Origin of the sequence: Bacillus australimaris (assembly GCF_001307105.1) — a bacterium.
Lineage (GTDB): Bacteria > Bacillota > Bacilli > Bacillales > Bacillaceae > Bacillus > Bacillus australimaris.
Window position 1 is genome coordinate 629268 of the sequence record NZ_LGYN01000001.1, and the last position, 57671, is coordinate 686938.

Below are 57671 nucleotides of genomic sequence, written 5' to 3' on the forward strand. Positions count from 1 at the left end.
AGACCACCGTCACCCATAATTTCTTCTAGACGGTCAGACTTATTCATCGCACCTGTCGGATGTGCGTTAAATAGACGAACTTGCGAAAGCGGTGCAGGGCCCATAAAGGAAGACTTATCATTCACGTTTGGACAAGCTTCAAGGCAGACACCACATGTCATGCATTTAGAAAGCTCATACGCCCATTGACGTTTTTTCTCAGGCATTCTTGGTCCAGGTCCAAGATCATATGTGCCGTCAATCGGCACCCATGCTTTTACTTTTTTCAATGAGTTAAACATACGGCTTCTATCAACCTGCAAGTCTCTCACAACCGGGAATGTCTTCATCGGTTGGAGACGAATTGGCTGCTCTAACTTGTCAATTAGCGCTGTACATGACTGGCGCGGTTTTCCATTAATGACCATGGAACAAGCTCCGCACACCTCTTCAAGACAGTTCATATCCCAGTTGATCGCCGTTGTTGTTTCACCTTGTTTATTGACCGGATTACGTCTAATTTCCATGAGTGCGGAAATGACGTTCATATTCGGGCGGTAAGGGATTTCGAATTCCTCATCATAAGGCTTTCCATCTGCTGTATCTTGACGTGTGATTATCAATTGGATCGTGTTTTTTTCACTCATCTTATTTCTCCACCTTTTTCTTCGAGTAATCTCGTTTACGAGGTGCAATTAACGATACATCGACGTCCTCATAGTGGAATGCAGGCTTTTGATTTTTCCCTTTGAACGTAGCCATCGTTGTTTTAAGGAATTCTTCATCGTTTCTGTCTGGGAATTCCGGTTTATAGTGTGCGCCTCGGCTTTCATTCCGGTTGTATGCCCCGATCGTAATGACTCTTGCCAGCTGAAGCATGTTATCAAGCTGACGCGTGAAGGCAGCGCCCTGGTTGCTCCATGATGCGGTATCGTTGATGTTGATATGCTTATAGCGCTCCATGAGTTCTTCGATCTTCTGATCTGTTTTTAAGAGTTTGTCATTGTAGCGAACCACTGTGACGTTATCCGTCATCCATTCTCCAAGCTCTTTATGAAGCACGTACGCATTTTCTGTGCCATCCATGCTGAGTATGTTGTCCCATTTCTCCTGCTCTTTCTTTACGGCACTGTCAAATGTTGCAGAAGATAGGTCTTCCGCAGATTTCTCAAGACCACTAATGTACTTCACCGCATTTGGTCCAGCGACCATTCCGCCGTAAATTGCAGAAAGCAGTGAGTTTGCACCAAGTCTGTTTCCACCGTGCATAGAGTAATCACATTCTCCTGCAGCGAACAGACCTTTAATATTCGTCATTTGATCATAATCGACCCATAATCCGCCCATGGAGTAATGAACAGCAGGGAAAATTTTCATTGGAAGCTTACGCGGATCGTCACCCATGAATTTTTCATAGATTTCAATGATTCCGCCAAGCTTAATATCAAGCTCTTTTGGATCCTTGTGAGAAAGATCCAGATAGACCATGTTCTCTCCGTTGATGCCAAGCTTTTGCTCGACACATACGTCAAAAATTTCACGCGTTGCGATGTCACGCGGTACAAGGTTCCCGTATGCTGGGTATTTTTCTTCAAGGAAGTACCAAGGCTTCCCGTCTTTATATGTCCAAACACGTCCGCCTTCACCACGAGCTGATTCACTCATGAGACGAAGCTTGTCATCTCCTGGGATCGCTGTTGGGTGAATTTGAATGAATTCTCCGTTTGCGTAATGAGCACCTTGCTGATAGACGATCGATGCAGCAGATCCAGTGTTAATCATGGAATTCGTTGATTTACCGAACACGATTCCAGGACCACCAGTTGCCATGATGACAGCATCTGAGCGGAAGGATTCAATTTCCATTGTCGTCAAGTTCTGTGCGACAATCCCTCGGCATACTTCCTCGTCATCTAAAACAGCGCCAAGGAATTCCCATCCTTCATATTTCGTGACAAGTCCTGCTACTTCGTAGCGGCGAACTTGCTCATCCAGTGCGTATAATAGCTGCTGGCCCGTTGTGGCTCCAGCAAACGCTGTACGGTGGTGCTGTGTTCCCCCGAAACGGCGGAAGTCCAGTAATCCCTCTGGTGTTCTGTTAAACATAACACCCATACGATCAAGTAAGTGGATAATGGACGGCGCTGCTTCACACATTGCCTTTACTGGCGGCTGGTTAGCTAAGAAATCCCCGCCGTATACCGTGTCATCAAAATGTTCATAAGGTGAATCCCCTTCACCTTTTGTATTGACCGCTCCGTTGATTCCGCCCTGTGCACATACAGAATGCGAACGTTTCACAGGTACGATTGAAAATAGTTTAACAGCTGTTCCCGCTTCTGCTGCTTTAATAGTTGCCATAAGACCAGCTAAGCCGCCTCCGACAACGATGATGCTAGAATTACTCATTGTAGCCCCTCTCCCTCTTCTACTAATCTATTTCCTCTTAAACAAAAGCGAAAATTGCTCTTAGCCCTACATATGAAAGCGCTATAAATATACCTAATGTCACAAATGTAGAGATTCTTTGTGAGCGTGGTGAAACCGTAATTCCCCAGCTGACAGCAAATGACCACAAGCCATTAGCAAAGTGGAAAATAGTAGATAAAACGCCGACAATATAGAAGCCTAGCATAAATGGAGAGCTTAAAATATTCGCCATCATGTCATAGTTGACTTCAGCTCCAAGCTGAGCTTGAATGCGTGTTTCCCATACGTGCCAAGTGATAAAAATCAATGTGATGATTCCTGAAACCCTTTGCAGTCTGAACAACCAGTTTCTTAAGTAACTGAAGCGAGACGTGTTGTTTTGTGCCGTAAAGGCTATGTACACCCCGTAAACAGCATGATAGATCAGTGGTAAGAAAATCACGAACAGCTCAAGTGCGTACCTGAATGGCAGCTGTTCCATAAAGTGTGCAGCTTTGTTAAACGCCTCTGGTCCATCCGTCGCAAAGTGGTTAATCACTAAGTGCTGTACTAAAAATAGACCGACCGGAATGACGCCAAGCAAAGAATGCAATCTCCGATATAAAAATTCTTTGTTCCCCGACATTACTTTACCCCCTAGTAAAAAAGTGCAATTGCTTGAAAATTGTCTTACCCCCGCTTCTTTCAAATGTAAGCACTTTATTCAAATTTATTGACAATTTCATTTTACTCCTATGTCAAAAAAGCGTCAAGAAACCGCGTACATAAATTAAAATTTTCCGAAATTTTAAAGTTTTAAATCAAATTTCGTTTTACTACAATAAGAATTTCTTAGACTTCAGGGAAAACTCTGTCATCATATGCCCACATGAGCTATAATAAATTGTTGAAAGAGGGGAGCCGTACAATGAATAAATTCGAATCTAACTTAGAACAGCTTAAAGAAATTGAAGTCAATGGATTTGCCTACGAGCTGATACGCGAAGTTCTGCTGCCTGATATTCTTGGTCAGGACCACTCATCTATGATGTATTTTGCGGGTAAACTGCTTGCTCGTAAATTTCCTCAAGAGTCATGGGAGAAGATCCCCGAATTTTTCCATGAAGCCGGATGGGGTACGCTCACAATGGTCCATTCGAAAAAACAGGAAATTGAGTTTGAGCTCGAAGGTCCACTTGTATCAAATCGACTCACCTATCAAAAGGAGCCATGCTTTCAGATGGAAGCAGGTTTTATTGCTGAACAAATTCAGCTTCTCAATGAGCACGTAGCTGAATCCTATGAACAAGTGAAAAAGCGTGCTGAGAAAGTCATTTTAACCGTTAAGTGGGATTTAAGAGACCCTAGCTAACACTCTTTATAAAAGGCGCAGACTTCAGGTCACGCCTTTTTTATATGTCTTCTTCTATCATAGCACACATATAGAAGTGACTTTCCCTTCATATAAAAAACATCTACTCCCGTCGTTGGAGTAGATGCTTCTTGATCATTTTTTACTTTCTTGATATGTTGCTAAATATTCTTTCACCTTTTTAGCATCCGGCTTTAACTCGTTTTTTGTTTGAACAAGCGGACTGACGGTAGATGACGCCTTTTGTTTATTTCCTTGATAGAAGTTAACAAATTCCTCTTGATTAATGGAATAAAGGATCGCTTTTCGTAAGTCTTCACTTTTTGCCACTTCACGTTTAGAGGTGTTAAATAACAGATAGGCAACAGCGTTGCTCTGATTCTTTTGCAAGGCTAGCTTGCTGTCTGCTTCGACCACATCATATTTTGTTTCAGGTATTCCATTAAAAATATGAATTTCTCCATTTCGGAGAGCAGATAACGCACTATCTGGATTTTCGATAAATCGAACGGTGACTTGTGAAATGTTTGGCTCGTTCTCTGTTCCTTTCATATATGCAGGGTTTTTATAAAAAACCGCTTCATAGTCGTTCTTATAAGATAAAATGTATGGACCGCTCGCAAACAATTGGTTGTTGTATTTCTTCCCTTCTGTGACTGTATTTTGATCACCATAAGGGATATCCTTTGCTGGATCAAAGGAATCAACATCGTATGTGTTTATACGCTCTACCTGTTTCTTGGAAACAATTCCTGCTGATTGGTGGGCTAAATAGTTTAATACTTGCGGGAAAGGCTCTGTTGTTGTGATCTTGACAACTTGATAGGCACCTGCTTGATTGTCTGAATCCTTTTTTTCTTTTACTAGCTTTGTAATCTTCTGAGGTACCTCTTTTTCCAATGCATCTTTTATCGTACCGCCCTTACCTGTGCTTGCTTTCAATTCAGAAAGGTCTGTTACAACCTCAGCGCTTTGAATATGCTCATGCAATGAGTATGTACGATGGTCTGGTACTGCGTTTTTATCCTTGGCTCTATTCAGCGAAAAGACCACATCATCTGCACCTACCCGTTCACCTGAATTCACTGCTTTTTTATCCTTCACCTGTGCAAAATGAATATCATCTCTTAATAAGAAGTAATACTTTCTCTTATCTTCTGCTGCGGCATGATTCCATGAGAGTGAGCCTTTTGATGTGACCGTATCATTATCTGTCAAATTCACAAGCCTTACATACATATTCGTATTCAGTGTATTAATCGATCCATCATTGGCTTTGATCGGATCAAGTGATGTAAGTGAAGCTAAAGCCTGCTGAGTGATTAGAGGATCTGAATTTCTTTTTGATGGATCGTTAAAATCAATCGATTCCCATGCAACTGCCCGAGATTTAGCTAAACGAACTGTCTTCTCATTGACAACATTTTGGTTCACGCCTTGAGCTTTCAATGAATTGTAAAGCGGCGCAATATAGGCTTTGTCAAAGACAAGTCGGTCTTCCAATTGTTGATAAGTGTTAGTATATTCATCTGGCGTTTCTGTTGCTGCTTTGTCAATCAATTGATCGATTTGTTTATCTGACATGATGCTGTTAGCAGCACCGGTTTTAAACAGGCCTCGAACCGCATAATCAGGGTTCCCCGTCACAGTCGTCCAGCTTGAGAGGACGATATCATAATTCCCTGCATCCTTTTGAGCTGTGTAGCTACCGTAATCAGGCTGAATATTGAGTTTCACCTTAAATCCACTCTTCACCAATTGATCACGAACAATATTAAGGTCATCTTCATTGCTACTCATCCCAAGTAATTCAATGGTTTCTTGTGAAGATTGAGTCTTCCCCTCATTTCCTACACTTGATTTCGTGTTCACACAGCCAGCTAATACGACAATCAATATAGTGAGCAATGACAGTATACTTTTTTTCATGATTTTTCCTCCTTTAAAGTCTATTACATTTCATCTAATTTTGGATCTAATGCATCCCTTAATGCATCACCTAAAAAGTTAAATGATAAGACAAGCATGATAATGGCGAGCCCAGGAAATACAGCGAGATAGGCATGAGATTCTAGATAGGTGCTCCCTGCTTTTAAAATATTTCCCCATTCTGGAATATGTGGTTCGACCCCAAGACCCAAGTAACTCAAACTACTTGTCGCAATCACTGCCGACCCAATTGTCAGAGTTGCTTTCACAATCATTGGCGCCAATGAATTAGGGACAATTTCCTTAAAAATAATAGACCAGTCACTAGCACCTAATGCACGAGCTGAGTGAACATATTCTAGATTAGAAATCATCAATACATTGGCCCTCATCGTTCTTGCATAGGTCGGAATAGCTCCAACACTGAGAGCAATGATTAAATTCACAATATTTGCTCCAAATGCGGCAATAATAGCGATCGCCAGCAATGTGCCAGGAATGGCATAGAGTACATCAAGTAGCCGCATAATGACATGATCCGTTTTTGGCGTGTAGTATCCAGCAATCGCTCCCAAAAAACCTCCAATGACTACTGGAATCAGAGTTGAAATACAGCCAACAAGCAAAGAAATTCTTGCGCCAAACACAATTTGAGAAAATACATCCCGGCCAAATTGATCTGTTCCAAGTGGGTAAGCAAGACTTGGCGTGTGCAGTATAGCACCATATTGATTCTCGACCGCCAATTCATAATCGAAGGTGAACACACTCCACATTGAAATGGAGAAGACAAAAACAATGAAAAACAGTCCTAACATCGCTGCTTGGTTTCTTGTGATTTTCTCCCAAATGGAGAACCATTTTTCAAAATGATACTTTTTGATATTACTTGATTTCACCACAAGCTGAAGGGCAAGAAGAAGGGCAAATACATTGCCCATAAGAGATGTAAGCACAAGGCCTATCGCAATATATGTTGCTGATGCTGTCCTTTTCTCCTCTAGCTTGATGACAAACACAAATGTTGCCGCATAAAACAGACTGATTAAAAACAACATCAACATAGCGAGCGGAAAAGAGTCTGTTACATATGGTTTGAATAGATTAAGAGCCGACAAAGCTATGATGAACACATGATTGATCAGCATGTAAGAAGCAAAGATATAAGCTAAAGTTTTTCTTTCTTTTAACAGACTGAAGGCAAAAACAACGATGATCAGGTGACCTGCGAAAAGACTCAAAATCTGCACATAACCTAAACGTCTCGTCGATCTTTGAATAACACCTGCTTTTTCTAAATCATTTTTGATTTTCCATGTAATACCTATTTGAATCAGTGTAAAGAGAAGGTAAACAGAAGATACACAAAACATCAGTGGCTTCACGGTTAGATGAGCAAAATCAATACTATTCATGAAGAAAAGAATGGTAAGTACCATTGATGAAACGGTTGTGAACTTTGCCCCATTGTATTCAACAGACCGCTTTTTCGCATGTTTCTGTTGATGAGAATGAAATGACTTCATTGTTGCTGACATGCCTCCCACCTACTTCAATATTGTTTCATTTTGGATCTGATTCGCGGATCGAAAAATGCGTATAAAATATCAATGATGACATTGACCAATGAAATGGTAATTGCCACATATACAACCCCACCCAAAATGCTCGGAATATCAGGGATAAATTGCTTATCAACGATATAACTTCCAATCCCACTAATATTGAACACCTTTTCTGTAACAGCCGCTCCACCAAGCATCGCACCGAAAAGTAGTCCAATGACTGTAATGATAGGAATCATGGCATTGCCGATTCCATGTCTCCATAAAATATGCTGCTGACTTAACCCCTTTGCTTTTGCTGTGATCATGTAATCTTCATACATGACTTCAAGCATAGATGATCTCGTCATCCTAGCAATCGAGGCAGTCAAACCAGTACCAAGTACAACCACTGGCATTAGCATAGATAACCAATTTCCCGGGGAATAGGTAGCCGGAAGCCATTGCCATTTGATTGAAAAGTTTAAAATGAAAATGAGACCTTGCCAAAAGTTTGGAATGGACAACCCAAGCAATGCGATAAACATAAATGAATAATCAAAAAAAGAATACGGTCTTGTTGCAGACATAACCCCTATTGGAATAGCGACCACAATGGCCATCACAAGTGACCATACCGCCAATGTGAGTGTGATAGGAAATCTATTCACTATACTTGTTGCCACTTCTTCATTTCCTGTAAACGATTTTCCTAGATCAAATGTGAAAAAGCCCTTTAAGGCGTTCCATAACTGGTGAATGTAAGATTGGTCTAGACCATACAGATGATTAAAAGTTGCGATCTGCTCCTTTGTTGCGGATTCTCCCAGAATATTTGCTGCTGGATCAAATGGTGAAAAATAGAGAATGGTAAAGACAAGAATCACCACACCAATAATCACAAATACACTCATGAATAACCGTTCAACGATATATTTCAAGAATACATGTCCGTATAAAAAAAGAACGACGTACATCGGTAAGCCTGGAATAAAAGAAGCGATCAGAAAAATCCGATTGGATAAAAGTGAAACAAAAATATGTTCAAAAGTGATTTTCGCCTGACCTTGGCTTTTCAGCTCTTCTTCTACTTTCAACCTCACTATCTTTTGAAAGGTTTCTTCTGTCCATTGTTTGGTTTGTTTGTCTATTTCATGTGGTTTTATTTTTTCATTAAAAAATTCTTTTTTCCTCAACACTTGCTGATGTATATCAGCCCTTATTTTTTCTTTATCACCTGAAGCAATCAAACGGTGGTTTACTTCTTCAAAGACATCAATATATGTATCTTGTTTTCTCTTATGTAAATAATAGAAAAACACAATCAAATGCACCGGTAAACCAACAATCCATAACAATATTTGATACGTGCGGCGTAATTGCATGTCTTGATATTTTCGACTTAGCCAAGATGAATGAGATGTGCCACCAGCCACATCATGTTTTACAGCCAACATTCTCGTCAATCAATCATTCCACCTTTCCCATGGTCTGTCAGTTCCAAATTGTTAATTGCATTATTCCGACCGGTATAGTAAAGTTTATGCTAGCTCTATTTGAAAGTCAATATCCATATTAAACAGGTGGTGGAAAGAATTGAAGGATTTGGATCCTCTTTTAAAAGTGGACGATTTGCATATATCATTTCACACACGTGATGGTGAATTAGAAGCTGTACGCGGAATTAGCTTTGAAGTAAAAAAAGGAGAAACACTTGGTATTGTCGGGGAATCAGGGAGCGGAAAAAGTGTAACTGCCCGAAGTATTTTAAAGCTCCTTCCATCACCTCCTTCCTTTTTAAAATCAGGAAGTATCACCTTTCAAGGGGAAGAACTAACAACTAAAACAGAAAAAGAAATGCAGGCAGTAAGAGGTCAGGACATTGGTATGATTTTTCAAGACCCCATGACTTCTCTCAATCCAACTATGCGGATCGGCCCTCAAATCGCTGAAAGCTTGATTAAGCGCAAGCAGCTTTCAAAAGAGGAAGCAAAACAACAGACCATTGACCTGATGAAGCTTGTAGGGATTAAGCATAGTGAGGAGCGTTATCAGCAATATCCGCATGAATTTTCTGGCGGTATGCGTCAGAGGGTCGTCATTGCCATTGCTTTAGCCTCCCAGCCTGCTTTGCTTATTGCAGATGAGCCGACCACTGCACTTGATGTAACAATCCAAGCCCAAATTTTACATGTGATGAAGGACATTCAAAAACGATTTGGTACATCGATTATCTTCATTACACATGATCTTGGCGTTGTAGCCGGAATGTGTGATCGAGTGGTCGTTATGAAAGAAGGAAAAATTGTCGAGTCCAATACAACAGAAGAATTGTTTGAACATCCTAAGCATGCTTATACACAAAAGCTTTTGAATGCTTTGCCTCGTTTGCATGAAAAGAAAAAAAACAAGAAAGATTTTCATTATATACATATGAAAGAACATGATCTACCTTTACTTGAAGTCAAGTCATTATCTCAGCACTTTCAGATCGGCAAAGGACGTTTATTAAAAGCGGTAGATCAGATTGATTTCTTGATCAAACGCGGAGAGACATTGGGACTTGTTGGCGAATCAGGTTCAGGGAAATCGACCACCGGCCGAGCGATTCTTCGTTTAAATGAACCGACAGATGGTGATATTCTGTTTCAGGGAATACCCGTCAATCGCCTCTCAAAAAAAGAAATGAAAACGATGAGGCGGCATATGCAGATGATTTTTCAAGATCCCTATTCCTCCTTAAATCCCCGGTTTAAAGTACTTGATATCATCGGGCAGGCACTTGATCTTCACAGGTTAAGCAGCAGCAATGCCGAGAGAAGAGAAAGAGTAGAAGCACTGCTTGAGATGGTAGGTCTAAAGCCATCACATGCCGATCGATATCCTCATGAATTTTCTGGAGGACAGCGCCAACGAATTGGGATCGCCAGGTCTCTTGCCGTCGAACCAGAATTAATTGTATGTGATGAACCCCTTTCTGCACTCGATGTCTCTATCCAGGCCCAAATTGTGCGCTTATTGGAAGACCTTCAGAAAAAACTTGGATTGACGTATTTATTCATTGCACACGATCTCTCGATGGTGAAACATATTAGTGACCGAGTAGCTGTGATGTATGCAGGTAAAATTGTTGAACTGGCTGAAAGTGAGGAACTGTATAACAATCCTCAGCACGCCTACACAAAGTCATTACTTGCAGCCATCCCTATACCTGATCCTAAAGTTGAAGCGAAGAAGCAAAGAATCGCTTTGACAGAACAAGTTGAGGAGGATCCGTATGGCTTACAGCATACTGAACTAGTGGAAATATCAAAGGATCACTGGGTAGCGATTCCAACAGCACAATAAAAAAGAGGTGGACCCCACACATGGGGTCCACCTCTTTTTCTTTTTTATGAATGAGCAGCTGCACTGACTTTCGATAAATCAAACGCATCATGCAGGGCTTCCACCGCTTTGACCATATCATCACGGCCGACCACTGTTGAGACTTTGATTTCAGACGTACTGACCATTTTCACTTGAATATCTTTTTGCGCTAGCACAGCGAACATTTCAGCGGCTACGCCTGGGTTTGAAACCATACCAGAACCAACGATTGATACTTTCGCTAATTTGCTTTCTGTCTCAATCTGCTCATAGCCAAGTGCCCCTTTATATTCTTCTAATACTTCAACTGTTTTAGACAAATCATCCGTTTTCACAGAGAAAGAGATGGAAGTCTGATTGGTGCTTGTGACAGACTGGATGATGATATCGACATTGATATTTTGCTTCGCAAGCGTCGTAAAAATGGTTGATAATGTGGTTAAACCACTTGAAAGTCCGCACACTGTTACGCGCGTAATCTGATCTTCAAATGCAATGCCTCTGACGACTAAATTTTGTTCCATGGATGATTCCTCCTCAATTAACGTACCCGATTCATTTTCAATACTAGAACGGACTTCTAGCGGGATTTGATAATTTTTCGCAAATTCAACAGCTCTTGGATGCAGGACCCCAGCTCCTAAATTTGCCAGCTCAAGCATCTCATCGTATGAAATACCTGCAAGTTTCCGCGCAGATGGTACATAACGCGGATCTGTCGTAAACACTCCTGGTACATCTGTGTAAATATCACATTTATCAGCTTTTAGTGCGGCAGCAAGTGCCACAGCTGTTGTATCAGATCCACCGCGTCCAAGTGTTGTGATATGTAAGTCATCTGCAATTCCTTGGAAGCCTGCTACAACAACGACTTTCCCCCTACTTAATTCCTCTTTAATTCTTGATTCATCAATGTCCACAATTCTTGCATTTCCGTGTACCTGCTCTGTTTTCATACCAGCCTGCCAGCCTGTAAAGGAAATGGCATCATAGCCTTTTGCTTGCAGTGCCATCGCCAGTAATGAGATGGTCACTTGCTCGCCAGTTGTGAGCAGCATATCCATCTCTCTTTTGCTTGGATCATTTGTGAGTTCTTTCGCTAGGTCGACTAGAACATCCGTTGATTTGCCCATCGCCGACACAACGACAACCACATCATGTCCTGCCTCGCGTTCAGCGATCACTCTCTCTGCAGCATTGCGAATTTTTTCTGTCGTTCCAACGGAAGTTCCGCCAAATTTTTGTACAATTAGTCCCATGTCTACCACCCTTTTTCAAAAGATCACGTGTGAGAGAAGCGGCTTTGGAGACTGTCTGCTCACTGCAAATAAAAAAAGCAATGAGAGAACAAATCTCCCATTGCTTTAAAATCATCATCAAACGATGCAAACAATGAGATAGCCCTCCAAGAAATAAATTCTTGACAGCCCTACATTTCTTCAATGTACAGCCAGCGAATAAAATGAGTGGATTTTATTCACTTCGGCGACGCTCCCCTTTCAGCCCCCTTCTTAGATCCCATCGATCTCTGAAGGCCTACTCTTGAAGTTCGCACCTCTATCTTCAACAAACAACACGTTCATTTATTAAATTAGTCACATCTTAACAAACTTTATAGAAAAGTACAATCTATTTTTTTAATGCCTCAATTAAAAGTTCGGCCGTTTGTTTCGGAATGCCCGCTTCCTGAAATTCTTGGATAGAGGCTTCTTTCATCTTTTTCACAGAGCCAAAATGTTTAAGGAGCTGTTTTTTACGTTTTTCTCCGATACCTGGCACATCGTCCAAAATAGATTGAAATGCATTTTTCCCGCGCAGTTGCCTGTGAAAGCTAATGGCGAATCGGTGCACTTCATCTTGAATGCGCTGCAATAAATAAAAAGCCTGGCTATTCCGCTCCAGCGCAACCATTTGAAGTGTATCTCCCATCATGAGATTGGATGTCCGGTGTTTTTCATCTTTTACAAGTCCTGCCACTGGAACAGACAGGTTCAATTCATTTTCAAGCACATCGATGGCTGCGTTAATCTGTCCTTTTCCTCCGTCAATTAAAATTAAATCTGGCAGCGGCAGCTCATCCTTTAACACGCGGGTATATCGTCGTCTAATGACTTCACGCATGGATGCATAATCATCTGGTCCTGAGACGGTTTTAATTTTGTATTTCCGGTATTCCTTTTTATAGGGCTTTCCGTCCTGAAAGACGACCATGGCAGAAACCGGATCTGCCCCTTGAATATTTGAGTTATCAAATGCCTCGATTCGGTACGGCATATAAATATTGAGGGCATCTCCAAGCTGCTTCACCGCACCAATTGTCCGCTCTTCATCGCGTTCAATGAGCGAAAACTTCTCTTTTAAAGCGATTTTGGCATTTTGATGTGCAAGTAAAAGCAAATCCTTTTTCTTTCCTTTTTTCGGCTGGTGAACGTTTGTCTCAAGCAATTGTTCAATCATCTCTTGATCTACGCTGTCCGGCACCAAAATTTCTTTCGGCAGAAAATGGTTGTTCTTTTCATAAAATTGCCCCATAAACGTGAGGAACTCTTCCTCAGGGTCCTGATACATAGGGAACAGACTGACATCACGTTCAATTAATTTTCCCTGTCTGATAAAGAAAACTTGAACACACATCCAGCCCTTATCATAGGCATACGCAAAGACATCTCGATCCGATAAATCACTCATCGTCATTTTCTGCTTTTCCATCGTTGAGTCGATATAAGCGATTTGGTCTCTCAGTTCTTTTGCCCGCTCAAACTCTAAATTTTCGGCGGCTTCCTGCATCTTTTCCGTTAATTCTTTTTTGATTTGCTGATGTCCTCCGTTTAGAAACCTTGTGATTTCGTCCACGAGCTGCTTATTCGTTTCTTCAGAAATGTCATATACACACGGCGCAAGACATTGTCCAAGGTGATAATATAGACAAACGCGATCAGGAAGGGTTGCACATTTTCTCAGTGGATATAAGCGGTCGAGCAGCTTTTTCGTTTCTCTTGCTGCTTGTACGTTCGGGTATGGACCGAAATATTTCCCTTTGTCCTTTTTGACATTGCGGGTGACGATCAATTTAGGATGCCGTTCATTCGTAATTTTAATAAAAGGGTACGTTTTGTCATCCTTGAGCATGACATTATATTTTGGGTCATATTTTTTGATTAAATTCAGCTCTAAAATGAGCGCCTCGATATTAGAAGAGGTGACAATGTATTCAAAGTCCTCAATTTCACTGACAAGCCGCTGCGTTTTAGCGTCATGTGATCCGGTGAAATAAGAGCGCACCCTATTTTTTAAGACCTTTGCTTTTCCGACATAAATGATTGTATTTTGTCTATCTTTCATTAAGTAACAGCCTGGTTGATCCGGCAGGACTGACAGCTTTTCCTTGATTAGTTTGTTCATATTTTCATCCGTCCTTGTTTACCTCTTTCACTCCTTCTAGTGTATCACGAACATTTGTTTTATACCATATTGAAAGAAAAGCGGCTCTCGTCTTTACGAGAACCGCTTCCATGATTATGCCGCTTTGGCATAAATCGGTTTATAGATGTTTGTTGACAAGCTCAGCAAGTGCTTCTTTTGGTTTGAAACCAACAGAAGTTTCGACAACTTCACCGTCTTTTAAAACAAGAAGTGTTGGGATACTCATGACGCCGTATTTACCAGCAGTTTCTTGGTTATCGTCTACATCAATTTTGACAATTTTCATTTTGTCGCCCATTTCTTGATCAAGTTCCTCTAGAACTGGAGCGATCATTTTACAAGGTCCACACCATGGTGCCCAAAAGTCCGCAATAACAACACCTTCTGCAGTTTCTTGTGAGAATGTTGCGTCAGTAGCTTTTACGATTGCCATTATTCATTCCTCCAATGTAAATTATGCTTTTTAGTATAGCATCTCCCAATGTGACTTGCGAATGAAATGCTTACGAATCATTTTTTAGGAAATGAATTAAAAAACAAACCGTATAATCGCACCAATGACAACAATCGCACCGATGATCATCAGAATGGTTCTAAGCATATGACATGACTCCCTTTCCGCTTCATTTACAATGTATGATGCCCCAACATTCTTCTCATCAAACATCTAAATATGCAATTAAGCCAGATCGACAGTTATCATGACCACTGACATCGGCGGCAGCTCTACCGTTAATTCGCCGGGATTTACAGTCATTTGCTGAAAGTCTCTTGGCTGAACAGCTTGAGGATCGTCGAATGTATTATGCGCATTCATGCGATCAGCTGTCAGCACACGTCCAGTCACTTTTGTTTGTACATCAACCCCTTCAATGGCAAGGGATACCTCTTTTTGTTCATGCGGATTCAGGTGACAGTAGCTAATATGCATCTTACCTGATGAACGCGAGGCTGACACACTGACTTGAGGAATTTTTTCACCTCCGCGTTCATACGGCGGTGAAACGAACTCCACTTCTAGCGCTTCTTCCTCTTGATGAACTTGAAACATGTGAAATACATGATACGTAGGCGTCACGATCATCTTTTCGTCCTTTGTTAATACCATCGCTTGCAAAACATTAACGGTCTGAGCAATATTCGCCATGTGAATCCGCTGACAATGACGATGAAAAATATGAAAATGGAGGGCAGAAACAAGGGCGTCTCTTAGTGTGTTTTGCTGATACAAAAAACCAGGATTTGTCCCCGGCTCTGGGTCATACCATGTGCCCCATTCATCAATGATCATCCCAATTCGCTTGTCTGGGTCATAACGATCCATGATTTCCCCATGGTCTTCGACAAGCCGTTCCATTTCATAGGTTTTTTTCAGCGTGATAAACCATTCATCCTCATCAAATTCAGTCGCTGATCCCTTCTTCTCCCATGTACCAGGTACGGTGTAGTAATGCAAACTAAGCCCATCCATCCAAGATGCTGCCCGCTCCATCAAGACTTTGGTCCAATTCACGTCATTGGAATTCGCACCGCAAGCAATTTTATAAATACGCTGACCTGCAAACTCTCTCACATACGTTTGATAGCGTTTATATAAATCGGCATAGTATTCAGGCGTCATATTCCCGCCGCATCCCCAGCTTTCATTGCCTACACCAACATAGGTCAGCTGCCAAGGTTCTTGTTTTCCATTTTGAATGCGCCAATCGGACATAGGTGTTCCATTTGGAAATGTGATGTATTCAATCCAATCGGCTAATTCTTGAACAGACCCGCTTCCCACATTGCCGCAAATGTAAGGCTCACATTCAAGCAGCTCACACAATTTCATAAATTCGTGCGTGCCAAATGCATTAGATTCAACCGTACCACCCCAATGAGTATTTACCATCGGCTTTCGTTCACTGAGATCACCTACACCATTTGCCCAGTGATACTCGTCTGCAAAGCAGCCGCCCGGCCACCTGAGCACTGGTATATGTAATGCTTGAAGCGCCTTTAGCACATCGGTACGCATCCCTTCAATATGATCAATCTCTGAGTCTTTCCCTACCCAAATTCCGTCATAAATTCCTCTTCCTAAATGCTCCTGAAAGTGTCCATAGATGTGTTTAGAAATGCGTCCGATCACGTCATTAACTTTTACTGTCCCCTTCACTCGACAACCGCTCCTTTGTTTCTTAATCACATACAAAAAAACCCAGAATACCTAGGCATTCTGAGTGTATGAGCGTTACGAGTGGATATTCATCTTTTTTAGCTCTTCATTCAAAAGCGGCACCACTTCAAACAAGTCACCAACAATTCCGTAATCAGCGATTTTGAAAATCTCGGCTTCTGGATCTTTGTTGATGGCCACAATGACTTTACTGTTAGACATTCCCGCTAAATGCTGAATGGCTCCAGATATTCCGCAAGCAATATAAAGATCAGGTGTGACGACCTTACCCGTTTGACCGATTTGCAAGGCATAATCACAATAGTCAGCATCACAGGCGCCACGCGAGGCACCGACTGCTGCACCCAGGGTTTGGGCTAGTTCATTCAGCGGTTCAAAGCCTTCCTTGCTTTTAACCCCTCGTCCTCCGGCGACAATGACCTTTGCTTCAGATAAATCTACACCTTCTGACGTTTTTTTAATGACTTCCTTCACGATCGTCCGTAGGTTCTGAATATCGACAGAAACTGGAGTGACTTCTCCGCCTCGAGACGCATCACGTTCAAGTGGTGCCACGTTATTTGGACGGATGGTCGCTAGAAGCAGACGATCTGTAGAAATTACTTTTTCGAAGGCTTTTCCAGAGTAAATCGGTCTAGTGAACACGAGATGTTCGCCGGTAACGCTTACATCAATCGCATCTGAAATTAAGCCAGTCTGCAGACGTGCGGCTATTTTCGGCGACAAGTCCTTTCCGATAGACGTATGTCCAAACAGCACAGCATCTGGATCGATCTGATCTAATATGGCTTGAAGCGCCTGCGCAAAACCATCTGACGTATAATATGAAAGATGCGGATGCTCCACAATCATGACATGATCCGCTCCATAGTAAAGCAGTTCATTCGCTAGGTCTTTGACGTTATCCCCTATTAAGACGCCAATGACCTCACCGCCATCTGCCACTTTGTGAGCAGCAGCAATGGCTTCAAAGGTCACATTTCTTAATTTACCGTCACGACTTTCTCCAAGTACAACAACTTTTTTACTCATCTTCAAGCTCCCCCTTGTTCTCGTGATATCGTAAAGTGGATGTTTAGATGACCTTTGCTTCATTTCTTAATAGATCTGTCAGTTCTTTGACTTGATCCTGAAGCTCGCCGCTCAGCACCTTTCCACCCTCTTTTTTCTCCGGTAAGAAACGTTCAATTGTTTTGATTTTATATGGTACATCGTCTTCGTCAAGATCTAAATCATCAAGTTCCAATTCTTCTAAAGGCTTTTTCTTTGCCTTCATAATGCCTGGTAATGATGGATAGCGAGGCTCATTGAGACCTTGCTGCGCTGTGACGACAAGCGGGAGCTCGGCAGAAATTACTTCCACATCACCCTCTGCATCTCGTTCAATGGAAGCAGAACCGCCGTCAATTTGAATGCTTGTAATCGTCGTGACATATGAAAAACCAAGTAATTCAGCAAGACGCGGTGCTACCTGTCCAGAGCCGCCGTCAATCGCTACATTCCCTGCTAAGATCAAGGAAGCCTCTTTGTCTTTCAAATAGTGATATAGAATGGTAGAGGCCGAATATTGATCCCACTCCTCTAAATCATCTTCCACATTTAATAAAACGGCTTGGTCGCAGCCCATAGCAAGCGCTGTTCTTAGCTGTTTCTCCGCATCCTCACCGCCAACTGTCACAACGGTCACTTCTCCCCCGTGCTCATCGCGAAGCTGAATGGCTTCTTCAATGGCATACTCGTCATAAGGATTAATAATGAACTCTGCTCCATCTTCTTGAATTGCACCAGACTGAATGGAAATCTTCTCTTCCGTGTCAAACGTACGCTTCATCAAAACAAAAATATTCATTTATTTCTCCCCCTTGTGTCGTCCTTATCCCTTATTCCCCTTTAAAGTTCGGTTTGCGCTTTTCGATAAAGGCTTGAATGCCTTCTTTTGCGTCATTCGATTGAAAAACTTCACCGAATTTTTTAGCCTCCAGCTTCATTCCGCCATCATATGAATACAATTTAGTCGCGTTCAATAAATCAAGCACATACTCGAGTGATTTTGGACTTTTCGCTGCAAATTTTGCCGCAAGTGTTTTCGCTGCTTCAAGTGCTTCGTCCTCTGTTTCTGCCAGCTTTGAAACAAGTCCGCAGGCGAATGCTTCTTCCCCTGAAATTGGTTCAGCTGTCCCCATCATTTCAAGCGCTTTAGCAGAACCAACGTAGCGAGGCAGACGCTGCGTACCGCCAAATCCTGGAATGATGCCAAGGTTTAGTTCTGGCAGCCCAAGCTTCGCATCTTTTGTTGCGATTCGGATATCACAAGACATTGCAAGCTCAAGACCTCCGCCCAATGCTGCTCCGTGAATCGAGGCAATGACTGGTTTTGGACACTGCTCAATCCGTTCAAAGACTTGCTGTCCTCTGTCTGCAAGGCTTGCATAATCAGACTCTTCCTGTAACGTCGTAAATTCTTTAATATCAGCACCTGCTGAGAAGAATCTGCCTTCTCCATGAATGACAATGGCTCTTACTTCTTCATTCTGTTCGAGCTGGTCAAACATGTCATTCAGCTCAGTGAGCAGCTGAGAGGATAAGGCGTTTGCAGGTGGATTCTGAATCGTGATGAGCGCTGTCAGTCCTTCATGATGTAAGCTGAGTATCTTTTCCATGTCAATCATCCTTTTTCACATTGTTTTAAGATTGATGTATCCCATTTAACAGGAGATCATGTACGTTTTCTGCGAGTGCAGGCAGATCATACTTTTGATCATTCATGACCCATGTTGTCGCAGTTTCATCAATCGTCCCAAATACCATTTGTCTCGCTAAACGGACATCTAAATTTTGTCTAAATTCCCCTGTTTTCTTTCCTTCTGTTAAAATTGAATCGAGCATATTTAAATACCCTTTTAGCACCTCATTGATTTTTTGCCGCAGCTCTAAGTTTGACTGCCTGAGTTCAAGCTGTGTCACAAGAGCCAAATGATGATTTTGTGCCAGCATACGAAAATGCTCCTCAATTAGCAGTAGAAGCTTTTCTTTAGCAGACGGCTTCTTTTGAATATCTGTCTCCATCCGTTCGATGAATTGTCCCATTTTTTCTTTGAACAATGAGATAAGAATATCCTCTTTGTTTTTGAAATAGAGATAAATCGTTCCGTCTGCGACCCCTGCTTGTTTCGCAATCTTTGAAACTTGTGATTGATGATAGCCGTTCTCTGCAATCACCACAACTGCTGCATCAATAATTTGCATGTACTTCGGTCTTTTCTGCTTCAATGTGCTTCGTTCCTTTCTAAATTGAATGAGTATTCATTCATAACTTTATGTTAAAAAGAAACGGGTGATTTGTCAAGGGATCATCTTCTTTCTTTTCAACCCTCATCATACCAGAGTAGATCGTCATTATTCAAATCATCCGGCCGATGACCGGATGATGAAGGCCGTTATTTCTTAGATTGATCAACAGGAGTTTCTATAGAAGAAGTGTGCTTTCTTTTTTCTTCTTCAATTAATACTCTACGCAAAATTTTTCCGACGGCCGTTTTAGGCAGCGATTCTTTAAATTCATACACGCGCGGTACTTTAAATGAAGCAATTCTCGTTCTAACAAAACGATCGAGTTCGTCTTCTGTTAAATAGGCATCTTTTTTTGGAACAACAAACGCTTTCACTGTTTCTCCTCTATAAGGATCTGGAATACCTGCTACGACGACTTCTTGAACAAGTTCATGCTCGTAAAGAGCCTCTTCAACCTCTCTAGGGTAAATATTATAACCGCTCGCAATGATGACATCTTTTTTCCGGTCCACTATATAGAAAAAACCGTCCTCATCCATATACCCAATATCTCCAGTGAAAAGCCACCCATCTTTTAATACAGCCGCTGTCTCCTCTGGCTGCTTCCAGTAGCCTTTCATAATCTGCGGTCCTTTGACGATAATTTCTCCGTGCTCATACGGCTCTTTGAGGCCACCCGTTTCCTCACAATAAACGCCTGCGTCTGTACCAGGCCACGGACAGCCAATACTACCTATTTTGTTCGCTCCCCATAAAAAGTTGGCATGGGTAACTGGTGAAGTTTCTGAAAGACCATATCCCTCCACTAAGCGCCCCCCGGTTAATTTTTCAAAACTTTGTTTGACTTCAACAGGAAGAGCCGCCGAACCGCTTAAACATGCAGTGATGGATGACAGATCATACTTTTCGATGTTCGGGTGATGCAGCAAGGCAATATACATCGTTGGTGCACCTGGAAAGAGCGTCGGTTTCTGTTTTTCAATCGTTTTGAGGGTGTCCGCTGCGTCAAAACGTGGAAGTAAAATCATTTGATGCCCTTCTTTAACAGCAAGGTTTAATACGGTCGTCATTCCATATACATGAAAAAACGGAATGATGCCAAGGATTCGTTCTTTTCCTCTGGTCGTTTTATACATCCATGAAGCACACATTTCAGTATTCGCTAAAATATTTTCATGCGTCAGCATAACCCCTTTTGGTAAGCCAGTCGTTCCGCCTGTATATTGCAAAACAGCGACATCCTCTTTCGGTTCAAAGGCAAGCGCCGGGATCTGTTCTCCTGACGATTCTTTCATGATTTGTGAGAAGTGATGAATGGTATCACTTTTCTCCACTTCGATGACCATGTTGTTTTTTCTTTTTTGGACAATAGGGAACAGAATGTTTTTCGGGAATGGTAAATAATCTTGTAGTTTGGTGATGATCAAGTGCTCCATGCTTGTCAGCGCTTTCATTTTATAGGCCTTTGGATACAAAAGATCCAGTGTGATCAGCACTTTGGAGCCGCTGTCTTCCATTTGATATTCCAGTTCTTTCTCCGTATAAAGCGGGTTCGTTTGAACAACGATGCCGCCTGCTATCAAAACAGCATAATAAGAAATGACCGATTGAGGACAGTTTGGCAGCATGATCGCTACTCTGTCACCTTTTTTCACACCAATTTCCATCAGATGGCTGGCTAGCTTCAATACGTCTTCTTGCAGCTGTTCATAGGTGATGTTTTTTCCTAGAAAATGAATGGCTGTATGCTCAGGTGCAGCCTCTGCGGAGCTGAATAAGTAAGATTGTAACGTTTCATTTGGGATGGTGAGTTCGTGGGGGATTTGATTCGGGTAATGCAGAAGCCATCGTTTATCTGACTGCATAAAAACCCTCCTTCCTGAACTTTCGTACTATTTTATTATAGCAAACTTTTCCTTAAGGCAGTTTGCTTTTTTCAAATAGAACTTGGTCAAATTACACCTTCACTTCTTCGCCGGTGTTTCGATCGATGCTCTTTTTCCTTCATGATGCCACTGTTCATATAATCCACCGATTGCATGGAATGACTCCTTTACTCTCTCCACGATCTGTTGATGGATGCTTGGGTCATTAGGTAAATGCGTCTGGATGTTGTCAACTTGATGCTGTCTCATCATGTCTATATGGACAGTGAGAAAAATCGTATCTTCTAAAATCCAGTAAATGACTTCGTCCGCCACTTTTGTTCTTTTATGCAGCATTTTGATTCCTCGTTCATATTGATTGAGTATATAGCCATTTTGATCGATCTGAATGTATGGACTCAAATCATAAAAAAAACCAGTTGTTTGAAATGGGCGGGCGATATACGGTTCATATATGTCTCTAGGAAGAGATGTCATTTTGAGACAAGTATCAATACGCTTGATCAATTCGTCTTTTTGCAAGATTTGCTTCATGTTCTTCGCCGCCTTCGGGTGAGATAAAAGCTGTCAAGGAACACCTGACAGCTTTCTAACTTTGTTTACTTCATTTCTTTCACAGGAACATGTAAACGGCACCAATGACCGCAAAAGTGCAGGCAACTACGATTAATACTTTTGCTAGCTTTTCCATGTCGTCTCCTTAAATGCCGGCTGCTACTACATAAGACAGCCCAACTGAAATAATGAGTGAAATAAACCCAACCGCTCTATTATCATTCTCAATCTCTTTGTCTACTTTAAATCGTGGTGTTAAAAATTCAAAAATGAAATAGCTGACGAGCAGCATCACAAAGCCGTATACGCCCCAGCCGATCATTTGAAGAAGAGAATTGTGCTGCGCGATAGAATGCTGAAACACATTGGCAATCCCAAAAATCTTTCCGCCCGTTGCCATGGCAACAGCTAAATTCCCCCGCTGGATCTCCTCCCAGTTTTTATAGGAGGTGACGAGTTCAAAGATGGATAGAAATAAGACAAGACATAGGACGGCCACGCTGTAATAGGCGGCAATTTCCACAAGTTCATTTTCCCAAAAGGCTTTCATGCGTTTTCTCCTTTTTACTTTAATTCGACGATGGTAACGCCTGATCCTCCCTCGCCTTGTTCACCAAAACGAGCATTTTTTACACTTCGGTGCTGCTTCAGTAATTCCTGAACTCCTTTTCTAAGAGCGCCAGTTCCCTTTCCATGAATAATCGACACACGCGGGTAACCAGCTAAGACAGCATCATCTAAATATTTCTCGACTCTGCTTAAGGCATTTTCGTAACGCTCTCCTCTTAAGTCGAGCTCAAGAGATACATGATAGTCTTTTCCTTTGACTGCCGTAATGGCTTTCTCCTGCTTAAATTCAGGTGCTGATTTGATAAATTCCATGTCTTTTTCTTTTACTTTCATTTTCAGAATGCCCATTTGGACACTCCATTCTTTGTCACCGGTTTGTTCAATAAGGGTTCCTTTTTGCCCGAACGTAAGTACTTTGACTTCGTCACCTGACTTTAGCTGTTTTGCTGCTTTTTTCGCTGGTTCCGGCCTTTTCTTCCGGTCAAACTCAGGGACGGCTTCTTCAAGACGCTTTCTCGCATCAATGAGTTCATGCTCTTTGAAGGAACGATGCTCATTTTTTATTGACCGCAGCTCTTGAATGATGTCTTCGGCTTCTTTTGAGGCTTGTTCGATCTTTTCTTTCGCTTTTTGTTCAGCTTCTTCAAGCAGTTTGTCCTTTTGCTCATTCCATTCAAGAATTTGTCTTTGCAATTCTTTATGAAGCTTTTCAGCTTCTTTTCTATAGACCTCTGTCTCATGCAGCTCTTCTTCTGCTTGTTTTTTGCTGCCTTCTAATGAAGCAATCATTTGGTCTACTTCATTATGCTCAGCATGCATATCCGCTTTTGCCCGGTTAATGAGGTGATCAGGTAAACCAAGACGTTTAGAAATTTCAAATGCATTACTTCGTCCCGGTACACCGATGAGCAAGCGGTATGTTGGAGATAAGGTTTCAATATCAAACTCCACACTCGCATTTGTGACGCCTTCACGGTTATAACCGTATGCCTTCAGCTCAGGATAATGAGTCGTTGCGATGACACGTGCATTTGTTTGATGCACTTCATCTAAGATACTCATGGCAAGTGCCGCACCTTCAGCAGGATCTGTTCCTGCCCCTAATTCGTCAAATAACACGAGTGAGTTAGGTGTCAGTTGCTTTAAGATATCCACAATATTGACCATATGAGACGAGAACGTACTCAAGCTTTGTTCAATGGACTGCTCGTCTCCAATATCAGCAAACACTTGGTCAAATACAGCCACTTCCGAGCCTTCTTCGACTGGGATATGAAGGCCCGCCTGTGTCATAAGCGTCAGAAGACCGAGCGTTTTTAAAGTAACGGTCTTACCCCCTGTATTTGGTCCAGTAATGACAATTGTTGAAAAATCTTTACCGAGCTCAATGTCGTTTGCCACAACCTGATCACGAGGCAATAGAGGATGTCTTGCCCGTTTTAAATAAATCTCTCCTTGATCGTTCACAGCAGGCTTTGTCGCTTTTTCTGCCTTTGCATACTTGGCTTTAGCAAAAATAAAATCTAGCGTCTGAAGCTCCTTTACATTGTGAAGCAGTTCCTCAATATGTTCTGACACGCTCGCTGTCAGCATTTGTAGAATCTTTTCGACCTCCTGCTTTTCTTTTAAGCGGGTTTGCTGCAAGGTGTTATTTAAATCCACGACCACTTGCGGCTCGATAAAAAGGGTTGCCCCAGATGATGACTGATCGTGAACAATCCCGCCGTAATTCGAGCGGTACTCCTGTTTTACCGGAATCACAAACCGGTCATTACGAATGGTGACAATCGTATCTGACAGCATTTTCGAAGCAGATTGCGAACGTATCATGGATTCTAATTTATCACGAACCTTTGATTCTAATGAACGTAATTGCGTACGTATTGTACGAAGCGCTGGTGTTGCGTGATCAAGCACTTCTCCATTGTCACCGATACAGCTTTCGATTTCTTTTCTGACCTCAGGTAGTAAAATCAGCGTCTCTGCATATGTATGGAGGCGCGGTATGTCTACACCATCTTCATACATGGATGTGAGAAAGTGCTTCATATTTTTCGCAGTGTATAATAGCGCTGCAATTTCCATGAGCTCAGAAGGGCTTAATGTACTGCCGATTTCTGCCCGTTTGACCCCGCGTCTAATATCCGTTAACCCGCCAAACGGCGCAGAGCCTTTTAAGCGGATGACATCCTGTGCTTCTGCTACCTCTTCCAGCAAATGCTGAATGGCTTCGATATCCGTCAGCGGCGTTAAATCCTGCGTTTTTTCTTTTCCTAATGTGGATGCGGTATAGGACATGACTTTTTCTTTTACTTTATGAAATTCTAATGATGCTAACACTTTTTGTTGCAGCATGGTCCAGCCTCCTAACGACTACCTGTCACGCGTTAAAAACTTTTTTATCTCGTTTAGAGAAAAAGTATTCACGACATTTGCTTTTGGTGTCCAGCCTTTTCTTGCAGCTGTTACACCGACTTCCATATGATCCAGCATGGTGATATTGTGCGCATCTGTATTGATCATGATGTTCACACCTGCTTCGTTTGCTTTCATTAAATGCTCTGTTTTCAAATCAAGTCTTGATGGGTTGCTGTTGAGCTCTAGTGCAGTACCCGTTTTCTTCGCGAGCTCGATGAGCTGATCTATATTTAAGGCATAGCCGTCCCGTCTGCCGATCAAGCGGCCTGTTGGATGTGCAATTAAATCCACATGCTGATTTCGCAGGGCATTTTCAAGGCGCTCCATAATGACTTCCTCCGGCTGAGAGAAACTAGAATGGATTGACGCAATCACAAAATCCATCTCTGCTAAAAATTCATCATCATAATCTAATGATCCATCTGGGAGAATATCCATTTCAACCCCTTTGAAAATGTGAAAATGCTCGAATTCTTGATTCAGCTTGTCTATTTCCTTTGCTTGCAAACGTAAACGTTCTTTTGTTAAACCGTTTGCTACTTTTAAATATTGCGAGTGGTCTGTAATGGCCATGTATTCATAGCCCTTTGCGATACATGCCTCTGCCATTTCGCGAATAGAAAAAGCGCCGTCACTCCATGTCGAGTGCATATGAAGGTCGCCTTTGATATCTTTTAGCTCGACAAATTGCATACTTTCTTTATACGTATCAATCTCCGCTCCGGTTTCACGAATTTCTGGCGGAATGAGTGGAAGTTGAAAATGCGCATAAAAAGCGGTCTCATCTTCGAACGTTTTTACTTCTCCAGTTTCAATTGTTTCCACACCATATTCACTAATACGCTCTCCGCGTTCCTTCGCAAGCTGACGCATTCGAATATTGTGATCTTTTGAGCCAGTGAAATGGTGCAACGTTGTGGCAAATTGGTCTGTTGTCACAAGACGAAAATCTACACTGATCTCAAAATCAAGGGCAAGAATGACCGATACCTTCGTATCACCGCTTGCAATGACATCTTTGACATCATCAAGAGCCACAAGCTGTTCTCTCACTTGTTCAGGATCGTCTGTCGCAATAATATAATCTAAATCTTTAACAGTTTCCCGTGCACGTCTTAAACTTCCAGCTCTTGAAAAACGGATGATGCCCTTCATCTGTTCAAGCGCATGATCAATCCGCTCTGCCACATCTAATGCAAAGCCAATGGGCAGTCGTTCTGGCTGCTTTCCTGCCTCCTCCAGAGCTGCGAGAATCTTTTCTTCTGTTTTTTTGCCGAAGCCAGCAAGCGCTTGTACTTTTTCCGCTTCGCATGCTTCTTTTAACGATTGTGCATCGTGAACACCAAGCTCTTTGTAAAGCTTAGCAATCTTCTTCCCGCCGAGTCCCTGCAATTTTAAAAGCGGAACAAGTCCTTCAGGCACCTCTTTTTTTAATTGTTCGAGTGTTTCAGACTGTCCTTTTTCGATATACTCTGTGATTACGGCAAAGGTTCCTTTTCCAATGCCGGGTAATGCTAATAGGTCATCTATTTGAGAAAGGCTGCGGTCATCTTGTTCCAGTGCCGCTGCTGCTTTACGAAAGGCAGAAATTTTAAAAGGATTATCTCCTTTTAGCTCCATATATACTGCGATTGTTTCAAGAAGTTTGATAATATCTTTTTTATTCATCTCTCATCCTCCAGCCGCTTTGGCATCTTCCTATATAAATATACAAACTTTCCCTTCATCCTACAACTTTCTGTCATGGAATGAGAAAAAACTTCTCCAGGAAAGGAGAAGTTTTTAAACTCCATACGTCGACCATAGGTCTTTGACCAGACCGGACAAGTAAGGGGTGTGACTTACGATCACATCTGCTAACATTGATTTGCTCATCATTGTCTGCAGTGCATCTACTGGAAGTAATGCAGCGACAAACAATAGAATAAACACAAATAGATAGGTTTCAAGAAATCCTAAAACACCGCCAAGCAGTTTGTTCACCTGCTTAATCACAGGTATACTTGCAATGGTTGTGAGCAATCCGCCAATGATGGCGAGCAGGATTTTTGTCAAGATAAACAGAATGATAAACGCAATGGTATTATAATAAGCTGTTTCTAGATTTCCACTAAAGAAAGCAAGCTGCGCTTGACCGCCGCTAAAATTAGGTGCTGGAATCCACGTAAGCTGTGGTGCAAGTGACTGATAAAACAAGGAAGCCACTAAGATAGAAACAACAAAGCTGATCAATTTAATAAATTGAAGAATAAACCCGCGTTTTAGACCGACAAGCGTTCCCATAAGAAGCAAAAACAAAATGATGATATCGATCACGGTAATTTCATTCCTTTTCTTTAAGCTGAATCTCTAGTTTTTCGCATTGCTCTTTTAATTTCAAGTAGTCGTGGACGACATTGACTGCTGTCAGTACAGCTAATTTGTTTATATCAAGGTATGGATTTTTTTCATTTATTTCTCTCATTTTATCATCAACAATTGACGCAACATGCCGCATATGCATCTTCGTTTCTTGACCGATGATCGTATAGGACTGTCCGTAAATCTCAACTGTTGTTTTCGTTTTACCGCCGTCAGACAACGTTTCTCCTCCATTCCACGAGAATCCTAGTCTCTATCATAACATGTTTAGACATTGAATGGAAAGACGAGCCCTTACCTGTTATGGTACACTTTAGAAATCAATGATATCAAGGTAAAAAGGAGTTATCCACTGTGCCCCAATCTGTTTTAAAAGCAACATCAGAAGACCTTCAAAAGATGAAGAGCGCATATGCGCATCATTTAACTGACACTTTGCCGCCAGGCGCCCTCTTTCAAGCAAAAGTTCCTGGCTGTACGATTACAGCCTATCGATCTGGAAAAGTGCTGTTTCAAGGACAAAAGGCCGAAGCGGAGGCCAGTCAGTTCAGCCATTTACAAGCAGCTGATACGAAAAGTCAAAAAGCACCTTCTGTTACAAAATACAGCCCGCCGCCCGGCATTGCTTCCATGTCGGTCATCGGTTCAGATGAAGTAGGTACAGGTGATTATTTTGGACCGATGACCGTCTGTGCGGCCTATGTCGATGCCAGTCAGCTTGCTCTAATGAAAGAGCTTGGCGTGAAAGATTCAAAAGGACTAAAGGACCCGCAAATTATCAGCATTGCCAAAGATCTCATCAAAACCATTCCATTCAGCCTTCTCGTTCTCCGAAATGAAAAGTACAATACGATGCAGGAAAAGGGCATGAGTCAAGGAAAAATGAAGGCACTGCTTCATAACCAAGTCATCACCTCTGTGCTAGAAAAACTTGACGGGAAGCAGCCTGAAGCCATTTTAATTGACCAATTTGCCGAACCAGGCATTTATTTCAGGCATCTTGCTGGGAAAAAAATCATTCGGGAGCGGACGTACTTTAGTACAAAAGCAGAAGGCATCCATTTGTCAGTAGCTGCGGCTTCCATTATCGCAAGGTATGCCTTTTTAATTGAGATGGATAAATTATCAAAAGCAGCAGGCTTTGACATTCCAAAAGGAGCCGGTCCTCATGTAGACAAGGCAGCCGCCAAACTTATCAAGCTGCATGGCGAAGATGCTTTACGTCAATTTACAAAGCTGCATTTTGCCAACACACAAAAAGCGAAAAAATGGTTATAAAAAAAGCTAGGGCTCATATGGCCCCAGCTTTTTTTCTTTAACCGCGCAAGACAGCTTGATACGTATCTTCTAGTGCTTTTAATACCTTTGTATGAACAGCCGTCACTTCTTCCTCTGTCAACGTTTGTTCAGGGTTTAAATATTGAAGAGAGAATGCAACAGACTTCTTGCCTTCTTCCATATGTTCTCCTTCATACACATCAAAGACGGATAGGTCTGTGAGTAAATGACCACCTGCTTCATAGATGACACGCTCCAACTGTCCACTTGAGATATGCTGATCAACAACAAGTGCAATATCTCTTGTCACAGCAGGGAATCTCGGAATCGCTGTATATTTCATATCCTTCGTTTCAGACGTCATCACATCTGTTAAATCAAATTCAAAGACATACGTTTCTTTTAAATCCAATTCCTTTTCAATAACTGGATGCAGTGCCGCAACAAAGCCAATCACTTTTCCATTTAAGTGAACATCTGCTGTACGTCCTGGGTGAAGACCCTCACGCTCTGCTTGAACATATGTGATTTGGTCTGACACACCAAGCTTTTCGAACAGACCTTCCGCAATCCCTTTCGCTACATAAAAATCGACGGCTTTTTTCTCGCCCTGCCAAAGATTTTTATGCCATAAGCCTGTCAGCGCACCAGCAACATGCTCTTTTTCCACTGGCTTTGCTCCTTCAGTTTCTGCTAAGAAAACAGAGCCCGTTTCATAAAATCCAAATGAGTCAGCTTGTCTTGCCAAGTTATATGCTACAGAATCAAGTAAGTTTGGCAAAAGACTTTGTCTCAGCACACTGCGTTCCTCACTCATTGGCAGAGAAAGTCTCGTTTTATAAGCTGGATGCAGTGCAAAAGCTGTAGACTTCTGCTGATTCGTCAATGAATACGTGATCGCTTGAGAAAGCCCTGCACCCTCTAAGAAACGTCTCACCTTTCTGCGCTTCACTTGATATGGCGTGAGACCACCAACTGTACCAGCTGTCGCAGGCAGTGTAGATGGAATATTATCGTAGCCGTATAATCTAGCAACTTCCTCAATGAGGTCTTCTTCAATCGTAATATCCATTCTGCGAGAAGGAACCGTTACGACAAGAACATCATTGGATTCGCCAACTGTAAAGCCTAGTTTGTTGAAAATCTGAATCATATCTTCTTTTGAAATGCTCATTCCAAGTACCTTATTCACACGCTCAGTGGATACGTGAATGACATTCATATTTGCTTCAAGGTGATTTTCCTCAACTGTACCACTTAACACTTCACCGCCTGCATAGATGCTGATCAATTGGGCGGCTCTTTCTGCTGCCGGTTTCGTACGCTGAGGATCGAGCCCTTTTTCAAATCGTGTGCTTGATTCACTGCGAAGTCCTAAGTCTCTAGATGCTTGACGAACTGTTTGACCGTTGAAATATGCCGCTTCTAATAGAATCGTTGTCGTCTCGTCACGGACCTCTGATTCAAGACCGCCCATGACGCCTGCTACAGCTTGCGCTTTCGTCCCATTAGTGATGACAAGATGCTTTGATGACAATGTACGCTCTTGCTCATCTAGTGTTTGAATGATTTCGCTGTCAGACGCTTTTCGTACAACCACCTGCTTTGAACCAAAGCGGTCATAATCAAAGGCATGAAGCGGCTGACCGTATTCAAGCAGTACAAAGTTTGTAATATCCACGACGTTGTTAATTGGGCGGATACCTGCATTCATCAGTCTTGTTTGCATCCAAAGCGGTGCTGGACCAATCTTTACATTTTTAATGATTTTCGCTGCATAAAGAGGATTTGCTTCTTGATCCTCAATTTTAACAGCAATATAGTCTGCTGCTTTTTCAGATGAAGTGTTATGTGATGTATCAGGAAGCTTGATATCTCTTCCTAGAATGGCTGCAACCTCATAAGCGACACCTAGCATATTAAGGGCATCAGCACGGTTTGGTGTTAAGCCAAGCTCAAGTACCGCATCATCTAATTGAAGTGCTTGAAGAGCGTCATCCCCTGGTTTCACGTCATTCGGGAAAACAAAAATGCCTTCTGCATATTCCTTTGGTACGAGTTTGCTCTCTACTCCTAATTCTTGCAAAGAACAAATCATGCCATGAGACTCTTCGCCGCGCAGCTTTGCTTTTTTAATTTTAAAGTTGCCTGGAAGAACTGCGCCAACCGTTGCGACGGCCACATGCTGTCCTTTATCCACATTCGGAGCTCCGCAAATAATTTGCACCGGTGTGTCTGCGCCGATATCAACAAGACATTTGTTTAATTTATCCGCATTCGGATGCTGTTCACGCTCAATAACGTGTCCAACGACAACCCCTTTGATGCCTTCACCTTTATACTCAACGGCTTCCACTTCAATACCGCTTCTAGTGATTTTTTCTGCTAATTCATCCGGCTGGATGCCCTCTAAATCGACATAGTCTTCTAACCATTTATATGAAACAAACATGTTGATTTCCTCCTCTTAGTCCTGCTTGAATTGCTTCGTGAATCTAATGTCATTTGTGTAGAAATGGCGAATATCATCAATGCCGTATTTCAACATCGCAATCCGTTCAACACCCATTCCAAAAGCAAAGCCTTGGTAAGTTTCTGGATCAAATCCGCTCATTTTCAGGACATTCGGATGAACCATCCCTGCACCTAAAATCTCAATCCAGCCTGTTCCTTTACATACAGAACAGCCTTTCCCGCCGCATTTAAAGCAAGACACATCGACTTCGACAGATGGTTCTGTGAATGGGAAAAAGCTTGGACGCAGTCTAATTTCACGATCTTCACCAAACATTTTTCTTGCGACTGTCTCCAGCGTTCCTTTTAGATCACTCATGCTAATATTGTGATCGACGACAAGCCCTTCAATTTGCATGAATTGATGTGAATGAGTCGCGTCATCGCTGTCACGTCTATATACTTTCCCAGGACAGATGATCTTCACAGGACCTTGTCCTTTATATTTTTCAAGTGTACGTGCTTGAACTGGTGACGTTTGTGTTCTCATCAGTGTATCTTCGGTAATATAGAAGCTGTCCTGCATATCACGTGCCGGATGCTCCTTTGGAAGATTCAGTGCTTCAAAGTTATAGTAATCGGTTTCCACCTCAGGACCTTCTTCAACGGTATAGCCCATTCCAATAAATAAATCTTCAATATCTTCGACAACTATCGTTAATGGATGTCTTGCTCCCATTTTAATTGGACTTGCCGGCAAAGTAACATCGATCGTTTGAGAAGCAAGTTTTTTCTTCACTTCTTCTGCTTCCAGCTGTTCATTTTTTTCAGCAATGGCACCAGCAATCTGCTCTCTTACTTCGTTTGCGAGTGCACCCATTTTCGGTCTTTCTTCTGCGGAGAGCTTGCCCATTCCGCGAAGTACTTCTGTAATCGGTCCTTTTTTCCCTAAATATTGAACACGAATGTCATTGACCTCTTTGAGCGAGCTAGCTGCTTCAACCTTCGCTATCGCCTCTGTTTCAAGCTGTTTTAACGTTTCTTGCATGAGTGTAATCCTCCTTTTGATATACAAAACCGCTCGGATAAACGGCTGTTTGATCGTTTGAAGACAATAAAAAAACCCGTTCCTCCAAAAAAGAAGGGACGAGTTGTGGTCGCGGTACCACCCTTGTTAAGCACAAATGCATGTGCGAATAAGCTTCATTGACATAACGGAATCAAACGAATCCGGTTCACCTTTACGCAAAGTTTGCGGTCCCGGTGACAACTCCAGAGGTGAATTCCTGTTTCAGCATTCCTTGAACGCACTTTCAGTCTACGATGCATTCTCCCTATAAGGCTGCTTTTTGAAACAATCTTCCTCTATCATGGTTTTTAAAATATTAGTTTCATTATAGTGAAAATGTGCACATGATGCAACACTATCCGCGCAAATGATAGACAAGAACAGCGGCTGCAACAGCCACATTTAATGATTCTGCCTGGCCATACATTGGTACATATAAATTCTGGTCAGTCATTTGCAGAATCTCTGGATCAATACCTGCTCCTTCATTACCAACAATTAATGCAAACGGGCCTTCTGCCGTTACGCTTCTAAACTCTTTCGCATCTTTTAAGGCGCTTCCGTATACAGGTATGCCTTGTTCTTTCAGTTCCGTGATCGCCTGTTGAAGGGTCTGCTTTATAATAGGCAGGTGAAAATGAGATCCTTGTGCCGAACGGAGCGTTTTTCCGTTAAACGCATCGACTGTCCCATCTCCTAAAATGACAGCATCAAGACCAGCGGCATCTGCTGTCCGAATGAGTGTGCCTAAATTCCCTGGATCCTGCACTGCGTCTAATAGAAGAATCCGTTCATACTTCTTTTCTTCAAAAACAGGAACTGTACAGACCGCGGCAATATGCTGAGGCGTTTCCGTTTCTGTCATTGCAGAAAAGGCTTCTTCACTCAGTTCGTAAAGCTCAATGTCAGTCTCGATATGAGAAGGCAGCCTATCAGGAGATGTGACCATTAATTCCTTCACAATCCCGCTCTTTAATGCTTCTTCAACTAAGTGTATTCCTTCAACGAGAAACAGCCCCGTTTTCGTTCGTTCTTTTTTCGTATGGAGCTTTTTCCACTGTTTAATGTTTGTGTTTTTAGCTGATTCTATATATTTCAAGCGACTTTAACTCCTTTAAATATCATGAATTTATTATATCTCATGCACACTACATAATAAACCTGTCTTTGAGACAGAATAGGGCTATTACCATCAAAAAAGGAGTGTGGGCAATGGATTTTAATTTAAGAGGTGCAGTCATTCAAAACATTACTGGCCATAATCAAGAGCAGCTTGAACATACGATTTTAGATGCCATTCAAAGCGGCGAGGAGAAAATGTTGCCGGGCCTTGGCGTGTTGTTCGAGGTGCTATGGCAAGAAGCATCAGAAAACGAAAAAAATGAAATCCTTGAAACATTAGAACAAGGCTTAAAGCCTCAGCAGCAGCAATAAAACAAGCCGGTTTGCTTATGACAGCAAGCCGGCCTTTTTTATTTAGCCAGTGATAGGTGTCTCCATCCGAAGCGCTGGATCACGCCAGATTTCGACCCATTTTTTAATCGCAAACACAATAATCACAAATCCTAAGATGAGCATGATGATCGAAAGCACCGCATTCAGCACGCTGTAGCCGGACGCTTCAGGATTGAGATAGACATTCGCTACCATCCAATAGCCCGCATAATTCACTGTCACATATAAGTAAGCAAGCGGAATTAAACAAGTCAGCATATATCGCCTTTTATCTGCAATTTTTAATACAACGGTTGCACCAATAATTAACCCGACTGAGGCCATTAACTGGTTTGAAACTCCAAACAGCGCCCAAATAGACCCGATGTCACCTGAGTAAAGTAAGTATCCCCACATAAAACAAGCAAGTGCACTTGCAAATACCGATCCAGGTATCCAGTCATTTCGTTTAAGCGGTTTATATGCTTCGCCAAAGAAGTCTTGAATTAAATAGCGTGCCACACGTGTTCCTGCATCAATCGCGGTTAAAATAAAGACAGCTTCAAACATAATAACGAATTGAAAGAAATAAGAAGCCAAATGGCTAAAGAATGGGATTCCCGTAAAGATGTACGCCATTCCGACAGCTAATGTCACGGCACCACCGGTTCTTCCTTCTAAATCAAGGCCGATTTCCTTACTCAGCTGCGGAAGGTTCTCGACGCTCATACCAAGTGTTCGAAACACTTCTGGCGTACTGTTAATCGCAAAATAATCTCCTGGATGCAGAGCCGTAGCGGCAATTAAAGCCATAATCCCAACTAAGCATTCTACTAGCATTGCACCAAATGCAACAGGTTTCATATCACTCCAGCGATCCAGCATTTTAGGTGTTGTCCCTGAACCAACAAATGCGTGGAAACCAGAGATGGCACCGCAAGCAATCGTAATCGAAATAAATGGCCAGACTGGACCAGCTAAAACAGGCCCTCCTCCATTCACAAACTCTGTAAACGCCGGGAATTGAATGGATGGATTCACCACAAAGATTCCAGCAATCAGCGCAATGAATACACCAATTTTCATAAAACTACTTAAATAGTCCCTCGGTGCGAGCAGCAGCCAAACAGGCAAAGCAGCAGCAAAAAAGGCATAGATCGGCAGGGCAAGAGCAAGGGTTTTTGTATCAAGTGTTAAAAAATCACCTAGTGCCGTCCCTTGAATATTTGGCCCAAGGAATACACCCAGCATCAGCAAAATAAATCCCGCAGATGTTGCGAGCTTTAAATTGCCTGTTTTTTTATAATACAGACCAACCCCCATCGCAATGGGAATCGTAATTCCGACTGCAAATGTCCCCCAAGGGTTACGTTCTAAAGCATGAAGCACAACCATAGACAGGCCTGCCATTGTGATCGTAATAATAAACAGCATCGCAAGCCCTGTACAAAATCCAGCAACAGGTCCGAGCTCTTCCTTTGCTACCTCTGATAATGATTTCCCTTTTTTTCGCATCGATGCAAATAAGACGACAAGATCATGTACAGCTCCGCCTATAACTGCACCAATTAAAAGCCAAAGGAGACCAGGTAAATAACCAAATTGTGCGGCTAAAATTGGACCTACTAATGGACCAGCAGCTGCAATCGCAGCAAAGTGATGCCCAAATGTGACCCATTTATTTGTCGGCACATAATCTTTCCCGTCCTCTAGCAGGTGAGCCGGTGTAGGATGATCATCTGTGACCTTTAATACCTTGACCATCATAAATGTGCCATAAAGACGATAGGCAATTGCTAAAATACACATAGACCCTATGACAATTGTAACCGCATTCATTTAACCATCCCCTTCTTATAAACAATTTGTTACAAATATAACATAAATTGATTGATTTTTCTTTCTTTTAAAACCGAGTTGACAAATAAGAATAATGTGTTTATTCTTAAGGTAGCTTCACCTACTTCCATAAACTCTCTTTTGACAGGGCATTCTCTAGGCTCTGTCCTTTTTATTGATTTCATCTTACAAAAATAAAAGCTGGATCACATGTGCCTTATTCACTAGAAAATATTCTCTTCTTTTTTGGAAAACAGTTCTTTTGACGCTACTTGCAAATCAACGGTCATTTCCTGGGAAATTCAATGGAACAAAAAAAGCCTTTCCCCTCTACTGAAGGAAAGGCTTTCCTATTAAGAACCGTACGTAATCTGTTCGACGGTTTTTTGATCAAGTCTTTTGATTACTTCTGTTAAAAGCTTCACTGCATTTTCATAATCATCTCGGTGAATCATTGCGGCATGGGTATGAATGTATCTGCTCGGAATCCCGATAGATAGTGATGGAACACCATGACCTGTTAAATGGATACCACCAGCATCTGTGCCACCGCCAGGCATTGAGTCATATTGATAAGGTATGTTCAATTCATCCGCTGTTTGGACAACAAAATCACGAAGCCCTTTATGAGATACCATTGAAGCATCAAAGACAACAATCGTTGGCCCTTTGCCAAGCTTGCTTGTCGCTTCTTTCTCAGTGATACCCGGTGTATCGCCTGCTACACCCACATCAATGGCAAAGCCAATATCGGGCTGAATCGTAGCCGCTGCTGTTTTGGCTCCGCGCAGTCCTACTTCCTCTTGGACAGTTGCAACGCTGTAAGCAATATTCTCATGCTGAGCATTTTGTAAGTTTTTCATGACATCAATGGCCACTGCACAGCCAATGCGGTTGTCCCATGCTTTTGCAAGGAGCATTTTTTCATCATTCATCACTGTAAATTCAAAGTAAGGTACGATTTGATCTCCAGGCAGCACACCCCACTCCATTGCCTGTTCTTTACTTGAAGCCCCAATGTCAATAAACATATCTGTAATTTCAATTGACTTTTTGCGAGCTTCAGGTGACAGCACGTGTGGTGGCTTTGAGCCAATCACACCTGTGATGTCTCCCTTTTTCGTCACAATGGTCACACGCTGCGCGAGCATAACCTGTGACCACCAGCCGCCGACTGTTTGAAAACGAATGTAACCTTTGTCATCAATTTTTGTCACCATAAATCCTACTTCATCTAAGTGACCAGCAAGCATAATCTTAGGTCCGTTTGCGTTTCCTTCCTTCTTAGCGATCAAGCTGCCAAGGCGGTCTGTAGAGATTTCATCTGCATATGATTCTATGTATGTCTGCATGACTTTTTTGACATCACGTTCATTTCCTGGAATCCCTTTTGCATCCGTTAGGTCTTTCAGCATAGTTAATGTTTGATCAAGCTTTGTCATTCCATTTATCCTCCTTTATCTTCATGGTGCATTCTTATTATACAAAACCTTTTTCGTTCAATACGATCTTTTTATGAATATTTTTTCGATTAACGAAATATTTTTTTAAAAAAAGTTGAAACCTTTTGGCATTTTCATTCGTAGTACATCAGATAACGGTATTGGAGGTGCATCCTGTCATGTTTGTAATCCTCATGAGACTTGCTCTTGTTGCACTGCTTGTCTACATCTTCTACATGGCGGTAAAATTCTTCTCAAATCCGAGAAGAAAGCTGAAACAAGCACAATTAAAAGAAGGTTTTTATTTTATGGACGAACAGCAAAATGCGCGCAAAAATTTTAATTTCGTCTATAAAGGTGTCTTGTTTGAAGGGGAGAAGCACGTTCCTTCTAAGGATCATCCTCTGTTTGTCCACTCCATTTACGTTTGGACGGAGTCACCTGAGAAGCTAAGTGAATTTACATTAGAAGACTTTGAAAAACTGGAGGAAAACATTATCGAGCGTTATCCTCAAACAAAAATTGATTGGGATCAGCCTATTAAAAAAATCAAACAAAAAAAAGGAGCAGACACGCCGTCTTGATGGCGTCTGCTCCTTTTTCAGATCAACTGGATATATCCTAATACGATCAACTGCAAAATAATTAATATAGGCATGCCAATTTGAAAGGCAGGATGCTTTGTTTTATGGCGGAAATACTGCATCCCTAGATACGATCCAGCAGCGCCAAACAGTACCGCTGCACTCCATAAGTGCGCCTCTGAAATTCTCCATTTATGTGCTTTGGCCCGGCGTTTGTCCTCTCCCATAAGAAAAAAACCATAGCCATTCACCAAAATAAGCAGCAGGATTAAAGCCATATTCATTCATATCACCTCACATGATGAGAAAAAAAGATCACCCCTCGAAGGAATGATCTTTTATAAAACTTACTTGTCTAGTTGTGCTTTTGCAGCATCAGCAAGCTGATTGAATGCATTTAGGTCATTCACAGCAAGGTCAGCAAGCATTTTGCGGTTTACTTCGATACCAGAAAGCTTTAAGCCATGCATTAAACGGCTGTAAGAAAGACCGTTCATACGAGCTGCAGCATTGATACGAGTGATCCATAGTTTACGGAAGTCACGTTTTTTCTGACGACGGTCACGGAAAGCGTAGTTTCCAGATTTCATCACCTGTTGGTTTGCTACTTTGTATAATCTATGTTTTGAACCGAAATAACCTTTTGCTAATTTAAGAACCTTTTTACGACGCTGACGCGACACAGTTCCGCCTTTTACTCTTGGCATTGTAATTCCCTCCTATGTTTCCTATTCCAGATTACTTAATGTTTGCAAGTTGTTGTTTGATACGTTTGAAATCTCCAGCACTTACGATTGCGCTCTTACGCAATTTACGTTTTTGCTTTGTAGATTTGTTAGCGAACAAGTGACTTGTGTACGCATGAGAACGTTTAAGTTTACCAGAACCTGTTTTTTTGAAACGTTTAGCAGATCCGCGGTGAGTTTTCATTTTTGGCATTGGATGTTTCCTCCCTCTGTTACTTTACTTTTCGACTTTTGGTGCAAGCATGAGGAACATGCTACGTCCGTCCATCTTAGGTTTTGTTTCTACTGTTGCTACTTCAGCGCAAGCTTCAGAGAAACGGTCTAACACGCGCTGTCCGATTTCTTTATGCGTAATCGCACGGCCTTTAAAGCGGATAGAAGCTTTCACTTTATCTCCCTTTTCAAGGAATTTGATTGCATTACGGAGCTTCGTGTTAAAATCATGTTCATCGATTGTCGGGCTCAACCGAACTTCTTTTAAGCTAATGATTTTTTGATTCTTACGTGCCTCTTTTTCCTTCTTCTGCTGTTCGAATCGGAACTTACCATAGTCCATGATTCGGCAAACAGGTGGTTTTGCATTTGCAGCAACTAACACAAGGTCAAGATTAGCTTTAGCAGCAATTTCCAGAGCTTCCTGGCGGGTTTTAATCCCCAGCTGATCGCCATTTTGTCCGATCAAACGAACTTCACGCGCACGAATACCTTCATTAACTAATTGATCTTTGCTAATAGTGAGCCACCTCCATGAGATTTTGAATTGAGTTCACAATTCATTTTGACCATTTCGTTGTATGTTTTACAGGCAAACAAAAAGTGTGGGCATATAAAACACCCACACTGCGAACATTTGCATGAAAAAATAAATGTACGGTCAACCTGTCAACTACAAACATGTGTCAATCAGGTGAGAAGCGGGTGCTTCTGCTTGTGATATCTATTCAATTCGTTAATTATTCTACACAATTTTCATTTGTCCGTCAAGTAACCGAACTCTTGAAACAACTTTTTCATTTTAGCATGATGAGATGAATTGGGCAAGTCTTTTTCAAACAATGACGCTATTAAAGGATCAATTGCATAAAGATCGGGATGACAATAACGGTCACAACCCCTACAACCACAACAGCGATGCTTGCCATAGCGGCTTCTACTTCACCCATCTCAATTCCAACAGAAACGCCAAGCGCATGTCCTGATGTACCAAGTGCAAGACCCTTTGCCACTGGGTTTTTAATACGAAATAATTTTAAGAAGAAGGCACCTAGTGCATAGACAATGACTGCATTAAATATAACCGCAAAGGCTGTGATATCGGCGATTCCACCAATATCTTTTGCAATCGGAAGAGCAATTGCTGTTGTCGCTGCTTGTGGAAGCATGCTTTTCATCACAGCTGCATCAAGATGAATCCCTTTTGCTACGACATACACGATCGTAATGGAACAAAGTGAACCTACAAATATAGCGGATAAAATTTGCCACCAATATTTTTTCAGCAAGGCTCGCTGCTTATAAAGCGGAATGGCAAAAGCAATGGTAGCAGGCTCTAAGAAAAACTTGATAATCTTGCCGCCCTCATTATAATCTGCATAGGAAAAACCGCCGACTTTCAAAAATAAAATGCCCAGCACCATCGCCACAAACAGCGGGGTGAACAGGAAGAAACCTTTTGATTTTTTAAATAAGAACGTCCCTATTCCAAAAGCGACTAATGAGACGACAATGCCAAAATAAGGACTCATCGTACTTGTACCCATTTTGCATCTCTCCTTTAATGCGTACTTGAAGCTGGTTTATTTGAATGAGAAGGAGCAGATTTACTCTCCTTTGTCTCTTTACGTTTCTGCGGTCTTTCTGATAATTGCATAAGAAGCTGCGTGAACAGCCCTGTCGCTGCAAGTAACATAATGGTTGCAATGATAATGACGCCGACTACTTGCACACCTACTTCTTGCATAACACCTAGTGATTGAATGACCGAGATTCCAGAGGGAACAAATAGAAAGCTAATGAGTCCTGTCAATGATGTACCTAATTGCTCCACCTGCTCCAGTTTGACGATTTTCGTTGTTAACAGAACAAATAATAGAACCAAACCAATCACGGATGCGGGCATCGGGATCGGCAAATACATTGAAATGAGATTAGAAATGAACATTACGGTTGCAAAAATAAATGCTTGAGATAGAAATCCATATACTTTCGTGGCACTCATGCCCTTTCACCTCTTTCTTCGACTGCCCTCAGTATACGGCATGAAATAAACGAATAAAGCGTTTACAATAAAACTCACCAGATTCAATGACTGAAATGCAAAAAACGAGTATTGAAATACAAAGAAAAAAAGCCGCCCTATTCTAGCAGGAGCGACTTCTTTAATTCTTTCGCATATGTACGGCTGACTGGAATGATTGATCCGTCTGTCATATGTAGATTATATGTCGAGTTAAACCATGGCTGTACTTCCTTCATATGAGAGGTGTTCACGATATAGCTTCGATGAACCCTCATAAAATAAGCTTCAGGCAATTTCTTTTCGATGACCACGAGTGGTTCTGTGACCTCATACATGTGATCTTTTGTTTTTACGACCTTTTTTCCTTCACTGAGTCCAACATACATGATCTCTTCCACTTGCAGGATAACAATTGAGTCATCGACTGAGATCGCTAATTTTTGCTGGTGGGGTATTTTCTCATCTGGCAGCTGATGCTCTTGCGTTTCAGCAGATTTCCATTTTTTAAACTTTTGGATGGTCTGGAGCAGCCGCTCTTCGTCAAATGGTTTTGTTAAGTAATCAAGCGCACTTACCTCAAACGCCTTCAGCGCATATTGATCAAAAGCTGTCGCAAATACAATCGCTGGCGGATTAGACATTCGGTTGAGCCTTTTGGCAATATCAAATCCGTTTTCACCAGATAAATCAATGTCTAAAAAGAGCAGATCCGGCTTATGATCGACCATCCGGTCAAAAGCCGATTCTATATTTTCTGCTTCCTCTATTTGAACATCCTCTTTCGTTCTTCGTAATAAGTATTTTAATTCATCTCTTGCTAACACTTCATCATCTACGATTAATACCTTCATCAACGAGAATCATCCTTTTTTACATAGTCAATTGGAATGAGAAATGAGATGTCTGTGCCTTGGTCACTATGAATGGATAAAGCGGCTTGTCTGCCAAAAATTCCTCTTAACCGCTGATCCAAATTATAAAGGGCCGTACCCGTTCCTTCTAGTGATTCGACAGGCGCTTTTAATAGCTGATCCTTCTTGTCCTCTTCGATCCCCTGTCCATTATCTGCCACTTTCATATAGACATGTCCATCTTTCATCAAAGCGGATACGATGACTTCACAATTCGTTTGATGTTTAGGAAAAGCATGTCTCACTGCGTTTTCAACAAGCACCTGAAGCACAAAGGGCGGAATCATCACCTGCTCCAGCTCCTTTTCAATTTGAAAGGCCACATGATATTTATTTGGAAACCTCGCTTGTTCAAGTGACAAATATGCCTCTACATGCTGAATCTCTTTATGCATTGGAATCAGGAGCTGACGGGCACCTTGCAAATTTGAGCGGAAATAAATACTCAGCTGCAGCAGCAGCTTCCTTGCCATCTCCACATTCGTTCTGCACAAAACAGAGATGGTATTAATGGCGTTAAATAAAAAGTGCGGATTCACTTGTGCTTGAAGTGCTTTGATCTCTGCATCTTTTAACAGACGGCTCTGGGTTTCTGCCTCTCCAAGCTCAAGCTGTGTTGAAAACAGCATCGCCAAACCTTCTGCAAGCTCCTCTTCCACCCTGCTTAATCCAACTGGAGAGTTAAAGTACATTTTTAACGTTCCGATCGTTTGACCATTAGAGGTGAGCGGCAGCACAATCGCCGCTTCAAGAGGGCAATGCGCAACGGAACAATTAATTTCATCTTTCGAATGCGCCTTCATAATTTTACCGCTCATCAATACTTGTCTCGACAGCCCTGTAATCAGGCTTTTAGACGGAATATGATGGTCCGTTCCATCTCCGACATGCGCTAAAATCTTTTCTGTATCTGTTAAGGAGACCGCATCTGTTTCCGTTAACCGATGAATGATCTCAGCTACACTTTTACACGACTGTTCATTTAACCCTTGGCGGAAAAAAGGCAGCGTTTGATCGGCGATCGAAAATACACGATGTGTCTGCATCGCCTTTGCCTGCTCTTCTTGCCGAATGACTGACTGTAAAATTGATAAAAAGATAAAGCTGCCGATCCCATTCACCAAGATCATCGGCAGGGCAATAATACTGACAAGCCCCCATGCATCAGCAAATGGCCTTGCAAACAGAAGAATAATGATCATCTGTAATGATTCCATCGCCACACCAAAAAGAGCTGCTTGGCGCGGAGTCACCATTCGATTTTTCCGCTTAAACCGGCTGCCAACATAACCTGCAATGATACCCGCTAAAATTGAAGAAATGGCACAGCTGAGTGCCGTGCTCCCTCCTAGTGAATAGCGATGGAGCCCAGCTAAAAGCCCTGCACCAATCCCAACAAACGGTCCACCGATCAAACCGCCCATTTCAATCCCCATAATTCTCGTATTGGCGATAGAGCTTGACGAACCAAGATGATAAGAAAACTCATGATTCATGATGATTTGCTGCTGGATTTCAATTCCTGTGTAATTGCTGATAATACTAAAAGAGGCAAAAATAAAGACAAGAATTGCTTTTTTCCGAAATCCTTGATTATGAAGCAATAGATTGCGAAAGCCCTTCACATGGGCAAGCACAAAGCCTAAAATAACGATGATCCCTACACGCTCGATCATCATAATAATTAAATGAAGCAAACCAGCCACCTCAATTGATGTATGTCTTCTCTACTGTCTTTCTATTCTATCATGTGCGGTCAATGATCAAAGATCTCTCAAATCTTTTCTTTATTGCCCTCTCCTTCTATTGTAAAATGAACATGAGCCTGTCACTTGCAATTGAAGGTAACACATACATAACAAGGGAGAAGATCATGAAAGCCGTATTTTTCGATTTAGATGATACTTTGCTTTGGGATGAAAAAAGCATTCACACAACTTTTCAGGAAACTTGCCGGGAAGCGGAAAAGAAATATGGACTTGATCCAGAATCGTTTGAACAGATTGTACGTGAAGAAGCAAGAAAGCTGTACTCTTCCTATGAAACATATGATTATACTGTCATGATCGGCATTAATCCTTTCGAAGGACTGTGGTCCAATTTTAGTGAACCGATTAGCGAAGGCTTTCAAAAACTGAACGCCCTTGCGCCAGAGTATCGCAAAAACGCTTGGACCAATGGCTTAAAAGCAGCAGGAATCGACGATGAGGCATTTGGACAATATTTGGCTGATTTCTTTGCAGCAGAGCGCAGAAAACGCCCATATGTCTATGAAGAAACATATCCTGTTTTAGACCGTCTGAAAGGCAGCTACGAATTGCTCCTTTTAACAAACGGAGATCCTAGTCTTCAAAAGGAAAAACTTGCTGGTGTCCCTGAGCTTGCACCTTATTTTAATGAGATTGTGATTTCAGGAGATTACGGGAAAGGCAAGCCTGACCCTGGTATCTTTGAGCACTGCCTTCAGCTGTTAAACCTCACAAAAGACGAAGTCATCATGGTTGGAGATAATCCAAAAACAGATATTCTCGGCGCCTCTCGTGTTGGCATCCAAACCGTTTGGATCAACCGCCATGACAAGAAAAATGAAACAGATGTGACACCTGATTATGAAATCAAAGACTTACATGAATTGTTTGATATATTAAAATAGAACAAAAACACCCTTTCTGATGAGATTGGGTGTTTTTGTTCTTCAGCTAAACAATCGCCGCTAAATTTTGTGCTTGCCGGTCTAAGCCGCGGGCTGCTTCTCCTACGATGATGAATTCCTCGCTTGCCTGTTTTACAAGATCCCGGTTTGTAAACACGGTTGTCTTTGCCCGGCTTGTTCCGCTGCTGACCTTCTCTACTTCTGTATGAATCGCCTTCACATATCGATCTACCTTGACAATCGCTTCTTTTGAATCTGTCGCAAGCTTTCGAATTTCTGCAGCCACCACACTAAAGCCATTACCATAGGAACCCGCATGTGCCGCTTCGATTGCCGCATTTAAGGCGAGCAGCTGGGTTTGCGAGGAAATGCTGTTAATGGTTGCAGCAATGGAGCTGATGGAGTCTACTTGCTCCATTAATCCTTCTAGCAGGCTCATATTTTGATCGGTTTCGTTTGCTATATGATCAAAGGAAGCGTTGACACTTCGACTATGCTGGATGCCCACTTCTGCACGCTCCATTAATTTCGCAGACATCTCCTTTAAATCTTCCACGACCTGTTTCATTTTATTTTCTCTCTCCGTAATATCTGTCGCCACTTTGACAACACCCACTACGTTTCCTACTTCATTTCGAACAGGTGAATATGTCGCTTCAAGCCATAAGCTGCTGCCGTTTTTTGTGATCCGCTGCACTTTTTCCTGAAAGACTTGACCTTCTCTCAAATGCTTCCAAAACGTGTGATAGCTTGTATGTTCTGCAATATGCGGAGGACAGAACTGTTTATGTTTAAGGCCGATCATCTCTGGCTTAGAATATCCCATGGCTTTTGCAAAAATATCGTTCACCCATAGAACTTCACCTTTCACATTAAATTCAATCATTGCCAGTGAGTGCTCTAATGCACGAAGAACAGCTGCTTGCTCCAATACTTGTGACGATAAAGTGTTTGTTGTTTGCATCATTGCTTTCATTCCCCCAATTTGTCTCGAACCATTAGTACATACTTACCCATACTTTTGTACTAGCTAAACGTATCTTTTCAAGAATTGGATCAATTGTGGAGGATGTTTTTCAAAAAGAAAAAAGCCAGTGATCTCAAAAGAATCACTGGCTGCTAATTATTTTTTCGCTTCTGCTACTGCATGTTTTACAAAGGCTTCGAGATCCATTGTTTCTGAATCTTGTTCCCCGTATTTTCTTACATTGACAGCGCCATTTTCTGCTTCTTGATCTCCGACGACAAGCATGTACGGAATCTTTTGCATTTGCGCTTCTCTAATTTTGTATCCGATCTTTTCATCACGGCTGTCAAGCTCTACACGAAGACCTTCAAGCTGTAAACGTTCTTGTACTTTTTTCGCATAGTCTAAATGAACAGACGGTGAAACCGGAATGACCTGGAACTGTACAGGCGCCAGCCATGTTGGAAGGGCTCCTTTGTATTCTTCAATTAAGAAGGCAACGAAGCGTTCCATTGTAGAGACAACGCCTCTATGAATCACGACTGGACGATGGTGCTTTCCATCTTCTCCGATATATGTGAGATCAAAGCGTTCTGGAAGTAAGAAATCAAGCTGTACAGTGGATAATGTCTCTTCTTTTCCAAGAGCTGTCTTCACTTGTACATCAAGCTTCGGACCATAAAATGCCGCTTCGCCTTCTGCTTCATAATAGTCATGACCAAGCTCGTCCATTGCATCCTTCAGCATCGATTGTGCTTTATTCCACATTGCATCATCATCGAAATACTTCTCCGTATCTTCTGGATCACGGTAAGATAAACGGAATGTATAATCATTCAAGCCAAAGTCTTGATACACTTCTTCAATTAAACGGACTGTGCGGATGAACTCATCTTTAATTTGATCTGGACGAACAAAGATGTGTGCATCGTTTAATGTCATACCACGAACACGCTGAAGACCGGATAAGGCACCTGACATTTCATAGCGGTGCATTGTACCAAGCTCTGCAATACGAATTGGCAATTCACGATAGCTATGCGGCTCGTTTTTATAAATCATCATATGGTGCGGACAGTTCATTGGACGAAGAACAAGATCTTCGTTGTCCATTTCCATCACTGGGAACATGTCATCTTGATAATGCGCCCAGTGTCCTGATGTTTTATACAATTCGACATTCGCAAGAACTGGTGTGTACACATGCTCATAGCCAAGACGCACTTCTTTATCGACAATGTAACGTTCAATAACGCGGCGGATCGTTGCGCCTTTTGGCAGCCAAAGCGGTAGACCTTGACCTACCTTTTGAGAGTTCGCAAACAGTTTGAGCTCTTTTCCTAGTTTACGGTGATCGCGTTCTTTCGCTTCTTCGAGCAGACGTAAGTGCTCATTTAAATCTTCTTTGTTGAAGAAAGCTGTTCCGTAAATGCGTTGAAGCATTTGGTTGTTACTGTCGCCTCTCCAGTATGCACCTGCAAGGCTTAACAGTTTGAACTCTTTAATTTTCCCTGTAGACGGCAAGTGAATTCCGCGGCAGAGGTCAAAGAATTCACCCTGCTCATAAATGGTGACAGCTTCACCTTCTGGGATCGCTTCTAACAGCTCAAGCTTCAATTCATCACCAATGGCTTCAAAGCGCTTTTTCGCTTCTTCTCTTGATACTTCAATACGCTCAATCGGCAGATTGCTGTTAATGATTTTTTTCATTTCTTTTTCAATCTTTGGTAAGTCTTCAGGTGTAATGGCAACATCAATGTCTACATCATAGTAGAAGCCATTTTCAATCACAGGACCTACGCCGAACTGAACGTGATGCTCTTTTCCATACAGGCGTTTGATCGCTTGTGCTAGTAAATGGGCTGTGCTGTGACGCATAATGTCGAGTGCTTCTTCACTTTTATCTGTGATGATCTCGATTGTTCCGCTTTCTAATAGCGGCGTACGCAGATCTATTTCTTTGCCGTTCAATTTACCGGCAAGTGCTTTTTTCTTTAGGCCCGGGCTAATTGATGCCGCGATGTCTTCTGTTGTAGCTGTTTTGTCAAACTCCTTGACTGCTCCATCTGGAAATGTAAGTTGAATTTGTTCTGACATCTCTGGTCACTCCTTTTTTTGGCAATATAAAAACCCCGCCCCCTGGAAAGGGACGAGGTTGAATAAACGGAATCGTGGTTCCACCCTTTTTCCCGTATTTACACCTTGCTTTTTCATAAGCAAATACGGCTTGTGTTTCGATAACGGGAATTCCCGTCAGCCATTACTAAAAAGTTCACAGCTGATGTTCAAAGGTGGTAAAGCAAATGGTCCTCTACTAGGAAGCTTTCAGCCGCGGCTTCCCTCTCTTTAAGCGGGTATTCATTCGTTCATGTCCTTATCAATACGGTCTCTGTATGCAGTTACACCGTATTATAAAACGTTTTTTCATGAAAATCAAGAAAGCTTTTTACTTTTCTTGTCGAAATGGTCATCTACAAATTGAACATTCTGCTCTTGGAACGAATGAGGCGGGAACACCTCGACTCTTTCTTGAAAAATATTTTGAATGGTTTGCACCATCGAGTGACCCGTATCATTTGTAAATAAGTCAATCTTTTGCGGTGCAATGGATACGAGCGGTGCAATCAGCTGCGAATCAATATACATTGGATGCTCTCTTACAAACTGTCTGTCTATGTATTGTTTTTGATCACGCTCAGAAGCGTAGCGAAATTCCCAAATCACCAAGCGGTCCTGATGCACAACATGTACTTTTTCAAGCTTAGGCTCTCTTGCCATCACATAGTCTCGAAGGGATTGAATGAAGTTTTGATATTCTTGCTCCATTTTATATTCTTCAATAGATACTTCAACATAGTTCTTCAGCCTTCGGTCATACTCTGCCAGCCTAAATGTCATAAATGAACCAATTGAAAAAATACCTTGCTGTAAAGAAATCGTCTCAAGCTCCTTTTTTAACAGAGCTTCTCTCGACGGCTCTTGATGAATGCCGGGAATATCATCTAAATCCCCGTTCATAATGCTGTGGGCGATGGAAAGAATTTGGTGCTGTTCTTCTGGATCTTTAAATAAATAGGTGTTTTCAAGAATGCTGCGCATACGCTCATTTTCTTTGCATTCCAAAAAAAAGTGAACCAGTAATGGCCGCACAATGTGCTCAAGTGCTTCTTTTGATTCCTTCGCCTCTATGAGAAGCCGGTCTTTCCCTTGTTGAATTGACATGTGATGCCGACTGTCCAAGTGTTCAGCAAGATGTAAAAAAGCGGCGGTATCATATTCATCTTCAAAGATTATTTCAAGCATGTTTGTCCCCCCTAACGACATCTGTTACATATATATGGGGAGAACATAAAAAATAGACGCCTAAAATAAATCAGGCATCTTTCTTTTTAATATGAGTGGAACAGAGATAAAGATCAAATAAATCAAACAAACAACTGCTAAGGCAGCATAATTGCCGCTGACAAAGCTTGAACCGAGAACATTTAACGCAACTGTACCCGGTATTAAGCCTAAAAAGGTGGCTGCCACAAATGCACGGTAATTCGCACGCGAAGCGGCTGCCGCATAGCTGACAAAATCAAAATGAATCGGTGCAATACGCAATAACAAAATATAAAGAAATCCATGCTCCTGAATGCGGGACGTCACCGCTTTCAGCTTCCGGCTGTTTGATTCCGTTTTCTTCTTTTTGGCACGAAAAGTTGAAGCAATCAGGAAGGAGCCTGTTGCCCCGGCTGTAGCACCAACAAGGGCATAAATCGTTCCAAGGACACTGCCGAATGCCAAACCTGCTGCCAGCGAAAAAACCGTAATAGGGACAAGAACAAACGGCCGAAAAAGAGATAAGAAAAGAAAAACAAAGGGAGCCAGCATGCCAAATTGAAGCACCCAATTCTTCACATCTTTCGGCGCGAGCTGAAGATGCTGTTTGTTCAGCCACCACAGCACAGCAGCAAGAACGCCAATCACGAGAAAAAGCAGCCATTTTCTTTTGTTCATTTCATTTGCTCCTCCTTCAGGTGACATACGCTTTTATAAATGACGGCGGTTTTCTCCTTCGAGCAAGACCGGCTCTGCTAAATAGAGAATCCGTTCCATTAAACGGGCGGCTTTGACCTCTTCTTTTTCCCCGCGCTGTGAGTACGTAAAGTGATGCTTCAGCTCATTTGGTGAGAAATTAGAAGAGAAGAAAGTCGGCAGTTGCTCTGCCATACGGTATTGTAAGATCGTTCCAAGCAATTCATCCCGCACCCAGCTTGTCATTGATTCTGCCCCAATGTCATCAAGCATTAAAATAGGAGTGGATTTGACCATGTTCAGCTTTTCTTCTAATGTATGATCGGCTAACGAATTTTTTAACTCTCTCACAAATTCAGGCACGTAAACAAGGAGAGATGGATATTCTTTCTCCGCAAGCTGCTGGGCAATGGCTGCCAGTATATATGTTTTTCCTACTCCAAACTTTCCGTGTAAATACAAGCCTTTTCCTTTTCCAGTCTCATCATAGCTTTGCAGAAATTGACCTACTTTTTGAATGACCTCTTGTCTTCCCACAACGTTCAGATCAGCGAACGTCGCTTGAAGGACATTTTGCGGAATATACATGCTCTTCATCAGCTCTTGCTGTTTTTTCTGTCTATCGAGCCGCAGCTTGACTGGACAAGGGGAATATTCAATATCAATACTCTGACCTTTGATCACAAGCTTCGGGTGATACCCATCTAAAATGGCATTGACGTTCTCGTCATCTAAGCAATAAGAGCAGCCCTTCGACTGCTGCACATATTCAAATAGCCGGTTCAAGCTGCGATTGATCATGTCTTCATGTATCTCTTCTTGATGCTTCTGTAAAAAGGCCTTTACATCTTCATCAGATAACACACTTTCTTTAATCTGATTGTATCTCACACGAAAATCTACTCGTCCTTTTAGCTGTTCAAATGAACGACCGATCGGTTTCATCCCATCTCACCTCACCTTAATGTGCATTGTACTTTTTCATATTTTTAAACTGATCTAAAAGTTTTTCTTTTTCTCGTTCAAGGTCTTCTGTAGACAGACTGTCCGTTTGTTCTTTTGCCGGCTGTTCTTTCGTTTCGGTTTCTTTCATCCAGTCAGGCAGTTTCTCTTCGCGGACAACTTTTCCTGATCCATATGTGCTGCGCTGCTTTTTCTGCTGCGCCCACTCCGTCATTTGTCTATTCTCTTCTTTGGCAATTTTCATGGCCGCAGCTACGGTTTTAATTTTCTTTCTCACCCAATGAGCGGCAATCTTTTGCATATATGTTTTCGACAGCTTCATATCTGTTTTCAGTAATGTATAGTAGATCAGAACATTCATGACACCTGGCTCCAGCTGCTGCTCAAGCATGATATCTTCGACAATTCTTAAGTCGGCATACGTTGGCTCAATGCCGTCTGCCATATCTTTTAGCAGTTCCCTAGGCGAAATATGATCCAGCTTTTCAATCAATTTAGCATCTGGAGTATCTGCCGCCGGCGTCTTTGAAGCGTCCTGACGCAAGTGTCTTGGCTGTTTTTGATCAATCAGCTTCGGCTGTTCGCCTCTGTATTCAATTTGATACCAGTCTCTTGCTGCTTTTCTCAGTTCTTCTGTTGAGATCATTTGATCCGATCCGCAGGCACCTGCTACAATATTTTGCATTTGAAGCGGTGTGATACCGTAGACAACAGCTAGCTTCTTAATCGTTTCTTTTACCTGCTTTGTCAAAGCCTTTCTTGGAATCATCATGTCAGACATACCGGCTAACAATAGATCAAAATCAAAGGATTCGTCAGAGAGCGGTGCCGGCTGACTTGATCCAACGGTCACATATTCATAGCCTTGATCGAGCGATGTCGCCTGATGAATTTCCTCTGTCATCTTGCGTTCGCCTGGCTGCAATACGTGAAAGACTTCTTCAAACGACCGTGAAATGTTCTTTGCATCTGCTGGAACACCTGGATAGGAGAAATAATCACGAAGCTGCATGTATTTTGCTTTCTCTACACGATGGTACAGCAGGACATTCAGCATACCATCTTGGAAAAACTCATCCGGCCTCAGCGGCGGCACAAGCTCATATGTAAACAGTCTGCCCTCTTCCGTTTCCTGTTCATATGTGCGGAGTAATCCGATCGCTTCAAGCTTTAAGCGTTCATCAAAAATCTCATTTAAATTTGTCTGCAGCATGACCATGAGCTGCCGGTGAGGTGCAGGTTTACCCCATATACGATTTTGTTCCAGCTCTCCCCACAGCGTCATGTATAAGCTGAAAGCGGACATGCCTATAAGCGGCTGATATAAAAGAGTGATGAGCTGTCTATCGATGTCACCGAGCAATGAAGCGCTTTTGACGACATACGGATCGACGGCTAGCACTTCCTTCCAATGCTCTGTCATATGCTGATCCTCCCCATGAATTGCGATTGTTTCCATTGTACACTCTTTTTGTGTTTTACGCTTTACGCAGGAAAAAGAGCATGAAGAATCTTCAGCTCTTTTTTAGCGTTCTTTCTTTAATAAATCTTTTAATTCATCAATAAAGACATTGATATCTTTAAACTGCCGGTAAACGGAGGCAAACCTGACGTAAGACACTTCATCAATTTTCGCCAGCTCGTCCATCACCATTTCACCCACAAGCTCACTTTTCACTTCTGACATGCCTTGATTACGCAGTTCTTTTTCAATATTAAAGCAGACATCCTCCAGCTGCTTTAAAGCGACCGGACGCTTTTCACACGCTTTGATGAGTCCTCTCAGCATCTTTTCCCGGCTGAATTCTTCTCGAATTCCTTCTTTTTTCACCACAATCAGTGGTAGTTCTTCTAATTTTTCAAACGTCGTAAAGCGATATTGGCAGCTTTCGCACTCTCTTCTGCGACGGATGGATTTCCCTTCATCTACTGGTCTTGAATCAAGCACCCTTGTGCCAAGGTGCTGACATGTGGGACATTTCATTTCATCAGCTCCGATCTATTCTTGGAAGTTGTTTGTCTAGTTCATCATAAAGGGACAGAACGGCCTTCTGACTAAAGCCGAAATCTGTTGGCAGGGCCGTTTCTGTTGTCACATTAAAATCGACAGCTGTTTCAAAAGGACGAATTGAAATAACAGTTGCCACGAGAAAGGCTTTTTTCGGCAATCGTATGTTTGCGCTGATTTCACCTCGTTCTGCTGAAACAGATGTCACTTGATAGAAATCGTTTCGGGAAAGAATGGCTTCCACCGCTTGAAAAACTTGTGCATTCGTCGATTTGTAGTAATGGCTTTTCAATTCTGACACTGGATGATCGTCAGATGTTTCTGTATGGTTTGACATGAACCGCTTGAACGTTTGTCCTAAAGTCATACACGTATCCCCTTTGCCATAATGCCTCATCTTTATTTTATAAAAAAAACCTTTGTTTTCCTAGAACAAAAGTATAGACAAGCTGGGGAATGTTGGATTTTTTATCAAACAAATATAAAAAGGAGCATAACACAAAGGCATTTAATGCTTTTGGCCAGCTCCCATTGCAATCTTTTTTATGTTTACAGTGCTTTGGCTTGTGCCTGTTTCACTTGTACAGGTCCCATGCCTCGAGGAATTTCGATGTTTTCTCTTGTTTCAGCACCTAATTCATCTCCGATATGATCTGCTGCGATATTCGGATCTAGGTCGCCGCAAGTATAAACATCTATGCTCGCATAACCATGTTCAGGAAAGCTGTGAATTGTCAGATGAGATTCAGAAATAATGACAACTCCACTTACTCCTTGAGGTGCAAATTTGTGAAAAGCAACCTCTCTTACCTCAGCTCCTGATTTCAAAGCTGCATTTACAAACGTTTTTTCAATAAAATCCATGTCGTTCAGTTTATCACAGTCGCATCCCCATAGCTCGGAGATAACGTGACGTCCGATTGTTTCCATCATGGACCCCCCTTTAAACAAGAATGAAAGAGTGAAGTTCTAAGCAGCCGGACCGGACATATACCACGGGGGAAAGTTAGTCCAAAGAGGTCCTAACCCTTTAAGTATACCCGAATGAGTCTGCGAACAAGAAGTTCACGAAAAATAGTATACTTTGTTTAGACTCATTTTGCAAGCTGTGTTTTTAGTGGGATTTTCTCTCATTTCTTGAAAAGGGATGTTCGTCTTCTTCATTTCAAACAGCAGACAGCTCTTTCATCTGTGAGCCGACAAATTTCACAAGGTCAACCACTCTGCATGAATAACCCCATTCATTGTCATACCAGGCAAGAACCTTCACTTTTCGATCCTCCATCACCATCGTTGTCAGTCCATCAACGACTGCTGAATAAGGGTTCGTGTTAAAGTCTGTAGAGACAAGCGGCTCATCTGTGTAATCTAAAATACCAGCAAGTGATGTTTGTGAAGCATTCGAGAAGGCTGCATTTACTTCTTCTGCTGTCACATCTTTTTTCAAGTCAACAACAAGATCCACCATCGACACATTGGAAACCGGCACACGAAGTGCAAGCCCATGTAATTTCCCTTTCATATGCGGAAGCACTAAAGAAAGCGCTTTAGCCGCACCCGTCGTTGTTGGAATAATGGACTGAGCACATGCTCTTGCCCGGCGCAGATCTTTATGCGGGTTATCGATATTTTTTTGATCATTTGTATATGCATGTACCGTTGTCATTAAACCGTTTTCGATGCCAAATTCATCATCTAACAATTTAACAACTGGTGCTAGACAGTTTGTTGTACAAGATGCGTTTGAAATAATGACGTGCTTTTCAGGATCAAGATCATCCTCATTGACACCCATTACAATCGTGATGTCTTCATTTTTACCTGGAGCTGTTAAAACGACTTTTTTCGCTCCAGCATCTATATGGCCCATCGCTTGATCTTTTGCATTAAATTTACCTGTTGCTTCGATGACGATATCAATCCCAAGTTCGCCCCATGGAAGCTGCTTTGGGTCTCTATTATTGAGCAGAAGCACTCTTTTTCCATTCACAATCAATGCGTCATCTTCTGCTGTCACATCGCATTCGTAACGTCCATGATTTGTATCATATTTAATTAAATGTGCTAGCGTTTCGGCAGGATAGCTTGCGTTCACCGCTACAATTTGAATTTGATCATCAAGCATTGCTTTTCTGAAGACCATGCGTCCAATTCTGCCAAACCCATTGATCGCTGCTTTTACCTTCATGAACAGGTCACTCCTCTATTATGTGTTATACTCAATAAAATTATTTATGAAATTAGTATATCACATTAGAATGTAATTGCCAGTATATAAACGTATATTTTCTAAAAAGGGCTGTTCTTTTCAAAGGAAATAAGAAAAAAGCATAAAAAAAGAAGAGTACGTGTATGTACTCTTACTTATCTGTATGTTCCCATTCATTTAATATGTTCTGCAATTGCTTTCTCATAAAAGCAATATCCTGAGTGTTCTCTATTACTCGGTCTGCTTTTTTACATTTCTCCTCAAGAGGCTGCTGAGAGTGAATACGATTCAGTGCTTCTTCCTCGCTGAGTTCGTTTCGTTTCATGAGCCGAGATAGCTGCAATTCCGGCGTTGTATACACCACAATGATGCGGTCGACGAGACTTTCCAGCTGACTTTCAAATAAAAGCGGGATATCAAGAACGATGAAGGTTTCTTGCTGCTCAATCCCTTCATCTCGCTGTCTGAGCATTTCCTTTCTCACTTCTGGATGAACAATCGCATTCAGCTGCTTTCTTTTCTCTTCATCAGAAAAAATGATAGCTCCAAGCTGCTGCCGGTTCAGCTCCCCATTTGGCAGGAGGACATCCTCACCAAAGGTTTGAACGATTTGATGAAGGGCTGGTGTTCCTTTGGCAACCGCTTCTTTTGCAATGACATCTGCGTCTACAACCCGGATGCCCTGCTCTTTTATCATTTGCGAGACTGTGCTTTTTCCACTAGCAATCCCGCCTGTTAATCCAATGACAAGCGTCAATTGATTTCCTCCTTTACAGCTTCCACACCCCAATTAATATGAGCAGAAGCCCTGGTAAGCACGCGAGTTTATCGATCCAGCGCCAATTTGCCAAGTAATGGCCGGCACGAAGCCCGATACATACAAAGAGTGAACTCATCACGGCCACTGTGATACTCATGACAATTGGAGAAAAGCCTAGAATCGCAGCACCAATTCCTGCGCCAAATGCATCAATGGATAAAGCAATCCCAAGAAGTACCGCTTCTATTCCATTGATCGTTCCAGAACGGTCAATATCTGCACTTGTCGGCTTTCGCAAAATTTGAATGACAAGACCAAGCGATTGTACTTCCACATTGAGCAATGTCTTTTCATGAAGAAACAAATCACGTTCTTTCGCTGGTCTGTAAAATTGATAAAGGACCCAAAATCCAATGGCGATCAAAATGCCTCCACCAAGTTTATCGGTCACTGAGACAGGGAGGAAAGTCGTCAGCAGGCTGCCAATCAGCATGGAAATAAGCAGCACAATCCCTGAACAGCATGCAATAATGATAATGGCTTTAAATGGAATTCTCATTTTACGAAGCCCATACGTAAAGCCGACAGAAAAGCTGTCAATGCTGACTGCAATAGCTAAAAACAGGAGCGAAATCGAAATCATACCTGAACTCTTCCTTTCTGTTCATGCAACGATGATCAAGAGTCTCTAGGCGTCCTTAGACTCTTCTTCACTATATGAAGAGCAGGTGGGCTGTGTGTCAGTCTACACCTTGCTGAAAAATGAATGTTTATTATCGTATGCACAGCAAAAAGGAAGCATGCTGATGGCTGATTTTTATTCAGGACGTTTTTGGCAGGTTACACAAAAATGAGTACCGCGCCCTCCGACTACTGTTTTCTCAATGATGCTTCCGCATGTTTGGCAGGGCTCTCCCCGCCGGTCATACACAAGAAGCTGCAGCTGAAATGTTCCAATATCGCCTTGTGAATTGATATATGAGCGAATCGTGCTTCCCCCTGCATCTACCGCCACTTGAAGCGTATCGATAATTTGCCTGTGAAGCACTTTGCAGGACTCAAGACTGAGCTGATTCGCTTTTGTTTCTGGATGAATGCCTGATTTAAACAGGACCTCATCCACATAAATATTGCCAAGTCCCACGACAATCTTTTGATCAAGCAGCGCTGTTTTGACCACACGGGATGTTTTTTTCAATTGCTCCCATAAATATTCAGGTGTGAATTGTTCATCAAATGGCTCATACCCCAGCTGTGAAAGCGGGAGTTCCTTTTCCTCTTCACCTGGCTGAAATAAATGCATGGTGCCAAATTTGCGCACATCATGATACCGAAGCTCAGTACCATCTGTAAACGTAAAGACGACATGTACATGTTTATCATAAGGCTCATTCGCTTCATGTACACGGTATTTCCCTTCCATCCTTAAATGGGAGACCATCACATAGTGGTCTAAATGAAAGAGTAGGAACTTCCCTCTTCTTTCAATGGTTTGTATCGTTTCTCCTATCATCCTTCTTGCGAACTCTTCCGGCTCCCCAGGACGTTTGATGATATTTGGCCATTTGATGTCGACCGTTTCAATCGTTTTTCCTTCGACTAACCGCTTGAGAGTGCGCCGGACGGTTTCAACTTCTGGTAATTCCGGCATGCTCCTCGCTCCTTTTTTCTCTCTATTATTTTGCGTCGTACCAAGATGGGCCTGAAGCATAATCAACTTTTAGCGGCACATCCAGCTGAAGTGCATTTTCCATGACTTCAGGAACAATTTTTTCGAGTATGGCAATTTCTTCTTTTGGCGCTTCGAAGATCAATTCATCGTGCACCTGTAATAAAAGATTTGCCTGCAAGTTTTCTTCTTTTAACTTTCTCGCCATATCAATCATGGCTTTTTTAATAATATCAGCGGCACTGCCTTGGATCGGCGTGTTCATGGCTGTTCGTTCCGCAAAGCTTTTGATATTAAAATTGCGGCTTGTGATATCCGGAATATACCGTCTACGTTTGAGAAGCGTCGTGACGTAGCCTTTTTGTTTTGCTTCCTGCACGATTTCTTCCATATATGTTTTCACGCCTTTAAAGCTTGTTAAATAGCGTTCGATAAATGCGGCTGCTTCTTTTCTGGTGATCCCAAGGTTTTGAGATAAACCATAGTCACTGATCCCATAGACAATACCAAAGTTTACAGCCTTGGCCTGTCTTCTCATAGAGGAGGTCACTTCTTCTTCTGAGACATGGAACACATCCATCGCTGTCTTTGTGTGAATGTCCATATCTTGCGTAAACGCTTCGATCAAGTTCTCATCCTGAGAAATATGAGCGAGTACACGCAGCTCGATTTGTGAATAGTCAGCAGCAAACATGAGCCAGCCTTCTTTTGATGGAACGAATGCTTGACGAATCTTCCGTCCTTCTTCTAAACGAATCGGGATGTTTTGAAGGTTTGGATCTGTTGAGCTTAATCTTCCTGTTTGCGTGAGCGCTTGATTAAATCTTGTATGAACTTTATGGGTATCTTTGCGCGTTACTTTCATTAAGCCTTCCACATAGGTCGATTGCAGCTTGCCAATTTGGCGGTAATGCAGAATGGACCGAATGATTTCATGTTTATCTTCAAGCTTTTCAAGAACATCCGCAGACGTGGAGTAGCCTGTTTTTGTCTTTTTGATAATCGGAAGACCTAATTTTTCAAAGAGAATCACACCAAGCTGTTTAGGTGAATTGATGTTAAATGTTTCTCCTGCTAAGCGGTGAATGGTTTCTTCATATTCTTTGAGCTTCTTCGTTAATTCTTCACCCATTTTTTCTAA

General features: G+C 42.1%; 54 protein-coding genes, 1 riboswitch and 2 other annotated features (2 of these 57 cut by a window edge). Of the genes, 6 read left to right on the plus strand and 48 right to left on the minus strand.

Annotation, left to right across the window (positions count from 1 at the left end; genetic code table 11):
- The 3 genes in view from sdhB to AKG37_RS03340 are tightly spaced (at most 37 nt apart) and all read right to left on the minus strand, a layout consistent with a single transcriptional unit that may run on beyond the window.
- Positions 1–626: the 5' portion of a succinate dehydrogenase iron-sulfur subunit gene (gene sdhB / locus AKG37_RS03330; RefSeq protein ID WP_060697553.1), read on the minus strand. The gene continues 139 nt to the left of window position 1, outside the view; only the first 626 of its 765 coding nucleotides appear in the window; the start codon lies at positions 624–626; its stop codon lies off the left edge, out of view.
- 1 nt (position 627) lies between these two features.
- Positions 628–2388 (minus strand): succinate dehydrogenase flavoprotein subunit, encoded by a 1761-nt coding sequence (gene sdhA / locus AKG37_RS03335; protein ID WP_060697554.1) that lies wholly within the window; start codon positions 2386–2388, stop codon positions 628–630.
- 37 nt (positions 2389–2425) lie between these two features.
- Positions 2426–3034, minus strand: coding sequence for a succinate dehydrogenase cytochrome b558 subunit (locus AKG37_RS03340; protein WP_060697555.1), 609 nt, complete (start codon positions 3032–3034; stop codon positions 2426–2428).
- 282 nt (positions 3035–3316) lie between these two features.
- Between AKG37_RS03340 and AKG37_RS03345 the strand changes: the two genes are divergently transcribed.
- Positions 3317–3760: a YslB family protein gene (locus tag AKG37_RS03345; protein ID WP_060697556.1), complete on the plus strand. Its 444-nt coding sequence runs from the start codon at positions 3317–3319 to the stop codon at positions 3758–3760.
- Positions 3761–3895: 135 nt separating this feature from the next.
- On the opposite strand, the gene AKG37_RS03350 is transcribed toward AKG37_RS03345, so the two are convergent.
- From AKG37_RS03350 to AKG37_RS03360, 3 genes are read right to left on the minus strand one after another with little or no spacing between them, the layout of a single operon-like run.
- Positions 3896–5689: an ABC transporter substrate-binding protein gene (locus tag AKG37_RS03350; protein WP_060697557.1), complete on the minus strand. Its 1794-nt coding sequence runs from the start codon at positions 5687–5689 to the stop codon at positions 3896–3898.
- A 23-nt stretch (positions 5690–5712) separates the two neighbouring features.
- Positions 5713–7227: an ABC transporter permease gene (locus tag AKG37_RS03355; protein WP_149865064.1), complete on the minus strand. Its 1515-nt coding sequence runs from the start codon at positions 7225–7227 to the stop codon at positions 5713–5715.
- A gap of 14 nt (positions 7228–7241) precedes the next feature.
- On the minus strand, positions 7242–8690 hold the full coding sequence (locus tag AKG37_RS03360) for an ABC transporter permease (RefSeq protein WP_060697762.1): 1449 nt from the start codon (positions 8688–8690) through the stop codon (positions 7242–7244).
- A gap of 148 nt (positions 8691–8838) precedes the next feature.
- On the opposite strand from AKG37_RS03360, the gene AKG37_RS03365 reads away from it, so the two are divergent.
- A complete protein-coding gene (locus tag AKG37_RS03365) occupies positions 8839–10581 on the plus strand; it encodes an ABC transporter ATP-binding protein (protein WP_060697763.1) in 1743 nt (580 codons plus the stop codon).
- 44 nt (positions 10582–10625) lie between these two features.
- Here AKG37_RS03365 and AKG37_RS03370 read toward each other — a convergent pair whose 3' ends face one another.
- From AKG37_RS03370 to zapA, 15 genes are all read right to left on the minus strand, one after another.
- Positions 10626–11861 (minus strand): aspartate kinase, encoded by a 1236-nt coding sequence (locus AKG37_RS03370; protein WP_060697558.1) that lies wholly within the window; start codon positions 11859–11861, stop codon positions 10626–10628.
- A gap of 131 nt (positions 11862–11992) precedes the next feature.
- Positions 11993–12170, minus strand: a riboswitch (Lysine riboswitch).
- A 61-nt stretch (positions 12171–12231) separates the two neighbouring features.
- Complete coding sequence (gene uvrC, locus AKG37_RS03375) at positions 12232–14004, minus strand: excinuclease ABC subunit UvrC (protein WP_060697559.1); 1773 nt, start codon at positions 14002–14004, stop codon at positions 12232–12234.
- Positions 14005–14143: 139 nt separating this feature from the next.
- The gene (gene trxA / locus AKG37_RS03380; protein WP_003216330.1) at positions 14144–14458 is read right to left on the minus strand and encodes a thioredoxin; all 315 of its coding nucleotides are present in this window, start codon (positions 14456–14458) and stop codon (positions 14144–14146) included.
- Positions 14459–14704: 246 nt separating this feature from the next.
- On the minus strand, positions 14705–16183 hold the full coding sequence (locus tag AKG37_RS03385) for an alpha-N-arabinofuranosidase (protein WP_060697560.1): 1479 nt from the start codon (positions 16181–16183) through the stop codon (positions 14705–14707).
- A gap of 75 nt (positions 16184–16258) precedes the next feature.
- A complete protein-coding gene (locus tag AKG37_RS03390) occupies positions 16259–17236 on the minus strand; it encodes an electron transfer flavoprotein subunit alpha/FixB family protein (RefSeq protein ID WP_060697561.1) in 978 nt (325 codons plus the stop codon).
- 43 nt (positions 17237–17279) lie between these two features.
- Positions 17280–18053 (minus strand): electron transfer flavoprotein subunit beta/FixA family protein, encoded by a 774-nt coding sequence (locus tag AKG37_RS03395; RefSeq protein WP_060697562.1) that lies wholly within the window; start codon positions 18051–18053, stop codon positions 17280–17282.
- A gap of 31 nt (positions 18054–18084) precedes the next feature.
- Positions 18085–18864, minus strand: a complete 780-nt coding sequence (locus AKG37_RS03400) for an enoyl-CoA hydratase (protein WP_060697563.1) — start codon at positions 18862–18864, stop codon at positions 18085–18087.
- A gap of 25 nt (positions 18865–18889) precedes the next feature.
- Positions 18890–19474: a TetR/AcrR family transcriptional regulator gene (locus AKG37_RS03405; protein ID WP_060697564.1), complete on the minus strand. Its 585-nt coding sequence runs from the start codon at positions 19472–19474 to the stop codon at positions 18890–18892.
- Between the two features lie 167 nt (positions 19475–19641).
- Positions 19642–21360: an AMP-binding protein gene (locus AKG37_RS03410; protein ID WP_060697565.1), complete on the minus strand. Its 1719-nt coding sequence runs from the start codon at positions 21358–21360 to the stop codon at positions 19642–19644.
- 99 nt (positions 21361–21459) lie between these two features.
- Positions 21460–21915, minus strand: a complete 456-nt coding sequence (locus tag AKG37_RS03415) for an Imm63 family immunity protein (protein WP_060697566.1) — start codon at positions 21913–21915, stop codon at positions 21460–21462.
- A 166-nt stretch (positions 21916–22081) separates the two neighbouring features.
- Positions 22082–22486 (minus strand): DUF350 domain-containing protein, encoded by a 405-nt coding sequence (locus tag AKG37_RS03420; protein WP_060697567.1) that lies wholly within the window; start codon positions 22484–22486, stop codon positions 22082–22084.
- 14 nt (positions 22487–22500) lie between these two features.
- Positions 22501–24858: an endonuclease MutS2 gene (locus AKG37_RS03425; RefSeq protein ID WP_060697764.1), complete on the minus strand. Its 2358-nt coding sequence runs from the start codon at positions 24856–24858 to the stop codon at positions 22501–22503.
- A 21-nt stretch (positions 24859–24879) separates the two neighbouring features.
- On the minus strand, positions 24880–26592 hold the full coding sequence (gene polX / locus AKG37_RS03430; protein WP_060697568.1) for a DNA polymerase/3'-5' exonuclease PolX: 1713 nt from the start codon (positions 26590–26592) through the stop codon (positions 24880–24882).
- A gap of 114 nt (positions 26593–26706) precedes the next feature.
- Positions 26707–27240 (minus strand): CvpA family protein, encoded by a 534-nt coding sequence (locus AKG37_RS03435; protein WP_060697569.1) that lies wholly within the window; start codon positions 27238–27240, stop codon positions 26707–26709.
- Between the two features lie 7 nt (positions 27241–27247).
- Positions 27248–27505, minus strand: coding sequence for a cell division protein ZapA (gene zapA, locus AKG37_RS03440; RefSeq protein WP_060697570.1), 258 nt, complete (start codon positions 27503–27505; stop codon positions 27248–27250).
- 134 nt (positions 27506–27639) lie between these two features.
- Between zapA and rnhC the strand changes: the two genes are divergently transcribed.
- Complete coding sequence (rnhC, locus tag AKG37_RS03445; RefSeq protein ID WP_077233677.1) at positions 27640–28563, plus strand: ribonuclease HIII; 924 nt, start codon at positions 27640–27642, stop codon at positions 28561–28563.
- Positions 28564–28600: 37 nt separating this feature from the next.
- On the opposite strand, the gene pheT is transcribed toward rnhC, so the two are convergent.
- The 3 genes from pheT to AKG37_RS03460 form a co-directional block, all read right to left on the minus strand.
- Positions 28601–31015: a phenylalanine--tRNA ligase subunit beta gene (pheT, locus tag AKG37_RS03450; RefSeq protein WP_060697571.1), complete on the minus strand. Its 2415-nt coding sequence runs from the start codon at positions 31013–31015 to the stop codon at positions 28601–28603.
- 15 nt (positions 31016–31030) lie between these two features.
- On the minus strand, positions 31031–32065 hold the full coding sequence (gene pheS / locus AKG37_RS03455; protein ID WP_039180518.1) for a phenylalanine--tRNA ligase subunit alpha: 1035 nt from the start codon (positions 32063–32065) through the stop codon (positions 31031–31033).
- Positions 32066–32441: 376 nt separating this feature from the next.
- Complete coding sequence (locus AKG37_RS03460; protein ID WP_060697572.1) at positions 32442–33185, minus strand: TrmH family RNA methyltransferase; 744 nt, start codon at positions 33183–33185, stop codon at positions 32442–32444.
- Positions 33186–33298: 113 nt separating this feature from the next.
- Between AKG37_RS03460 and sspI the strand changes: the two genes are divergently transcribed.
- The gene (sspI, locus tag AKG37_RS03465) at positions 33299–33520 is read left to right on the plus strand and encodes a small acid-soluble spore protein SspI (RefSeq protein WP_024425725.1); all 222 of its coding nucleotides are present in this window, start codon (positions 33299–33301) and stop codon (positions 33518–33520) included.
- A gap of 42 nt (positions 33521–33562) precedes the next feature.
- Here the strand turns inward: sspI and cstA are convergent, their stop codons facing one another.
- Both cstA and AKG37_RS03475 read right to left on the minus strand, forming a co-directional pair.
- Positions 33563–35359, minus strand: a complete 1797-nt coding sequence (gene cstA, locus AKG37_RS03470) for a carbon starvation protein CstA (RefSeq protein ID WP_060697573.1) — start codon at positions 35357–35359, stop codon at positions 33563–33565.
- A 353-nt stretch (positions 35360–35712) separates the two neighbouring features.
- Positions 35713–36801, minus strand: a complete 1089-nt coding sequence (locus AKG37_RS03475) for a M42 family metallopeptidase (RefSeq protein ID WP_060697574.1) — start codon at positions 36799–36801, stop codon at positions 35713–35715.
- Positions 36802–36980: 179 nt separating this feature from the next.
- Between AKG37_RS03475 and AKG37_RS03480 the strand changes: the two genes are divergently transcribed.
- The gene (locus tag AKG37_RS03480) at positions 36981–37385 is read left to right on the plus strand and encodes a hypothetical protein (protein WP_024426127.1); all 405 of its coding nucleotides are present in this window, start codon (positions 36981–36983) and stop codon (positions 37383–37385) included.
- A gap of 17 nt (positions 37386–37402) precedes the next feature.
- On the opposite strand, the gene AKG37_RS03485 is transcribed toward AKG37_RS03480, so the two are convergent.
- From AKG37_RS03485 to AKG37_RS03520, 8 genes are all read right to left on the minus strand, one after another.
- Positions 37403–37669 (minus strand): DUF1294 domain-containing protein, encoded by a 267-nt coding sequence (locus AKG37_RS03485; RefSeq protein ID WP_060697575.1) that lies wholly within the window; start codon positions 37667–37669, stop codon positions 37403–37405.
- A gap of 63 nt (positions 37670–37732) precedes the next feature.
- The gene (gene rplT / locus AKG37_RS03490) at positions 37733–38092 is read right to left on the minus strand and encodes a 50S ribosomal protein L20 (protein ID WP_007501659.1); all 360 of its coding nucleotides are present in this window, start codon (positions 38090–38092) and stop codon (positions 37733–37735) included.
- 31 nt (positions 38093–38123) lie between these two features.
- On the minus strand, positions 38124–38324 hold the full coding sequence (gene rpmI / locus AKG37_RS03495; RefSeq protein ID WP_003216324.1) for a 50S ribosomal protein L35: 201 nt from the start codon (positions 38322–38324) through the stop codon (positions 38124–38126).
- Between the two features lie 24 nt (positions 38325–38348).
- On the minus strand, positions 38349–38864 hold the full coding sequence (gene infC / locus AKG37_RS03500; RefSeq protein WP_024425720.1) for a translation initiation factor IF-3: 516 nt from the start codon (positions 38862–38864) through the stop codon (positions 38349–38351).
- Between the two features lie 71 nt (positions 38865–38935).
- Positions 38936–39067: a sequence feature (ribosomal protein L20 leader region), on the minus strand.
- A gap of 128 nt (positions 39068–39195) precedes the next feature.
- Positions 39196–39891 (minus strand): antiholin-like protein LrgB, encoded by a 696-nt coding sequence (gene lrgB / locus AKG37_RS03505; protein WP_193391690.1) that lies wholly within the window; start codon positions 39889–39891, stop codon positions 39196–39198.
- A gap of 14 nt (positions 39892–39905) precedes the next feature.
- Positions 39906–40349, minus strand: coding sequence for an antiholin-like murein hydrolase modulator LrgA (gene lrgA / locus AKG37_RS03510; protein WP_060697576.1), 444 nt, complete (start codon positions 40347–40349; stop codon positions 39906–39908).
- Between the two features lie 137 nt (positions 40350–40486).
- Positions 40487–41224, minus strand: coding sequence for a LytR/AlgR family response regulator transcription factor (locus AKG37_RS03515; RefSeq protein ID WP_060697577.1), 738 nt, complete (start codon positions 41222–41224; stop codon positions 40487–40489).
- Positions 41221–42978 (minus strand): sensor histidine kinase, encoded by a 1758-nt coding sequence (locus AKG37_RS03520; protein WP_060697578.1) that lies wholly within the window; start codon positions 42976–42978, stop codon positions 41221–41223. The genes AKG37_RS03515 and AKG37_RS03520 overlap by 4 nt, the downstream gene beginning before the upstream one ends.
- A gap of 176 nt (positions 42979–43154) precedes the next feature.
- Here AKG37_RS03520 and AKG37_RS03525 point away from each other — a divergent pair, with 176 nt between their 5' ends.
- Positions 43155–43934 (plus strand): HAD family hydrolase, encoded by a 780-nt coding sequence (locus tag AKG37_RS03525; protein WP_060697579.1) that lies wholly within the window; start codon positions 43155–43157, stop codon positions 43932–43934.
- 46 nt (positions 43935–43980) lie between these two features.
- Here the strand turns inward: AKG37_RS03525 and AKG37_RS03530 are convergent, their stop codons facing one another.
- The 14 genes from AKG37_RS03530 to polA form a co-directional block, all read right to left on the minus strand.
- Entirely contained in the window at positions 43981–44901 is a 921-nt protein-coding gene (locus AKG37_RS03530; RefSeq protein ID WP_060697580.1) for a methyl-accepting chemotaxis protein, read from the minus strand.
- 156 nt (positions 44902–45057) lie between these two features.
- The gene (gene thrS / locus AKG37_RS03535) at positions 45058–46998 is read right to left on the minus strand and encodes a threonine--tRNA ligase (RefSeq protein ID WP_060697581.1); all 1941 of its coding nucleotides are present in this window, start codon (positions 46996–46998) and stop codon (positions 45058–45060) included.
- 45 nt (positions 46999–47043) lie between these two features.
- Positions 47044–47291: a binding site (T-box leader), on the minus strand.
- 43 nt (positions 47292–47334) lie between these two features.
- Positions 47335–48204 (minus strand): putative sporulation protein YtxC, encoded by an 870-nt coding sequence (ytxC, locus tag AKG37_RS03540; RefSeq protein WP_060697582.1) that lies wholly within the window; start codon positions 48202–48204, stop codon positions 47335–47337.
- Between the two features lie 60 nt (positions 48205–48264).
- The gene (locus AKG37_RS03545) at positions 48265–48903 is read right to left on the minus strand and encodes a TVP38/TMEM64 family protein (RefSeq protein ID WP_060697767.1); all 639 of its coding nucleotides are present in this window, start codon (positions 48901–48903) and stop codon (positions 48265–48267) included.
- Between the two features lie 33 nt (positions 48904–48936).
- Positions 48937–49866 (minus strand): primosomal protein DnaI, encoded by a 930-nt coding sequence (gene dnaI / locus AKG37_RS03550; protein WP_024425710.1) that lies wholly within the window; start codon positions 49864–49866, stop codon positions 48937–48939.
- 16 nt (positions 49867–49882) lie between these two features.
- The gene (gene dnaB / locus AKG37_RS03555; RefSeq protein ID WP_060697768.1) at positions 49883–51307 is read right to left on the minus strand and encodes a replicative helicase loading/DNA remodeling protein DnaB; all 1425 of its coding nucleotides are present in this window, start codon (positions 51305–51307) and stop codon (positions 49883–49885) included.
- Between the two features lie 102 nt (positions 51308–51409).
- On the minus strand, positions 51410–51868 hold the full coding sequence (nrdR, locus tag AKG37_RS03560) for a transcriptional regulator NrdR (RefSeq protein WP_003216720.1): 459 nt from the start codon (positions 51866–51868) through the stop codon (positions 51410–51412).
- Between the two features lie 4 nt (positions 51869–51872).
- Positions 51873–52259, minus strand: coding sequence for a hypothetical protein (locus AKG37_RS03565; protein ID WP_060697583.1), 387 nt, complete (start codon positions 52257–52259; stop codon positions 51873–51875).
- A 182-nt stretch (positions 52260–52441) separates the two neighbouring features.
- Entirely contained in the window at positions 52442–52822 is a 381-nt protein-coding gene (speD, locus tag AKG37_RS03570; RefSeq protein WP_003216492.1) for an adenosylmethionine decarboxylase, read from the minus strand.
- A 235-nt stretch (positions 52823–53057) separates the two neighbouring features.
- The gene (locus AKG37_RS03575) at positions 53058–54080 is read right to left on the minus strand and encodes a glyceraldehyde-3-phosphate dehydrogenase (RefSeq protein ID WP_060697584.1); all 1023 of its coding nucleotides are present in this window, start codon (positions 54078–54080) and stop codon (positions 53058–53060) included.
- 172 nt (positions 54081–54252) lie between these two features.
- Positions 54253–54858 carry a dephospho-CoA kinase gene (coaE, locus tag AKG37_RS03580; protein WP_060697585.1) on the minus strand — a complete coding sequence of 202 codons (606 nt, stop codon included), beginning with the start codon at positions 54856–54858 and terminating at the stop codon, positions 54253–54255.
- A gap of 13 nt (positions 54859–54871) precedes the next feature.
- Positions 54872–55504: a sporulation membrane protein YtaF gene (gene ytaF / locus AKG37_RS03585; protein WP_060697586.1), complete on the minus strand. Its 633-nt coding sequence runs from the start codon at positions 55502–55504 to the stop codon at positions 54872–54874.
- Positions 55505–55678: 174 nt separating this feature from the next.
- The gene (gene mutM / locus AKG37_RS03590) at positions 55679–56512 is read right to left on the minus strand and encodes a DNA-formamidopyrimidine glycosylase (protein ID WP_060697587.1); all 834 of its coding nucleotides are present in this window, start codon (positions 56510–56512) and stop codon (positions 55679–55681) included.
- Positions 56513–56537: 25 nt separating this feature from the next.
- Positions 56538–57671, minus strand: partial view of a DNA polymerase I gene (gene polA, locus AKG37_RS03595; protein WP_060697588.1) — the end only. 1506 nt of this gene lie beyond the right edge of the window; the window shows 1134 of its 2640 coding nt (coding positions 1507–2640); its start codon lies off the right edge, out of view; its stop codon occupies positions 56538–56540.

What these genes read in the sequence shown, in the direction of transcription:
- sdhA (WP_060697554.1), bottom strand. Translation starts at nt 2,388, where the DNA reads ATGAGTAATTCTAGCATCATCGTTGTCGGAGGCGGCTTAGCTGGTCTT.
- AKG37_RS03340 (WP_060697555.1), bottom strand. Translation starts at nt 3,034, where the DNA reads ATGTCGGGGAACAAAGAATTTTTATATCGGAGATTGCATTCTTTGCTT.
- AKG37_RS03345 (WP_060697556.1), top strand. Translation starts at nt 3,317, where the DNA reads ATGAATAAATTCGAATCTAACTTAGAACAGCTTAAAGAAATTGAAGTC.
- AKG37_RS03350 (WP_060697557.1), bottom strand. Translation starts at nt 5,689, where the DNA reads ATGAAAAAAAGTATACTGTCATTGCTCACTATATTGATTGTCGTATTA.
- AKG37_RS03355 (WP_149865064.1), bottom strand. Translation starts at nt 7,227, where the DNA reads ATGTCAGCAACAATGAAGTCATTTCATTCTCATCAACAGAAACATGCG.
- AKG37_RS03360 (WP_060697762.1), bottom strand. Translation starts at nt 8,690, where the DNA reads ATGTTGGCTGTAAAACATGATGTGGCTGGTGGCACATCTCATTCATCT.
- AKG37_RS03370 (WP_060697558.1), bottom strand. Translation starts at nt 11,861, where the DNA reads ATGGGACTAATTGTACAAAAATTTGGCGGAACTTCCGTTGGAACGACA.
- uvrC (WP_060697559.1), bottom strand. Translation starts at nt 14,004, where the DNA reads ATGAACAAACTAATCAAGGAAAAGCTGTCAGTCCTGCCGGATCAACCA.
- trxA (WP_003216330.1), bottom strand. Translation starts at nt 14,458, where the DNA reads ATGGCAATCGTAAAAGCTACTGACGCAACATTCTCACAAGAAACTGCA.
- AKG37_RS03390 (WP_060697561.1), bottom strand. Translation starts at nt 17,236, where the DNA reads ATGAGTAAAAAAGTTGTTGTACTTGGAGAAAGTCGTGACGGTAAATTA.
- AKG37_RS03395 (WP_060697562.1), bottom strand. Translation starts at nt 18,053, where the DNA reads ATGAATATTTTTGTTTTGATGAAGCGTACGTTTGACACGGAAGAGAAG.
- AKG37_RS03400 (WP_060697563.1), bottom strand. Translation starts at nt 18,864, where the DNA reads ATGGAAAAGATACTCAGCTTACATCATGAAGGACTGACAGCGCTCATC.
- AKG37_RS03410 (WP_060697565.1), bottom strand. Translation starts at nt 21,360, where the DNA reads ATGCAGTCAGATAAACGATGGCTTCTGCATTACCCGAATCAAATCCCC.
- AKG37_RS03415 (WP_060697566.1), bottom strand. Translation starts at nt 21,915, where the DNA reads ATGAAGCAAATCTTGCAAAAAGACGAATTGATCAAGCGTATTGATACT.
- AKG37_RS03420 (WP_060697567.1), bottom strand. Translation starts at nt 22,486, where the DNA reads ATGAAAGCCTTTTGGGAAAATGAACTTGTGGAAATTGCCGCCTATTAC.
- polX (WP_060697568.1), bottom strand. Translation starts at nt 26,592, where the DNA reads ATGAATAAAAAAGATATTATCAAACTTCTTGAAACAATCGCAGTATAT.
- pheT (WP_060697571.1), bottom strand. Translation starts at nt 31,015, where the DNA reads ATGTTTGTTTCATATAAATGGTTAGAAGACTATGTCGATTTAGAGGGC.
- pheS (WP_039180518.1), bottom strand. Translation starts at nt 32,065, where the DNA reads ATGCAAGAAACGTTAAAACAGCTTGAAACAGAGGCGATAGCGAAGGTT.
- sspI (WP_024425725.1), top strand. Translation starts at nt 33,299, where the DNA reads ATGGATTTTAATTTAAGAGGTGCAGTCATTCAAAACATTACTGGCCAT.
- cstA (WP_060697573.1), bottom strand. Translation starts at nt 35,359, where the DNA reads ATGAATGCGGTTACAATTGTCATAGGGTCTATGTGTATTTTAGCAATT.
- AKG37_RS03475 (WP_060697574.1), bottom strand. Translation starts at nt 36,801, where the DNA reads ATGACAAAGCTTGATCAAACATTAACTATGCTGAAAGACCTAACGGAT.
- AKG37_RS03480 (WP_024426127.1), top strand. Translation starts at nt 36,981, where the DNA reads ATGTTTGTAATCCTCATGAGACTTGCTCTTGTTGCACTGCTTGTCTAC.
- AKG37_RS03485 (WP_060697575.1), bottom strand. Translation starts at nt 37,669, where the DNA reads ATGAATATGGCTTTAATCCTGCTGCTTATTTTGGTGAATGGCTATGGT.
- rplT (WP_007501659.1), bottom strand. Translation starts at nt 38,092, where the DNA reads ATGCCAAGAGTAAAAGGCGGAACTGTGTCGCGTCAGCGTCGTAAAAAG.
- rpmI (WP_003216324.1), bottom strand. Translation starts at nt 38,324, where the DNA reads ATGCCAAAAATGAAAACTCACCGCGGATCTGCTAAACGTTTCAAAAAA.
- lrgB (WP_193391690.1), bottom strand. Translation starts at nt 39,891, where the DNA reads ATGGGTACAAGTACGATGAGTCCTTATTTTGGCATTGTCGTCTCATTA.
- lrgA (WP_060697576.1), bottom strand. Translation starts at nt 40,349, where the DNA reads ATGAGTGCCACGAAAGTATATGGATTTCTATCTCAAGCATTTATTTTT.
- AKG37_RS03525 (WP_060697579.1), top strand. Translation starts at nt 43,155, where the DNA reads ATGAAAGCCGTATTTTTCGATTTAGATGATACTTTGCTTTGGGATGAA.
- AKG37_RS03530 (WP_060697580.1), bottom strand. Translation starts at nt 44,901, where the DNA reads ATGATGCAAACAACAAACACTTTATCGTCACAAGTATTGGAGCAAGCA.
- thrS (WP_060697581.1), bottom strand. Translation starts at nt 46,998, where the DNA reads ATGTCAGAACAAATTCAACTTACATTTCCAGATGGAGCAGTCAAGGAG.
- ytxC (WP_060697582.1), bottom strand. Translation starts at nt 48,204, where the DNA reads ATGCTTGAAATAATCTTTGAAGATGAATATGATACCGCCGCTTTTTTA.
- AKG37_RS03545 (WP_060697767.1), bottom strand. Translation starts at nt 48,903, where the DNA reads ATGAACAAAAGAAAATGGCTGCTTTTTCTCGTGATTGGCGTTCTTGCT.
- dnaI (WP_024425710.1), bottom strand. Translation starts at nt 49,866, where the DNA reads ATGAAACCGATCGGTCGTTCATTTGAACAGCTAAAAGGACGAGTAGAT.
- dnaB (WP_060697768.1), bottom strand. Translation starts at nt 51,307, where the DNA reads ATGACAGAGCATTGGAAGGAAGTGCTAGCCGTCGATCCGTATGTCGTC.
- nrdR (WP_003216720.1), bottom strand. Translation starts at nt 51,868, where the DNA reads ATGAAATGTCCCACATGTCAGCACCTTGGCACAAGGGTGCTTGATTCA.
- AKG37_RS03565 (WP_060697583.1), bottom strand. Translation starts at nt 52,259, where the DNA reads ATGACTTTAGGACAAACGTTCAAGCGGTTCATGTCAAACCATACAGAA.
- speD (WP_003216492.1), bottom strand. Translation starts at nt 52,822, where the DNA reads ATGGAAACAATCGGACGTCACGTTATCTCCGAGCTATGGGGATGCGAC.
- AKG37_RS03575 (WP_060697584.1), bottom strand. Translation starts at nt 54,080, where the DNA reads ATGAAGGTAAAAGCAGCGATCAATGGGTTTGGCAGAATTGGACGCATG.
- ytaF (WP_060697586.1), bottom strand. Translation starts at nt 55,504, where the DNA reads ATGATTTCGATTTCGCTCCTGTTTTTAGCTATTGCAGTCAGCATTGAC.
- mutM (WP_060697587.1), bottom strand. Translation starts at nt 56,512, where the DNA reads ATGCCGGAATTACCAGAAGTTGAAACCGTCCGGCGCACTCTCAAGCGG.